Annotated in this window: 48 protein-coding genes and 3 tRNA genes (1 of these 51 cut by a window edge); 19 read left to right on the top strand and 32 right to left on the bottom strand. The window is 75.3% G+C overall.

The window, feature by feature from the left end; all coding sequences use genetic code 11:
- Positions 1-1,491, bottom strand: partial view of a squalene/phytoene synthase family protein gene (locus K1J50_RS08260; protein WP_220117232.1) — the 5' portion only. The gene continues 150 nt to the left of window position 1, outside the view; the window shows 1,491 of its 1,641 coding nt (coding positions 1-1,491); its start codon is at positions 1,489-1,491; its stop codon lies off the left edge, out of view.
- A gap of 182 nt (positions 1,492-1,673) precedes the next feature.
- On the opposite strand from K1J50_RS08260, the gene K1J50_RS08255 reads away from it, so the two are divergent.
- From K1J50_RS08255 to K1J50_RS08245, 3 genes are read left to right on the top strand one after another with little or no spacing between them, the layout of a single operon-like run.
- On the top strand, positions 1,674-3,437 hold the full coding sequence (locus K1J50_RS08255) for a carbamoyltransferase family protein (RefSeq protein ID WP_220117231.1): 1,764 nt from the start codon (positions 1,674-1,676) through the stop codon (positions 3,435-3,437).
- Positions 3,438-3,443: 6 nt separating this feature from the next.
- Positions 3,444-4,556 carry an NAD(P)/FAD-dependent oxidoreductase gene (locus K1J50_RS08250; protein WP_220117230.1) on the top strand — a complete coding sequence of 371 codons (1,113 nt, stop codon included), beginning with the start codon at positions 3,444-3,446 and terminating at the stop codon, positions 4,554-4,556.
- Between the two features lie 28 nt (positions 4,557-4,584).
- Positions 4,585-5,184 carry an HDIG domain-containing metalloprotein gene (locus K1J50_RS08245; RefSeq protein WP_220117229.1) on the top strand — a complete coding sequence of 200 codons (600 nt, stop codon included), beginning with the start codon at positions 4,585-4,587 and terminating at the stop codon, positions 5,182-5,184.
- A 105-nt stretch (positions 5,185-5,289) separates the two neighbouring features.
- Here K1J50_RS08245 and K1J50_RS08240 read toward each other — a convergent pair whose 3' ends face one another.
- The 10 genes from K1J50_RS08240 to K1J50_RS08195 all read right to left on the bottom strand — a co-directional run bounded on the left by K1J50_RS08240 (position 5,290) and on the right by K1J50_RS08195 (position 17,189).
- Positions 5,290-6,285, bottom strand: a complete 996-nt coding sequence (locus K1J50_RS08240) for a Bug family tripartite tricarboxylate transporter substrate binding protein (RefSeq protein ID WP_220117228.1) — start codon at positions 6,283-6,285, stop codon at positions 5,290-5,292.
- A 63-nt stretch (positions 6,286-6,348) separates the two neighbouring features.
- Positions 6,349-7,020, bottom strand: coding sequence for a DUF2459 domain-containing protein (locus K1J50_RS08235; RefSeq protein ID WP_220117227.1), 672 nt, complete (start codon positions 7,018-7,020; stop codon positions 6,349-6,351).
- Between the two features lie 565 nt (positions 7,021-7,585).
- The gene (locus tag K1J50_RS08230; RefSeq protein WP_220117226.1) at positions 7,586-8,848 is read right to left on the bottom strand and encodes an ABC transporter substrate-binding protein; all 1,263 of its coding nucleotides are present in this window, start codon (positions 8,846-8,848) and stop codon (positions 7,586-7,588) included.
- Between the two features lie 19 nt (positions 8,849-8,867).
- A complete protein-coding gene (locus K1J50_RS08225) occupies positions 8,868-9,581 on the bottom strand; it encodes an ABC transporter ATP-binding protein (RefSeq protein WP_220117225.1) in 714 nt (237 codons plus the stop codon).
- Positions 9,569-11,383, bottom strand: coding sequence for a branched-chain amino acid ABC transporter ATP-binding protein/permease (locus K1J50_RS08220; RefSeq protein WP_220117224.1), 1,815 nt, complete (start codon positions 11,381-11,383; stop codon positions 9,569-9,571). Before K1J50_RS08220 ends, K1J50_RS08225 begins: the two co-directional genes overlap by 13 nt.
- Positions 11,383-12,339 (bottom strand): branched-chain amino acid ABC transporter permease, encoded by a 957-nt coding sequence (locus tag K1J50_RS08215; protein ID WP_220117223.1) that lies wholly within the window; start codon positions 12,337-12,339, stop codon positions 11,383-11,385. Before K1J50_RS08215 ends, K1J50_RS08220 begins: the two co-directional genes overlap by 1 nt.
- Positions 12,340-12,823: 484 nt before the next feature.
- A complete protein-coding gene (locus K1J50_RS08210; RefSeq protein ID WP_220117222.1) occupies positions 12,824-13,612 on the bottom strand; it encodes a cyclase family protein in 789 nt (262 codons plus the stop codon).
- Positions 13,613-13,711: 99 nt separating this feature from the next.
- Positions 13,712-15,427, bottom strand: a complete 1,716-nt coding sequence (locus K1J50_RS08205; RefSeq protein WP_220117221.1) for a cation:proton antiporter domain-containing protein — start codon at positions 15,425-15,427, stop codon at positions 13,712-13,714.
- A gap of 35 nt (positions 15,428-15,462) precedes the next feature.
- The gene (locus K1J50_RS08200) at positions 15,463-16,548 is read right to left on the bottom strand and encodes an MFS transporter (protein ID WP_220117220.1); all 1,086 of its coding nucleotides are present in this window, start codon (positions 16,546-16,548) and stop codon (positions 15,463-15,465) included.
- Positions 16,549-16,634: 86 nt separating this feature from the next.
- A complete protein-coding gene (locus K1J50_RS08195) occupies positions 16,635-17,189 on the bottom strand; it encodes a GNAT family N-acetyltransferase (RefSeq protein WP_220117219.1) in 555 nt (184 codons plus the stop codon).
- A gap of 84 nt (positions 17,190-17,273) precedes the next feature.
- Here K1J50_RS08195 and K1J50_RS08190 point away from each other — a divergent pair, with 84 nt between their 5' ends.
- The 8 genes from K1J50_RS08190 (at position 17,274) to K1J50_RS08155 (ending at position 24,162) form a co-directional block, all read left to right on the top strand.
- Positions 17,274-18,080: a DeoR/GlpR family DNA-binding transcription regulator gene (locus K1J50_RS08190; protein WP_220117218.1), complete on the top strand. Its 807-nt coding sequence runs from the start codon at positions 17,274-17,276 to the stop codon at positions 18,078-18,080.
- Positions 18,081-18,137: 57 nt separating this feature from the next.
- Complete coding sequence (locus K1J50_RS08185; RefSeq protein WP_220117217.1) at positions 18,138-18,986, top strand: HAD-IIB family hydrolase; 849 nt, start codon at positions 18,138-18,140, stop codon at positions 18,984-18,986.
- Positions 18,983-20,035, top strand: coding sequence for a phosphate/phosphite/phosphonate ABC transporter substrate-binding protein (gene phnD, locus K1J50_RS08180; protein ID WP_220117216.1), 1,053 nt, complete (start codon positions 18,983-18,985; stop codon positions 20,033-20,035). Before K1J50_RS08185 ends, phnD begins: the two co-directional genes overlap by 4 nt.
- A gap of 5 nt (positions 20,036-20,040) precedes the next feature.
- The gene (phnC, locus tag K1J50_RS08175; RefSeq protein ID WP_220117244.1) at positions 20,041-20,823 is read left to right on the top strand and encodes a phosphonate ABC transporter ATP-binding protein; all 783 of its coding nucleotides are present in this window, start codon (positions 20,041-20,043) and stop codon (positions 20,821-20,823) included.
- Complete coding sequence (gene phnE, locus K1J50_RS08170) at positions 20,820-21,617, top strand: phosphonate ABC transporter, permease protein PhnE (protein ID WP_220117215.1); 798 nt, start codon at positions 20,820-20,822, stop codon at positions 21,615-21,617. Before phnC ends, phnE (K1J50_RS08170) begins: the two co-directional genes overlap by 4 nt.
- On the top strand, positions 21,614-22,492 hold the full coding sequence (gene phnE / locus K1J50_RS08165) for a phosphonate ABC transporter, permease protein PhnE (RefSeq protein WP_220117214.1): 879 nt from the start codon (positions 21,614-21,616) through the stop codon (positions 22,490-22,492). Before phnE (K1J50_RS08170) ends, phnE (K1J50_RS08165) begins: the two co-directional genes overlap by 4 nt.
- Positions 22,493-22,495: 3 nt before the next feature.
- A complete protein-coding gene (glpD, locus tag K1J50_RS08160; RefSeq protein ID WP_220117213.1) occupies positions 22,496-24,034 on the top strand; it encodes a glycerol-3-phosphate dehydrogenase in 1,539 nt (512 codons plus the stop codon).
- A 51-nt stretch (positions 24,035-24,085) separates the two neighbouring features.
- Positions 24,086-24,162: transfer RNA gene (locus K1J50_RS08155), tRNA-Arg, on the top strand.
- A 508-nt stretch (positions 24,163-24,670) separates the two neighbouring features.
- Here K1J50_RS08155 and K1J50_RS08150 read toward each other — a convergent pair.
- From K1J50_RS08150 to K1J50_RS08135, 4 genes are all read right to left on the bottom strand, one after another.
- Complete coding sequence (locus K1J50_RS08150; RefSeq protein ID WP_408869365.1) at positions 24,671-27,409, bottom strand: valine--tRNA ligase; 2,739 nt, start codon at positions 27,407-27,409, stop codon at positions 24,671-24,673.
- A gap of 49 nt (positions 27,410-27,458) precedes the next feature.
- Positions 27,459-27,992, bottom strand: a complete 534-nt coding sequence (locus K1J50_RS08145; protein WP_220117212.1) for a DUF2497 domain-containing protein — start codon at positions 27,990-27,992, stop codon at positions 27,459-27,461.
- Positions 27,993-28,081: 89 nt separating this feature from the next.
- On the bottom strand, positions 28,082-29,647 hold the full coding sequence (locus K1J50_RS08140) for a TolC family outer membrane protein (RefSeq protein WP_220117211.1): 1,566 nt from the start codon (positions 29,645-29,647) through the stop codon (positions 28,082-28,084).
- 84 nt (positions 29,648-29,731) lie between these two features.
- A complete protein-coding gene (locus tag K1J50_RS08135) occupies positions 29,732-30,397 on the bottom strand; it encodes a protein-L-isoaspartate O-methyltransferase family protein (protein ID WP_220117210.1) in 666 nt (221 codons plus the stop codon).
- Between the two features lie 138 nt (positions 30,398-30,535).
- Between K1J50_RS08135 and K1J50_RS08130 the strand changes: the two genes are divergently transcribed.
- The 3 genes from K1J50_RS08130 (at position 30,536) to K1J50_RS08120 (ending at position 31,608) form a co-directional block, all read left to right on the top strand.
- Positions 30,536-30,609, top strand: a tRNA-Cys gene (locus tag K1J50_RS08130).
- Positions 30,610-30,677: 68 nt separating this feature from the next.
- Positions 30,678-30,753: transfer RNA gene (locus tag K1J50_RS08125), tRNA-Asn, on the top strand.
- A gap of 195 nt (positions 30,754-30,948) precedes the next feature.
- Complete coding sequence (locus tag K1J50_RS08120; RefSeq protein ID WP_304502907.1) at positions 30,949-31,608, top strand: MBL fold metallo-hydrolase; 660 nt, start codon at positions 30,949-30,951, stop codon at positions 31,606-31,608.
- A gap of 20 nt (positions 31,609-31,628) precedes the next feature.
- On the opposite strand, the gene pcaF is transcribed toward K1J50_RS08120, so the two are convergent.
- The 14 genes from pcaF to dusB all read right to left on the bottom strand — a co-directional run bounded on the left by pcaF (position 31,629) and on the right by dusB (position 47,853).
- A complete protein-coding gene (gene pcaF / locus K1J50_RS08115) occupies positions 31,629-32,837 on the bottom strand; it encodes a 3-oxoadipyl-CoA thiolase (protein WP_220117209.1) in 1,209 nt (402 codons plus the stop codon).
- Between the two features lie 112 nt (positions 32,838-32,949).
- A complete protein-coding gene (locus K1J50_RS08110; RefSeq protein WP_369413551.1) occupies positions 32,950-33,462 on the bottom strand; it encodes a gluconokinase in 513 nt (170 codons plus the stop codon).
- A complete protein-coding gene (gene gnd, locus K1J50_RS08105) occupies positions 33,459-34,433 on the bottom strand; it encodes a phosphogluconate dehydrogenase (NAD(+)-dependent, decarboxylating) (protein ID WP_220117208.1) in 975 nt (324 codons plus the stop codon). Before gnd ends, K1J50_RS08110 begins: the two co-directional genes overlap by 4 nt.
- 4 nt (positions 34,434-34,437) lie before the next feature.
- The gene (locus K1J50_RS08100) at positions 34,438-35,559 is read right to left on the bottom strand and encodes a serine hydrolase domain-containing protein (RefSeq protein ID WP_220117207.1); all 1,122 of its coding nucleotides are present in this window, start codon (positions 35,557-35,559) and stop codon (positions 34,438-34,440) included.
- Positions 35,560-35,940: 381 nt separating this feature from the next.
- Positions 35,941-36,789, bottom strand: coding sequence for an inositol monophosphatase family protein (locus tag K1J50_RS08095; RefSeq protein WP_220117206.1), 849 nt, complete (start codon positions 36,787-36,789; stop codon positions 35,941-35,943).
- On the bottom strand, positions 36,786-38,171 hold the full coding sequence (hflX, locus tag K1J50_RS08090; RefSeq protein WP_220117205.1) for a GTPase HflX: 1,386 nt from the start codon (positions 38,169-38,171) through the stop codon (positions 36,786-36,788). Before hflX ends, K1J50_RS08095 begins: the two co-directional genes overlap by 4 nt.
- Positions 38,161-38,508, bottom strand: a complete 348-nt coding sequence (hfq, locus tag K1J50_RS08085) for an RNA chaperone Hfq (protein WP_220117204.1) — start codon at positions 38,506-38,508, stop codon at positions 38,161-38,163. The genes hflX and hfq overlap by 11 nt, the downstream gene beginning before the upstream one ends.
- A 79-nt stretch (positions 38,509-38,587) precedes the next feature.
- A complete protein-coding gene (locus tag K1J50_RS08080; protein WP_369413550.1) occupies positions 38,588-39,292 on the bottom strand; it encodes an HAD family hydrolase in 705 nt (234 codons plus the stop codon).
- Positions 39,289-40,164, bottom strand: a complete 876-nt coding sequence (locus K1J50_RS08075; RefSeq protein WP_220117203.1) for a D-amino-acid transaminase — start codon at positions 40,162-40,164, stop codon at positions 39,289-39,291. The genes K1J50_RS08080 and K1J50_RS08075 overlap by 4 nt, the downstream gene beginning before the upstream one ends.
- A 41-nt stretch (positions 40,165-40,205) precedes the next feature.
- Entirely contained in the window at positions 40,206-41,663 is a 1,458-nt protein-coding gene (ntrX, locus tag K1J50_RS08070) for a nitrogen assimilation response regulator NtrX (RefSeq protein ID WP_220117202.1), read from the bottom strand.
- Complete coding sequence (locus K1J50_RS08065; protein ID WP_220117239.1) at positions 41,653-44,010, bottom strand: sensor histidine kinase NtrY-like; 2,358 nt, start codon at positions 44,008-44,010, stop codon at positions 41,653-41,655. Before K1J50_RS08065 ends, ntrX begins: the two co-directional genes overlap by 11 nt.
- Before the next feature lie 80 nt (positions 44,011-44,090).
- Entirely contained in the window at positions 44,091-45,599 is a 1,509-nt protein-coding gene (gene ntrC, locus K1J50_RS08060) for a nitrogen regulation protein NR(I) (RefSeq protein WP_220117201.1), read from the bottom strand.
- Complete coding sequence (locus K1J50_RS08055; protein WP_220117200.1) at positions 45,596-46,771, bottom strand: two-component system sensor histidine kinase NtrB; 1,176 nt, start codon at positions 46,769-46,771, stop codon at positions 45,596-45,598. The genes ntrC and K1J50_RS08055 overlap by 4 nt, the downstream gene beginning before the upstream one ends.
- Complete coding sequence (dusB, locus tag K1J50_RS08050; protein WP_255575063.1) at positions 46,768-47,853, bottom strand: tRNA dihydrouridine synthase DusB; 1,086 nt, start codon at positions 47,851-47,853, stop codon at positions 46,768-46,770. The genes K1J50_RS08055 and dusB overlap by 4 nt, the downstream gene beginning before the upstream one ends.
- Positions 47,854-47,968: 115 nt before the next feature.
- On the opposite strand from dusB, the gene K1J50_RS08045 reads away from it, so the two are divergent.
- Entirely contained in the window at positions 47,969-49,123 is a 1,155-nt protein-coding gene (locus tag K1J50_RS08045; protein WP_220117198.1) for a bifunctional 2-C-methyl-D-erythritol 4-phosphate cytidylyltransferase/2-C-methyl-D-erythritol 2,4-cyclodiphosphate synthase, read from the top strand.
- Between the two features lie 21 nt (positions 49,124-49,144).
- Here K1J50_RS08045 and cutA read toward each other — a convergent pair whose 3' ends face one another.
- Both cutA and K1J50_RS08035 read right to left on the bottom strand, forming a co-directional pair.
- Positions 49,145-49,492, bottom strand: a complete 348-nt coding sequence (gene cutA / locus K1J50_RS08040) for a divalent-cation tolerance protein CutA (protein WP_220117197.1) — start codon at positions 49,490-49,492, stop codon at positions 49,145-49,147.
- Positions 49,493-50,367: 875 nt separating this feature from the next.
- Complete coding sequence (locus tag K1J50_RS08035) at positions 50,368-51,546, bottom strand: acetyl-CoA acetyltransferase (protein ID WP_220117196.1); 1,179 nt, start codon at positions 51,544-51,546, stop codon at positions 50,368-50,370.
- A gap of 1,090 nt (positions 51,547-52,636) precedes the next feature.
- Here K1J50_RS08035 and K1J50_RS08030 point away from each other — a divergent pair.
- The 3 genes from K1J50_RS08030 (at position 52,637) to K1J50_RS08020 (ending at position 54,126) form a co-directional block, all read left to right on the top strand.
- A complete protein-coding gene (locus K1J50_RS08030; protein WP_220117195.1) occupies positions 52,637-52,945 on the top strand; it encodes a hypothetical protein in 309 nt (102 codons plus the stop codon).
- A gap of 8 nt (positions 52,946-52,953) precedes the next feature.
- Positions 52,954-53,145: a hypothetical protein gene (locus K1J50_RS08025; RefSeq protein ID WP_220117194.1), complete on the top strand. Its 192-nt coding sequence runs from the start codon at positions 52,954-52,956 to the stop codon at positions 53,143-53,145.
- A 120-nt stretch (positions 53,146-53,265) separates the two neighbouring features.
- Positions 53,266-54,126, top strand: a complete 861-nt coding sequence (locus tag K1J50_RS08020; protein WP_220117193.1) for an aspartate/glutamate racemase family protein — start codon at positions 53,266-53,268, stop codon at positions 54,124-54,126.
- 59 nt (positions 54,127-54,185) lie between these two features.
- Here the strand turns inward: K1J50_RS08020 and K1J50_RS08015 are convergent, their stop codons facing one another.
- On the bottom strand, positions 54,186-54,977 hold the full coding sequence (locus K1J50_RS08015) for an alpha/beta fold hydrolase (RefSeq protein WP_220117192.1): 792 nt from the start codon (positions 54,975-54,977) through the stop codon (positions 54,186-54,188).
- Positions 54,978-55,102: 125 nt separating this feature from the next.
- Between K1J50_RS08015 and K1J50_RS08010 the strand changes: the two genes are divergently transcribed.
- The gene (locus K1J50_RS08010; RefSeq protein WP_220117191.1) at positions 55,103-56,161 is read left to right on the top strand and encodes an Ldh family oxidoreductase; all 1,059 of its coding nucleotides are present in this window, start codon (positions 55,103-55,105) and stop codon (positions 56,159-56,161) included.
- The last annotated feature ends 123 nt before the right edge of the window (positions 56,162-56,284 follow it).

Raw genomic sequence — 56,284 nt, 5'->3', positions numbered from 1 at the left:
CATCATCACCCGCGCCGGCAGCAGCGCGCGCTGGTCGAGCCGCGCGATCTCCGCCTCGGCCCGCGCGAAGCCGTCGCGCGCGCGCTCCGCCAGCGGGCGGCACGCCTCGGCGATCCGCGGATGGCGCACGATCTCCGCCGCCGGCGCATCGCCGCCGATGCCGTGCGCGGCGAGCAGGTCGAGCGGCAGGTAGACCCGCTCGCGCAGCGCGTCCTCGTCGAGGTCGCGCAGGATGTTGACGAGCTGGAAGGTGCGGCCGAGGGCGAGGCCGAACGCCTCCGCCTCCGGCACGCCGAAGATGCGCACCGCCATCGCGCCGACGCTGCCGGCCACCCGGCGGCAATAGGTCTCGAGCGCCGCCTCGTCCGCAAGGCGCACCCGGTCGGCGGCGTCGGTCTCCATGCCGGCGATCATCGCCTCGCACTCGGCGAGCGGCAGGGCGAAGCGCGCGCGCGCGTGCGCGAGCTCGCGCGAGAGGGCGCAGTCGGGCGCGGCGAGCTTGCGCCGCCACGCCGCGAGGAAGCGGCGCTTCTCGGCCTCCGGCATCGCCGAATCGGCGATATCGTCCACCGCGCGGCAGAAGGCGTAGAGGGCCCAGAGCGCGCGCCGCCGCTCGCCGCGCAGCGCCGCCATGCCGCGCGCGAAGGAGGAGCCGGCGCGCCGCACCGCCGCGCGCACGATCGCCGCGTCCGAGGGCGGGAACGCCGCCCCGGCGAAGGCGCGCGCGAAGTCCGGTCGCGTCAACGCCACCCGCCGCAGCACCGGGTCGGCGGCGCGCAGCCGGGCGAGCAGGCGCCGGGCGAGCGCGATCGTCACCGCGCTCTGCAGGGCGAGCCGCCGCGAGCGCAGCAGGCGCGGCAGCGCGGCGGCCTCGTCGAGCTTCGCCTCCACCCGCAGCAGCGCCGCATCCAGCACCGCCCGCCGCTCCGCCGCGCGCGCGGGCAGGAAGAACGCCGCCTCCCCGCCGGCGCGCGCGAGCCAGGAGAGAGGCAGGTAGACGCGGTCCAGCGCGGTGCGGTCCGGCACCAGGTCCTGGAGGTGGTTGAGGATCTGCAGCGCCGTGCACAGGGCATCCGCCGCCCCGCCCGCCGCCACGGCGTCCTCCCCGTGCAGGCGGAGCAGCATCCGCCCGACCGGATCGGCGGAGCGGGTGCAGTAGTCCTCGAGCTCGGCCCAGTCGGCGTAGCGGCGCTTCGCGACGTCCTGGCGGAAGGCGGAGAGCATCCGCCGCGCCTCCTCCGTGCCGACGCCGAGCGCGTGCAGCCGCCGCGCCTCGCGCCGCGCCGTCGCCGGATCGTCCAGCGCCCGCTCCATCGCCTCGAGCTCGGCGAGCTTCTGCGCCGCGCCGAGGCGCGGGTGGTCGGCGATGTCGTCGGCGGCGCGGACGAAGCGGTAGAAGGCGAGCACCTGCGCCCGCACCGGCCGCGCCAGCAGCAGGGAGGCGGTCGGGAAATTCTCCTCGTCGTGATCGCGCGTGGGCCGGCGCTCCATGCGCCCTTTGTGGCAGAGCCGGCGCCGCCGTTCCAGTGCGTGCGGCGCCCGGGCGGGGCGAATCCGCCGGCCGCTGTCGCCCGGCCCCGCCCTGTGGCAGTGTGGCGCGATCCGCCGCGGACCGGGCGCGCCTTCCCCCGCCCGCCGTCCGGCCGCCTCATCCCGGGACACCGCCACCCTCCATGCCACGTCGCGCCTATATCGGCCTCGCCACCACCTTCCACGACCCCGCGCTGGCCATCGTCGGCGAGGACGGCGAGATCCGCTTCGCCGAGGCGACGGAGCGCTTCCTGCAGTACAAGCGCGCGCCGAACTGCGAGCCGGACCCGGCGGAGCGCGTCGCTGCCCTGCTCGACCGGCACGTGGAGCGGGACGCGGAGATCGTCGTCGCCACCTCCTGGAGCGCCCCCTTCGCCGAGGGCCTGGCGCGGCGCGCCGCGCGCGGCGGCTTCGCGCTGGAGGCGATCGCGCGGCGCGGTCTCGGCCTCAACCGCTCCCTCGTGCCGGAGATCGCGGAGCTCGGCCTGATCGCCGCGCTGCACGACCAGCAGGCGCGCGCCGGGCGCGGCGTGCTGCTCGCCCTCGCGCGGCATCGCGGCCATGCGCGCGTCAGCCTGCGGCGCTACGACCACCACCTCTGCCACGCTGCCTTCGCCTGCTGGGGCTCGCCCTTCGCGGAGGCGGCGTCGCTGGTCGTGGACGGCATGGGCGAGACCGGCGCGGCGGCGATCCACCGCTACCGCGATGACGGCCGGATCGAGACCCTGCGCCGCCACGCCGGGCGCGAATCGGTCGGCTTCTTCTTCGGCCTGGTCACCGACCTCTGCGGCTTCGACCAGGTGAAGGGCGAGGAGTGGAAGGTGATGGGCCTCGCGCCCTACGGCCGGCGCGACCCGGAGCTGCTGGCGCTGCTGCGCCGCCTCTACGCGGTGCGCGACGGCGAGCTCGTCTTCGCCGACGCCGCGACGGCGCGCGAGGTCGCGGCGGCGCTCGCCGCGCGCCGGCCGCCGGAGGCGGCGGAGCAGGGCTGGGCCGACCTCGCGCGCTGCGGCCAGGACGTGTTCGAGGAGATGATGGCGGTCCTCCTCGCCGAGACGGCGGCGAAGGCGCCGTCGGAGAACCTGGTGCTGTCGGGCGGCTGCGCCCTGAACTCCTCCTTCAACGGGAAGATCGTCGGGCGCACGCCCTTCCGCCGCCTCTACGTCCCCTCCGCCCCGGCCGACGACGGCAACGCCATCGGCGCCGCCTGGCTCGCCGCCTCCGAGGACCTCGGCGGCGCGCGCCCCCCGGCGGCGCGCGGCTTCGTCTCCCCCTACCTCGGCTCGTCCCTGCGCACCGACGCGTTCGGCCCGATGGCGGCGTGGGAGCCGCGCCTCCGGCGGCTGCCCGAGGACCGCCTGATCGCCGAGACCGCGCGGCTGCTCGCCGAGGGGCGGCTCGTCGGCTGGGCGCAGGGGCGGGCGGAGTTCGGGCCGCGCGCGCTCGGCAACCGCTCGATCCTCGCCGATCCGCGTCCCGCCGGCATGAAGGACCTGATCAACGCCAAGGTGAAGTTCCGCGAGGCCTTCCGCCCCTTCGCCCCGGCCATCCTCGCCGAGCACGGGCCCGACTGGTTCGAGGACTACCAGGAGAGCCCCTACATGGAGCGCACGCTGCGCTGGCGGCCGGAGAAGCGGGCCCTGGTGCCGGCCGTGGTGCACGCCGACGGCACCGGGCGGCTGCAGAGCGTGCGGCGCGAATGGAACCCGCGCTTCCACGCGCTGCTCTCCGCCTTCCACCGGTTGACCGGCGTGCCGGTCCTGCTCAACACCTCCTTCAACGTGATGGGCAAGCCGATCCTGCACGGCGCGGAGGACGCGATCCTCATGTTCCACACCACCGGCCTCGACGTGGTGGTGGTGGAGGACGCGATGCTGGTGAAGGACCCGGCCTGGGTGAGGGAGTGAAGGCGCGTGGAGTCCGTGGAGTGCGTCGTCGCCGGCGCCGGCGTCGTGGGTCTGGCGGTCGCGCGCGCGCTGGCGCTCGCGGGGCGCGAGGTGCTGGTGCTGGAGGCGGCGGAGGGGATCGGCACCGAGACCTCCTCGCGCAACAGCGAGGTGATCCACGCCGGGATCTACTACGCGCCGGGCAGCCTGATGGCGCGCACCTGCGTCGCCGGGAAGAGGATGCTCTATGCCTACTGCGCCGAGCGCGGCATCCCGCACCGCAATTGCGGCAAGCTGATCGTCGCCACCAGCGAGGAGGAGGCGGGCCGCCTCGAGGCGATCCGCGCCCGCGCCGCGGCCAACGGCGTGGACGACCTGCGCCTGACCGCCGCCGCCGAGGCGCGCGCGATGGAGCCCGCGCTGCGCTGCACGGCGGCGCTGCTCTCCCCCTCCACCGGCATCGTGGACAGCCACGCCTTCATGCTCGCGCTGCAGGGCGACGCCGAGGGCGCCGGCGCGGTCTTCGCCTTCCGCGCGCCGGTCGAGGGCGGGCGCGTCGGCGAGGACGGCATCGCGCTCCGCGTCGGCGGGACGGAGCCGATGGCGCTCCGCTGCCGGCTGCTCGTCAACTGCGCGGGCCTGCACGCGCCGCGGCTCGCACGCGCGCTCGAGGGCATGCCGGCCGCGCAGGTGCCGAGGGAGTACTTCGCGAAGGGCAACTACTTCACGCTCTCCGGCGTGCGCGCGCCCTTCTCGCGCCTGATCTACCCCGTTCCCGTGCCCGGCGGCCTCGGCACCCACCTCACGCTCGACCTCGCCGGCCAGGCGCGCTTCGGCCCCGACGTCGAGTGGGTGGAGCGCCTCGACTATGCCGTGGACCCGCGCCGCGCCGAGAGCTTCTACGCCGCGATCCGCCGCTGGTGGCCGGAACTGCCGGACGGCGCGCTGCAGCCGGGCTATGCCGGCATCCGGCCGAAGATCGTCCCGCCCGGCGCGCCGCCGCAGGACTTCGTCGTGCAGGGCCGCGCCGCGCACGGCGTGCCGGGCCTGGTCAACCTCTTCGGCATCGAGAGCCCCGGCTTGACCGCCTCGCTCGCGCTGGCCGAGCATGTGCTGCGGGTCGCGGCGGCGGCGCGCTGACTTCCCCTGCGGCAAGGACCGGCGAGCGATGGCCGAGGACAGCCCCTACACCATAGACCGCACGAGCAATTCCCGCCGCCAGGCGGTGGAGGACTGGCTGTGGGGCCTCGATCTGGTCTCGCCGGAGGTGCGCGAGCGCATCGTCACCGCCTGGGTCAGCGCCTGGTCCTCGAGCCCCTACCGCGAGCTGACGGAGATGCCCTTCCAGGCCGGCCCGCCCTTCTATCCGCTGATGCGGCACGTCAACGAGGTCACGCGCGCCGGCGTGGACCTCGCGCGGCGCGCCGCGGCGGACTGGGGCATGGCGGTGGACTGGGACGCGATGGCCTCCATCCTGATCCTGCACGACGTGGACAAGCCGCTGCTCTACCGGCCCGACGCCGGCGAGGACGGCCAGGGCCATTCGCGCCTGTTCCACGAGCTGCCGCACGGCGTGGTCGGCGCGATGCTGCTCCGGGACCTCGGCTTTCCGCACCTCGTCGTCAGCACGGTGGCGACCCATGCCACCAACGCGCCCTTCCACGGGCGGACGATGGAGGCGCAGATCCTGCACTACGCCGACCTCTTCGCCGCCGACCACGCGCTGCGGGCGATGGGCAAGACCCCGTTCTACCTGCGGCACCCCTGAGAGGGCGCCGCGGCGGCGGAATCCCCGACCGTGCGCCGCGCCCCCGCGCTCGCACGCGCCGGCGGCTGCTCCGCGACGTCCCAGCCGGCCCTGTCGCGATCGCCCCTATTCGGCGCGCAGGCCGGCGCGGCGGATCACCTCCCCCCACTTCTCGATCTCGCTGCGGAGGAAGGCGGCGAATTCGGCGCGGCTGTTGCCGCCCGGGATCGCCCCCTGGTCGTACAGGCTGCGCGTCACTTCCGGATCGCGCAGCGCGGTCGCGGCCGCGTGGTGGATGGCGTCGAGGATCGGCTCCGGCACGCGCGCCGGGGCGATCATGCCGTGCCAGTTGTTCGTGTCCACGCCGGGCAGTCCCACCTCGGCCATGGTCGGCACGTCCGGCAGCCAGGGCAGCCGTTCGCGCGTGCCCACGGCCAGGGCGCGCAACGCGCCGGAGCGGATGTGCGGGAGCAGCACCGGCAGGTCGGCGAGCCCCGCCTGCACCTCGCCGGCGAGCAGCGCGGTGGTAAGCGGCGCGCCGCCGCGATAGGCGACGCCCACGAGATCGATGCCGGCGGCGAGCTTGATCAGCTCGCCCGCGAGGTGCGGCATGCTGCCCGGCCCGGTGTGGCCGTAGTTCAGCCGCCCCGGCTGGGCGCGCGCCGCCGCGATGAACTCCTGCATGGTGCGGAACGGCTGCCCGGCGGGCACGACCACCGGCTCCGGCACCAGCACGCCGAGCGTGATCGGGGCGAGATCGCGCAGCGGATCGTAAGGCATCACGCGGCCGGGCAGTCCGGGCGAGATGGCGAGCGCGCCGGCGCTGCCGAAGCCGATCGTGTAGCCGTCGGGCGCCGCCTTGGCGACCACGTCCACACCGGTCGCGCCACCGGCGCCGGGGCGGTTCTCCACCACGACCGGCTGGTTGTTGAGCGTGGCGCTCATTTTGGGCCCGATCGTGCGGGCGACGAGGTCGGTCGGCCCGCCGGCGGCGAAGGGCACGACCACCCGGATCGGCCGGTTCGGGTAGCCCGGCGCTGTCTGCGCCAGCGCCGCCGGCGGTGCGGCGCCCGAGAGTCCCGCGGCAACGAGCGCGGCGGCGATCCAGGATCTGGCCCTCATGCGTGTCCTCCCTGCCTTGCCGGCAGTATCGCCCGGACGGCGCCGCGGAAGGAAGCCGCCTTGTCACCCGGCCGCGAGGAGGGCGGCCGCGCGCGCGCGGCGCATCGCCTGGGCCGCGAACACCACCCCGTCCGGGTCCACGGGCAGCCCGGCGATGTGCAGGGCGCGTGCGGTCCAGGCGTTGCAATTGTAGTCCAGGGCGTAGGGCGTGGCGGCGGCGAAGAAGATGCCGCGCGGATCGTGGCGCTCGGGCAGTTCGAGCGGCGCCCCGCGCGCGTCCTTCGCAAGCTCCGCCCACAGGAAGGCGAGGAGCCGCGCCCGGCCCTCCGCGGCGACGGGCAGCCTCACCACGTCCTCGGCGGCGAAGGCCTCGGGCGGTGCAGGCGCGAAGCCGCTGACGCGGATCGCCGCGGGACCGGGCGCCAGCGCCGCAAGCAGATCGCCCGGGCCGGGGTCCGGATGGGTGAAGTAGCGGCGCAGGCCGAAGCCGAAGAGTAGCCAGCGCGCCTCCGGGAAGCGCGGGAGCAGCGCCTCGCCCAGCGGCGAACCGCCGAGCGCGTGCCCCGGCAGCGCGAGTTCCGTGTGCCAGCCGCGCGCGACAAGGTGCAGCGTCGCGGCGGGCGGTCGCGGGGGCAGGCGCCCGTCCGTCTCGCGCGGCGCGGCGCAGGCGCCCGGCAGCGCGCAGGCGGCGAAGGCGGCGCGCAGGAGGGCGCGCCGCCCGCGCGGCACGGCCATCGGGCGCCCTGCGCGCGCGCCGCCAAGCATACCGGTCCCCAACGCCTGGATCTCGGCCATCGGGCAGGTCCCCGCGGGCCCCGGACGGCGTCGCCGGGCGCGCCCCGGCCGGGGAGGGTTTGCCGGCGCCGCGCGGGGGTCTAAGCTGCCCGCCCGGACAGCGCCGGCGCGCGGCACCGGCAAGGCGGCGGCCGCGGCGTCGCCCGCCAGACCCGCAACGGAGGAGACGCCCGCGCCGCCCCGGCCGATCCGCAGGCCGCCCGTGCGCGCCGCTGCCCTGAGACGACGGCGCGCAATCCCGCGTCCGCCGGACTGCCGGAGACGACCGCCGTTGCGCCTCCCGGGCAGCGCCCGGGGGTAGCAGAACGAGACCACCGCGCCTGGCCGGGCCGCCGACCTGCGACCGGGTTGGCGAAGCAGCCCTCCGCCCCGCCCGCCGCGTCCGGGGGGAGGCCCAGGGCGCGGCGCGCCGTCCCGCCGCGGGGACAACCGGGCCGTCCTCGGCGAGCCGGCCGCCTGTTCGCTGCGCGAGGGGGCGCGCCGGGCGAACCGAGCGCCGCCTCCGTCAGCTCCGCGGCCAGAGCGCCTGCGCCGTCGCGATCGTCTCCGGCGAGACCACCTGCGGGACGCCGCCGCGCCACTGGCAGGTCACCATCACCGCGTCCACGAGGCGGCCGCGCTGGTCGAACTTCAGGTGCCGGCTGGGGAAGTAGAGCGCCGGGCCCTCGTTGCGGATGTCGAGGCTGCGGATCGCCTCCGCCACCTTGCGCCGGTCGGCGGAGCCGGCGCGCTCCATCGCCTCGCGCAGGATCATCATGTCGGCGTAGGGCAGCAGCGAATCGTGGCCGAGCCACGGCTCGCCCGTGCGCGCGACGAAGCGGCGGTTCAGCTCCTCGAGCCCCTTCCCCGGCCAGTTCGAGAGGGTGAACATCATCCCCTCGAGGATCCGCGGGTTGGTCACCTGCGCCAGCTCCGGCGCGCCCCAGTGCCCGCCGTTGCCGATGGTCGGCAGCCGGCCCTGGCCGAGGCCGAACTCGTTCAGCTTCTCGACCAGCAGCTTGTCGTCCGGCACCGCGGTCGAGAGCAGCAGCAGGAAGTCCGGCCGCGCGCTGCGCACGCGCTGGATCAGCGGCGTGGCGTCGGAGAGCGGCGGCGTGAAGGTCTCGTCCACCACGATGGTGAGGCCGTGCTTCTGCGCCTCGCCCTCGCGGATCGGCTTGACGATGCCCTGCGGCGCCGCGGTGTTGTCGGCGATCATGCCGAGCCGCCTCGGCCGCCGCCCGGTCGCGCGCTCGGCGAGCGCGAGCACCTCGGGCAGGGTCTGCCGCGCCTGTGCGCTCGAGGTCGGCGAGCACTGGAAGACGTAGCGGAAGCCGCGCTCGGTGATGGAGTCCGCGTAGGACAGCGTGAGCCACGGGATCTCCGCGCGTTCCGTCACCTCGGTCACGGCGAGGGTGAAGGAGGAGAGCCAGGCGCCCGAGCCGCCGACCAGGTCCGGCTCCTGCGCCACCATGCGCTGGGCGGCGTTCTTCGCCCGCTCCGGGTTCTCGCCGGCATCGTAGATGACGAGCTTCATCTTCGCCCCGCCGAGGGCACGGATGCCGCCGGAGCTGTTGATGTCGTCCACCGCCATCTCGGCGCCGAGGCGCGCGAGGATACCCTGGCGCGCCCAGGGCCCGGACATCGGCGCGAGCACCGCGACCTTCACCTCGGCCGGGTTCTGCTGCGCGCGAGCGCGGCGGAAGCCGGCGCCGGCGGTCGCCGCGCCGAGGCCGAGGGCGAGCGCGCCGCGGCGCGTCGCGGCCGTGTTGCTGAGGGGCGTCGTCATTCCTGTCCTCCCTGGCCAGTCATTCGCCGAGCCCGAGATAGGCGCGGCGCACGCGGTCGTCGCTGATCAGCGTCCGGAACGGGCCCTCGAGCACGATGCGCCCGGTCTCCAGCACGTAGCCGTAGTCGCAGAGCTCCAGCGCCTCGGCGACGCGCTGCTCGACGAGCAGGACGGTCACCCCGTCCTCGCGGTGGATCTGCGCGATGCGCTCGAAGATCAGGTCCGCCACCGCCGGCGCGAGCCCCATCGAGGGCTCGTCGAGCATCAGCAGCCGCGGCGCCGAGGCGAGGCCGCGCGCGATCGCGAGCATCTGCTGCTCGCCGCCCGAGAGCGTGCCGGCGAGCTGCCCGGCCCGCTCGTGGAGGATCGGGAACAGCTCGTGGATGCGCTCCAGCGTCTGCGCGAAGCGCGCGCGCCCGGCCGCGGTGTAGGCGCCCATCTCGATGTTCTCGCGCACCGTCAGCGTCTTGAACACCTGCCGCCCCTCCGGGACGTGGGCGATGCCGAGGTGGGCGCGCCGCGCCGGCGGCACCGCGAGCAGGTCGCGCCCCTGGAAGCGGATGGAGCCCGAGACCGGCGGGACGATGCCGGAGATCGCCTTGAACAGGGTGGACTTCCCCGCGCCGTTCGGCCCGACGATGGTCACGAACTGCCCCTCGCCGACCGAGAGCGAGACGTCGGACAGCGCGCGCAGGCCGCCGTAGGCGACGGAGAAGCCCTCTATGTCGAGCATCGCGCCAGCCACTTCTTGCCGAGATAGGCCTCGATCACCGAGCGGTCCTCCACCACCGCCTGCGGCGCGCCCTCGGCCAGCACCTTGCCGTGGTCGAGGACGACGAAGCGGTCGGCGAGGCGCAGCATGGCATGCATCGTGTGCTCGATGATGACGATGGTCGTGCCTTCCGCGCGCAGGCGGCGCAGCACCTCGAGCAGCTCGTCGCACTCCTCGCGCCCGAGGCCGGCCAGCGTCTCGTCGAGCAGCAACAGGCGCGGCCGGCCGGCGAGCGCGCGCGCAAGCTCCATCAGCCTGAGGCCCTTGTTGGTGAGCTGGCCCGCGGACCGCGCGGCATCGTGCAGCAGCCCGACGCGCTCCAGCGCCTCCTCGGCCGCCGCCGTCGCCGCCCCGCCGGTCAGGCCCGCGCCGTAGGCGCCGATCAGCACGTTGTCGAGCAGCGAGAGGCGCGGGAAGGAGCGCACCACCTGGAAGGTCCGCCCGACGCCAAGCCGGCGGATGGCGTGCAGCTTGCGGCCGGTGATCGTCTCGCCGTCGAGCCAGGCGCGGCCCGCATCGGCCGGCAGCACGCCGTTCAGCACGTTGAACAGCGTCGTCTTCCCCGCGCCGTTCGGCCCGATGATGCCGAGGATCTCGCCGCTCGCCACGGCGAAGGAGACGTCGTCCACGGCGCGCAGCCCGCCGAACGCCTTGGACAGCCCCTCGACGCGGAGCAGCGGCGCCGGAGCGGGCGCGGCGGCCGCCGCGCGCGCCGGCGCCGGCGGCGGCCCGGCGCCACGCTCCGGACCGCGCGGCTCGGACCGCTCGAGGCCGCGCGGCGCGGGCCGCTCCGGCCCGCCGCGACCGAGGCGCCAGCGGTCGCGCACCGTCCAGAACACCCCCTCCGGCGCCAGCAGCATCACCAGGATGATCGCGACGCCGTACACCACCCCCTGGATGCCCGGCACGATGTTGCCGAGTTCCGCGTGCAGCGTCTCCGCCAGGGGGATCAGGATCGCCGAGCCGATCAGCGGGCCCCACACCGTGCCGACGCCGCCGAACAGCACCACCGTCAGCGCCTGGGCCGAGGTGAGCATGCCGAACACCGCATCCGGCGTGACGACGAGCAGGATGCAGGCATAGAACCCACCCGCCGCGGCGGCGATCGCGCCGCTCAGCACCAGCGCGCGCATCTTCCACCGCCGCGCGTCGATGCCCGAGGCCTCCGCCGCCAGCTCGTTCTGGCGGATCGCCATCAGGGTCAGGCCGAAGCGGGAATTCTCGACCGCCATCGAGATCGCCATCGCGACGACGACGAGGCCCACGGCGATGAGGGTGTAGCTGCGGGGATCGGTGAATTGCAGCCAGAACACCGGGTCCTGCCGCTTCATCGGCAGGGAGACCTCCTGGTAGCCGAGGTACTGGAACAGGTAGAGCAGCACCAGCGGGAAGGCGAGCATCGAGAGCGCGAAGTAGTGCCCGCGCAGCCGGAAGGTCGGCATGCCGATGAACACCGCCGCCGCGGCGCCCACCACGGTGCCGAGCGCGATGCCGAGCCAGGGCGAGAGGTCCCACCAGTTCAGGGTCAGCGCCACGGTGTAGGCGCCGAGCCCGAAGAACACCGCGTGCCCGAAGGAGATCAGCCCCACATAGCCCGAGAACAGGTTCCAGGAGAGCCCGACCGCCGCCCAGACCGGCACCAGGGTGAGCATCAGCTGGTAGTAGCTGTTCGTCACCAGGCCCGAGACGGCGAGGTAGACGGCGACAAGAACCGCGAGGACCAGGCCGTCCCGCCGCAGGCGGGCGAGCGCGCCGGGCCGCATCAGGCGCGCTCCGCCGAGCGGCCGAACAGGCCCTGCGGCCTGAGCGTCACGATCAGCAGGAAGACGACGAAGATCGCCGCGTTCTGCAGCTGCGGCGGCAGGAACAGCGCCGAGATCTGCTGCACGAAGCCGATCGTGAGCCCGCCCCAGAAGGCGCCGAGCAGGCTCCCCATCCCGCCCAGCACCACGCCCGCGTACATGATCACCACGAAGTCGAGCCCCATGAAGGGCGTGAAAGAGAGGTAGGTCGCGACCAGCCCGCCGGCCACCGCGGTGATGCCGCTGCCGAGCGCGAAGGCGACGCGGTGCGCCCGGTCCACGTCGATGCCCATGTAGGTCGCGGCCGTCGGGTTGTCCGCCGCCGCGCGCAGCGCCTTGCCGAGCCGCGTGCGCTCGAGCAGCCAGTACAGCGCGGCGACGGCGAGGATCGCGACCAGGCCGGAGATCACGCGCGCCTTGTTGAGGAAGATCGTCGCATCGCCGATCCCCGTCTCCACCATCCAGGCGGAGGAGGAGAGCGGCGTGCGCACCGCGCGCGGCATCGAGCCGAACAGGATCAGCCCGCCGTTCTGCAGGATCAGCGCGATGCCGAGGGTGACGATGAGCTGGCCGTAGTGCCCCTCGTCCAGGCTCGCCGCGGTGCGCAGGCCGGAGACGCGCGAGACGATCCAGCGGTGCAGCACCCAGCCGCTCGCGAAGACGATCGGCCCGGCGAGGACGGCGCCGACGAAGGGCCCGAATTCCGGCCCCAGGAAGGCGAGGACGCCCCACGCGGCCACCAGGTAGAAGGCGGCGTAGGCGCCGAGCATCAGCAGGTCGCCCTGGGCGAAGTTCACCACCCGCATGATGCCGAAGATCAGGCTGAGGCCGACGCACATCAGGCCGTAGATGCAGCCGATGGTGATGCCCGCGGCCAGCGCGTTCAGCACGTTCTCGAGGAGGATCTCCCACTCCATCAGGCCGCCGCTCCCTCCGTCGCCTGCGGCGCAGCCCGTCGCCGCACCCCGCGCCCGCCCGCCGCTTCCGCGGCGGGATCGCGCCGGGGCGTCGCGCCGGCCTGCCACCGCGCCGCCGGATGCCGCATCGCCTGCCTGGCGGGTCGAGAACCGGGCGGGATGCCGCTTGCCCGGACCGGCGGGGGAACGTTGCGCCCGTCCGCCTCGCGGCGGCGCCCGTCACTGCCGGATCGCGCCGTTCGCGGCGTGCTCGCCCGGCCAGCGCGGCCGTCCCGCGCGATTCCCGTCATGCGCCCATTCCTGGATCGTCTCTCCCGGCCTCATCATGCACCGAATCGTCCTGCGGCCAAGAGCGCAGGGAAGCCGGCCGCCCAGGCCCGCCCCGGCAGGGCGGAAACCTTCCCCGCAGCCGCCCGCCTCCCCGCACGGCGGGGGCGAGGGCCCCGGCGCGCCGCGGGCGCGCGCGGCCGGGGAGCCCTCGCCGTCACTCCTCGATGATCGCGACGGCGCGGCACCAGCCGGCGGAGGCGCGATGCACCTTCACCGGGAAGCAGCACACCAGGAAGCCGTCGGGCGGCAGCGCCTCCAGGTTGTGCAGCTTCTCGATGTGGCAGTAGCCGATCTCGCGCCCGGCGCGGTGGCCCTCCCAGATCAGCGAGGCGTCGCCGGTCTCCGCCACGCGCCTGCGGGTGAAGGAGAAGGGCGCGTCCCACGACCAGCCGTCGGTGCCGACCACGCGGATGCCGCGCTCGAGCAGCCACAGGGTCGCCGCCCTGCCCATGCCGCAGCCGGCGTCCACGTAGTCGTCCTCGCCGTAGCGGCTGCCCGCGCGCGTGTTCACGACCACGATCTCGAGCGGGCGCAGCTCGTGCCCGATGCGCTTCAGTTCCGCCTCGACGTCGCCCGGCGTCGCCACGTAGCCGTCCGGCAGGTGGCGGAAGTCGAGCTTCACCCCCGGCTGGAAGCACCACTCGAGCGGCACCTCGTCAATCCGCCAGGAGGGCTCGCCCCCCGGCTTCAGCCGCTCGTTCATGCGCGAGAAGTAATGGTAGGGCGCATCGAGATGGGTGCCGTTGTGGGTGCTGATGTCCGCCCGCTCGATGGCGGCGTATTCGCCCTCCGGCAGCTGGTCCACGCGCACGCCCATGTAGTCCGCCATGCGCGGCGCCGTGGCGTGGTGGTCGAGGTAGGCGATCTGCGGCTCGCTCCCCGGCGGGTCGCTCCTGATCCCGGCCTTCAGCGGGACGGAGATGTCGATGATCCGGCGTGCCATGGTCCTGCGTTCCCTCCCGTTCCGGGCCGCCGCGCCCGCGCCCGGCGATTCCGTAGCCCGCCCGCCGCCGCGCGCCAACCGCGCCTCTCCCCTCCGGCGTCACACCGCCCCGGGCACCTCCGCGCGCAGCCCGTCCACCGTGCCCTGCGCGGTCTCGGCGTCCACACCGAGGTGCCGCAGCGCGAAGTCCGCCATGCTGAGCGCGATCTCGCGCTCGCCCATCACCACCAGCCCGGCGCCGCCCTCGCCGGCGAGGAAACGCATCGCGCCGTCGTCGTGCGCGCGCGCGGCGACGACGATCTCGGGGTTGGCGGCGCGCGCCAGGGCGAGCGCCGCGCGCGCCTCCGCCGCGCCCGGCAGCGCGAGGATCAGCAGCCGCGCCCGCTCCGGCCGCGCCGCCGCCATCACCTCGGGCCGGGTGGCGTCGCCCCACACCGTCCGCACGCCCTGCGCGCGCAGGTGCTCGGCCGCGGCACGGTCCTGCTCGATGACGACATAGGGCAGGCCGTGCCGGCGCAGTGCCGCGGCGACGATGCGCCCGACCCGGCCGTGGCCGACCAGGATGGCGTGGCCGGCGAGGCCCTCGTCCGGCAGCGCGGCCAGGGCCCGGCCCCCGCCCCGCTCCTGCCAGCGCCGCAGGCCCGGCATCGCGATCAGCCGCCGCGCGGCGAGGCGCGCCAGGCGGCGCGAGAGCGGCGTCAGCAGGATCGCGCCGAACGCCGCGGCGAGCACCGGGCCGCCGGCCTCCGGCGGCAGCACGCCGAGGGCGATGGCGAACTGCACCAGCACGAAGGAGAACTCGCCGATCTGCGCCAGCGCCGCCGCCACCGTCGCCGCCATCGCCAGCGGCACGCGCAGCAGCAGCAGCAGCGCGAAGGTGGCGCCGCCCGTGCCGGCCAGCACGGCGAGCAGCGCCGCCGCCGCGGTCAGGGGCGCGGCGGCGATGTCGCGCGGGTCCACCAGCATGCCGACGCTGACGAAGAACAGCGCGGCGAACACGCGCTGCAGCGGCACCGTCTCCGCCGCCGCCTGGTGGCCGAGGTCGCTCTCGCCGAGCAGCAGCCCGGCGAAGAAGGCGCCGAGCGCGAAGGAGACGTGGAACAGCTCGGAGGCGGCGAAAGCGGTGCCGAGAGCGGCCACCACGACGGCGAGGGTGAACAGCTCGCGCGAGGCGCCGCGCGCCACCCGCGCCAGCGCCCAGGGCAACGCGCGCCGCCCGACCAGCATCACCACCGCGACGAAGGCCAGCAGCTCCAGCACCGTGCGGCCGAGCGCGGCGCCGAGCCCCTCCGCCCCGTGCCCCGCCGCGGCGGGCACGAGCACCAGGGCCAGCACCACCAGCACGTCCTGCATCACCAGCCAGCCGAGCGCGACGTGCCCCGCGCGGCTCGCCAGCGCCCCGTCCTCCTCCAGGAGCCGGGTCGCCACCGCCGTCGAGGCGATGGCGAGGGCGAGCCCGAACACCGCCGCCGGCCCCGCGGCGAGGCCGAGGGCGAGGTGCCCGACCAGCGCGCCGAGCGCGGTCCCGAACGCCACCTGCGCCACCGCGCCCGGCAGCGCCACGCGCCAGACGGCGAACAGGTCGCGCGGCTGGAAGTGGAGCCCGACGCCGAACAGCAGCAGCGCCACCCCGACCTCGGCCATCGCGCCGGTGAGGGCGGGATCGGCGTCGAAGCCCGGCGTGTGCGGCCCCACGGCGATCCCCGCGAGCAGGTAGCCGAACAGCGGCGGCAGGCGCAGCGCCCGGGCCGCCCAGCCGAAGGCGAAGGCCAGGGTGAGGGCGACGACCAGGTTGGCGAGCAGCAGATGCGACATCGGCCGGGCTTGTAGCCCCCGGACCGGCCGCGCGCCTACCGCCCGCGCGCGCCGGCGAGGCGCGGCAGCAGCGCGAGCGAGGCCAGGGCGAGCGCCAGCGCCGTGCCGCCATAGAGCAGCGCGGGCGGCACCAGGGGCAGCAGCACCCCGGCGACCAGCGGCCCGGCGCCCGCCCCCATGTCGCGCCAGGTCGCCATGCGCGCCAGCGCCGGCACGCGCGCCGGCCCCGGATTCGCCGCCGCCGCGACCGGCGCCGGCAACGGCTGCAGCAGGCCGCGCAGCGCGACCACGGCGATCGCCCCGGCCCACAGCGCCCCGAAGCCGACCAGCGCGATCCCCGCGGCCGAGCCGAGCGAGACCGCGATCAGCACCGGCAGCGCGCCGAACCGCTCGGCGAGCCGCCCCGCCGGCGGGCCGAGCAGGATCTCCGAGGCATAGCGCGCCGCGAGCGCCGCCCCCGCGGCGAGCGCCGCGCCCTGCGGCAGCGCCGCCGCCGCCAGCACGGAGAGACCGAGGATGAACACCCCGTCGAGCGCCATCCCCTGCACGAAGGACCACAGGTCGAGCCGCGCCGGGATGCCGAAGCGCGGCCCGGCCGTCTGCACCGCCTCGCCCGGCCCGCGCGGCAGACCCCAGGCAAAGGGCAGGGCGAGCAGCGCGACTCCGGCGAGCGCCGCGAACACCGCCCGCGGCCCCGCGAACTCGGCCAGCGCCGCGCCCGCGAGCAGCCCCAGCATCGGCCCGGTGCTGATGATCGCGCGCGAGACGCCGGAGCGCCGCGCCGCGCCTTCCGCCAGCGCCGTCGCCAGCGCCTGCGTCGCGATGTTCATCGCCGCGAAGGAGAGGCCCCAGACCAGCCGCGCGAGCAGGAGCCACCACACCCCGTGCGCGAGCGCATACCCCGCCGCCGCCGCCGCCGCGCCGAGCACGGCGAGCAGGCAGGCGGCGCGCGGCCCGCGCCGGGTGTAGAACCGCGCCACCGCGCCGTAGCCGAGGATCCGCACCAGCCGGTTGGCCGCCAGCAGCAGCCCGGCCTCGGCGAGCGACACGCCGAACGCCGCCGCGTGCAGCGGCAGCAGCAGGTAGAGCACCGTGTCGCCCGGCAGGGTCAGCCCGAGCACCAGCGCGGCATCGCGCGAGGCGCGGTCGGCCGCGGCGGCCGGCGCCGGGGGCCGCGCGCCCCCCGCGCGCCCTTGCGGCGAGGGCGTCACCGTCCGTCCGGCGGCGGCGTCGCGCTGCCCTCGCCGAGGGCGCGCGCCATCAGCACGCTGTCCACCCAGCGCCCGTGCTTCCAGCCCACCGCCGGCAGCAGCCCGGCGCGGGCGAAGCCGCAGCGCGCGTGCAGGCCGATCGAGGCGGCGTTGCCGGAATCGCCGATCACCGCGACCATCTGCCGGAACCCCGCCGCCTCGCAGCGCGCGATCAGCGCCGCGAGCAGGGCGCGCCCGACGCCGCGGCGCGCGCCCGCCACCTCCGGCGCGACATAGACCGAGTTCTCCACGGCGAAGCGATAGGCCGGGCGGGTCCGGTAGGGACCGGCGTAGGCGTAGCCGAGCACGGCATCCCGCTCGCCCTCCGCCACCAGCCAGGGATAGCCGGCCTCGAGCAGGGCGCGGCGGCGGCGCGCCATCTCCTCCACGCCCGGCGGCTCCAGCTCGAAGCTGGCGAAGCCGTGCACGACCCAGTGCCCGTAGATCGCGGCGATCGCGGGCAGGTCCGAATCGCGGCTGTCGCGGACGGTGAGCGGCGGTGCGGATGGCATGGCCCGCCGAGCAAAGCCGCAAGCGCCGCCGCGCTCAAGACGGCCGCTTGCGGCCGGCGGCCCGGACGGGGACGATGGCGCGCCATGCCCCCCCGCACCGGCAGCGCCCCGCCCAAGGACCAGCGTCACCGCCGCATCCTCGCCGCGCTCGCCACCGACCCCACGGTGCGCATCTCGGCGCTGGCCGCCGAGTTCGGCGTCTCGGCCGAGACGGTGCGGCGCGACGTCGAGGAGCTCTCGCGCCAGGGCATGGTGCGCCGGACCTATGGCGGCGCTTCCGCCCCGCATCCCGCCGGCGTGCAGCCCGAGATCGCCGAGCGCGAGCGCATGGCGGTGGCCGAGCGCGCCCGCATCGGCGCCGCAGCCGCGGCGCTGGTCGAGCCCGGCGCGGTGCTGATGGTGGACGCCGGCTCCACCACCGCGCATTTCGCCCGGGCGCTGGCCGCGCGCGGCGTCCCGGCGACGCTGCTGACCAACAGCCTCGCCGTGGCGCAGACGCTCGCCGGGCGGCCCGGGGTGCGGGTGCTGCTCTGCCCGGGCGAGCTCTATGCCGCCGAGCGCGCCGTCTATGGCCCCGACACCGGCGAGTTCCTGCGCCGCTTCAACGCCGATCTCTGCCTGATCGGCGCCTCCGGCCTGACCGCCGAAGGCCCGACCGATGTGGAGAGCCGGGCATGCTGGGTGAAGCGCGCCATGCTCGCCCGTGCCGCGCGGCGGGTGCTGCTGGTGGACGGCGGCAAGTTCGGCGCGCCGCACCTGGAGCGCGTCTGCCCCCTCGCCGCCCTGACGGACCTGGTGACGGACCGCACCCCCCCGGCCGATCTCGCCGGCGCCCTGGAGCGGTCCGGCGTGCGGGTGACGATCGCCGGAGAGGCGGCGGAGAATGTTTGAGGTTCCACATCTAATGAGGTAGGTTCCACATACTCTGTCGGAGCCCCTGCCGTGGCCATGGCCAGCCCAGGCCTCTCTCCGCCCGCCCGGGCGGCGCGCGCCCCCGAGCCGCTCGCGGCCGCCCCGCGGGAACGGCTGGCGGCGCTGCGCTGGGTGCTGACCGACATCGACGACACCCTGACCAGCGGCGGCCGCCTCACCGCCGCCGCCTACGCCGCGATGGAACGGCTGGCGGCGGCGGGCGTGGCGGTGGTGCCGGTCACCGGCCGGCCGGCCGGCTGGTGCGACCTGATCGCGCGGCTCTGGCCGGTCGCCGCCGTGGTCGGGGAGAACGGGGCGCTGTGGTACGCCTACGACCCGGCGGCCCGGCGCATGCGGCGCTGGCAGGCCGGCGCATCGGACCGCGCCCGGCTGCTCGCGCTCGCCGAGCGGGCGATGGCGGCGGTCCCAGGCACCGCGCTCGCCGCCGACCAGCCCTTCCGCGTCGCCGACGTCGCCGTGGACTTCCGGGAGGACGTCGCAACCCCGCTGCCGCTCGCGGCCGCCGAGCGCGTCGCCGCCGTCTTCCGCGCCGGCGGCGCCGCGGCGCGGATCAGCTCGATCCACGTCAACGCCTGGTTCGGGGCGTGGGACAAGTGGTCCGGGCTCGAGCGCCTGTTCGCCGCGCTCTGGCGCCCGCTGCCGGAGGCGCTCGGCGAGGTCGCCTACCTCGGCGATTCGCCGAACGACGCGCCGCTCTTCGCCCGCATCCCGCTCTCCGTCGGCGTCGCCAACGTCGCGCCGTTCCTGTCCCACATGGACGCCCGTCCGGCCTATGTTACGCGCGCCGCCGCCGGGGCGGGCTTCGTCGAGTTCGCCGAGGCCGTGCTCGCGGCCCGCAGCCACCGGGAGGAGACCGAGGAATGATCCGCACCATGCTCGCCGGCGCCGCCCTCGCCGCGGCGCTCTGCGCCGCCGACGGCGCGCGCGCCCAGGGCGCGGCCGACCAGTGCACGCACCGCGGCGCGCTCGACGACGCCTATTGCGACGAGGACCGCGATCTCGTCGCCGACCCGCCGCGCGACCCGGCGCGGCTGCGCGACCCCTCCACCCTCGTCTTCGCCTACACGCCGGTCGAGGACCCCGCGCTCTACGCCAACCAGTGGCGCCCCTTCACCGACTACCTCTCGCAGTGCACGGGGCGGCGGGTGGTCTATTACCAGGTCACCTCCAACGCCGCCCAGGTGGAGGCGATGCGCAGCGGCCGCCTGCACATCGCCGGCTTCTCCACCGGGCCAACCGCCTTCGCCGTCAACCTCGCCGGCGCCGTGCCCTTCGCGGTCAAGGGCGGGCCGGACGGATACGAGAGCTACCGGCTGGTCATGCTGGTGCGCGCCGACAGCCCGTTCCGGACGCTCGCCGACCTCAAGGGCCGGCGCGTGGCGCACACCTCCGCCACCTCGAACTCCGGCAACCTCGCCCCGCGCGCCTTCTTCCCGCAGCAGGGGCTGGTGCCGGACCAGGACTACCGCGTGATCTACTCGGGCGGCCACGACCGTTCGGTGATGGGGGTGAACGCCGGCGACTACGACGCCGCGCCGGTCGCCTCCGACGTGTTCAACCGCATGGTGGCGCGCGGGCAGGTGCGGCGCGAGAACTTCCGCATCATCTGGGAGAGCGCGCCCTTCCCGACCTCGAGCTTCGCGCTCGCGCACGACCTGAAGCCGGAGCTCGCCCAGCGCATCCGCCAGTGCTTCTTCGACTTCCGCTTCCCGCCGCAGATGTCGCGCGACCTCGGCGGCAACGACCGCTTCTGGCCCGCCACCTACCTCAAGGACTGGGAGCCGGTGCGCCAGGTCGCGGACGCGGTGAACGCCCCCTACACCCGCGCCAATTTCGACATCGAGGCGCGGCGCGAGGAGGAGGCCGCGGCGCGCCGCGCGCAGCAGCGCGAGCAGCAGCAGCGGGCGCAGTGAGCGCCATGGCCGCGCCGCCCGGCGCCGGGGAGGGCCGCCCGCCGCTCGAGATCCGCGGGCTGGTCAAGGAATACGTGCCCGGCACGCCGGTGCTGCGCGGCATCGACCTCGAGGTCGGCGCCGAGGGCATCACGGCGGTGATCGGCCCCTCCGGCACCGGCAAGTCCACCCTGCTCCGCTGCATCAACCGTCTGGTGGAGCCGACGCGGGGCGAGATCCGGCTGCGCGGCGAGGAGCTGACGCGCCTCTCCGGCAGGGCGCTGCGCCTCGCCCGCCGGCGCATCGGCATGGTGTTCCAGGAGTACAACCTGGTCGAGCGGCTCTCCGTGATGGAGAACCTGCTCTGCGGCCGGCTCGGCTACGTCCCGCTCTGGCGCGCCTGGCTGCGGCGCTACCCGGCGGAGGACATCGAGCGCGCCTTCGCCCTGCTCGATGCGGTCGGCCTGCCGGACTACGCGACGCAGCGGGCGGATGCGCTCTCCGGCGGCCAGCGCCAGCGCGTCGGCATCGCGCGGGCGCTGATGCAGCGGCCGGAGCTGCTGCTCGCCGACGAGCCCACCTCCTCGCTCGATCCGAAGACGGCGGTGGAGGTGCTGGAGCTTCTCGCACGCCTGACGGAGGAGGCGGGCGTCCCCGTCGTCCTCAACATCCACAACGTGGAGCTCGCCCGGCGCTTCGCCCGGCGCATCGTCGGCCTCTCCCAGGGCGCGATCGTCTTCGACGGCCCGCCGGAGGCGCTGGAGACCGCGCATCTGCGCGCGATCTACGGCGGGGAGGACTGGCTGTGAGCGCGTCGGGTCCCGCCGCCGCCCCGGCGCGGCGCCCCTTCGCGCCGAGCTGGGGCTTCCGCCTCGGCGCCCTCGCCCTCCTCGCCTACACCGCCTACGCGGTGCCGCAGCTCGGGCTGAGCCTCGAGCGCCTCTCCGTCGGCTTCGGCGAGGCCGGCCACTTCCTCGCCCGCATGCTGCCGCCGAACTTCGCGCGCTGGCGGCTGCTGGTCGAGGGGCTGCTCGAGAGCCTGCAGATCGCGGTCCTCGCCTCCGCGATCGGTATCGTCCTGTCGCTGCCGCTCGGCGTGCTCGCCGCGCGCAACCTCGCGCCGTGGTGGATCGCCGCGCCGGTGCGCGGCCTCATCGCGCTCTGCCGGTCGCTGCACTACGTCATCGTCGCCATCCTGTTCGTCAAGGCGATCGGCTTCGGCGCGCTCGCCGGCGTCGCCGCGCTGGTCGTCGCCTCGATCGGCTTCATCGCCAAGCTGTTCGCGGAGGCGCTCGAGGAGATCTCGATGAAGCCGGTGGAGGCGGTGCGCGCCGCCGGCGCCGGCACGCTGGCGGTGCTGATCTACGCCGTGCTGCCGCAGGTGGCCTCGCGCTTCGTCGGCTTCTGCCTCTACCAGCTCGATTCCAACCTGCGGAACTCCACGCTCGTCGGCATCGTCGGCGCGGGCGGGATCGGGGGGACGCTGTTCGCGGCCTTCAAGCGCTTCGACTACGACTTCGTCAGCGCCATCCTGATCGCGATCATCGCCGTGATCCTGCTGGCCGAGCTGGTTTCCGGCCGGGTGCGGGCGGCGCTCCGATGACCGGCCTGACGACCGCGACCGGAGGGGCGGACGCCGCGGCGCGGGGCGCCACGGGCCCCGCGGCCCGTTCCGGCCCGGTGCGGCCGCTCCTGCGCGAGTGGTCGCGCTTCACCCCGCGCCAGCGCCTCGCGCGCTGGCTGGTCTGGCTCGGCGTCGTCGCCGCCGTCGCCTGGGCGGTGCGCAGCATCGACATCATCCCGGAATTCCTCGCCGACGCGCCGGCGCAGATGGCCGACCTTCTGGTGCGCATGTGGCCGCCCGACCTCGGCCACTACTACCCGCAGGTCCACACGGCGCTGGTCGAGACGCTGCACATCGCAACCCTCGGCACCCTTCTCGCCTTCGCCCTCGCCGTGCCGGTGGCGCTGCTCGCCGCGCGCAACATCTGCCGCGTCGCGCCGCTCAACTGGCTCGCCCAGCTCGTCCTCGTCGCCTCGCGCTCGGTGAACTCGCTGGTCTGGGCGCTGATCTTCGTCGCCGTCTTCGGCCCCGGCGCCACCGCCGGCGTCTTCGCCATCGCCTTCCGGTCGATCGGCTTCGTCGGCAAGCTGCTCGCCGAGGCGCTGGAGGAGGTCGCCCCCGGCCCGGTCGAGGCGGTGCGCGCCACCGGCGCCGGCTGGGGCGCCACCATGCTCAAGGCGGTCTGGCCGCAGGTGCAGCCCGCCTTCTGGGGCATCGCCCTGTTCCGCTGGGACATCAACGTGCGCGAGAGCGCCGTGCTCGGCCTGGTCGGCGCGGGCGGCATCGGCGTCGTGCTGAACGACGCCATAGACTTCTTCCAGTGGGACCGCGTGGCCACGGTGCTGCTCGCGATCCTCGGCGTCGTCCTCGTCGCCGAGGTCCTCGTCAACCGCATCCGGGCGCGGCTGATCTGAGCGATGCGCGACGCCTTCGACCTCCTCGTCGTCGGCGGCGGCATCAACGGCTGCGGCATCGCGCGCGATGCCGCCGGGCGCGGCCTCTCCGTGCTGCTGGCGGAGAAGGGCGACCTCGCCGGCGCCACCTCCTCCGCCTCCTCGAAGCTGATCCACGGCGGCCTGCGCTACCTCGAGCACGGGGAGTTCCGCCTGGTGCGCGAGGCGCTGGCCGAGCGCGAGGTGCTGCTGCGCCTCGCCCCCCATATCGTCCGGCCGCTGCGCTTCGTGCTGCCGCACCGCCCCGCGATGCGCCCGCGCTGGCTGATCCGCGCCGGCCTGTTCCTCTACGACCACCTCGCGCGCCGCATCAGCCTCCCCGGCACGGAGGCGATCGCCGCCCGCACCCATCCCTATGGCGCGCCCCTGAAGCCCGAGATCACCGCCGCCTTCGCCTATTCCGACTGCTGGGTCGAGGACGCCCGCCTGGTGGTGCTGAACGCCAGGGACGCGGCGCGGCGGGGCGCCGAGATCGCGGTGCGCACCGCCTTCCTCGGCGCCGTGCCGGAGGGCGGGGCCTGGAGCTGCCGGCTGCGCGCGGAGGGCGGCGCGGAGCGCATCGTGCGCGCCCGCGCCATCGCCAACGCCGCCGGCCCCTGGGCGCTGCAGGTGATCGGCGCCGCCGGCGCGCGCGCCCGCTGCACGCTGCGCCTGGTGCGCGGCAGCCACATCGTCGTGCCCGCGCTCTACGAGGGCGAGCAGGCCTACATCCTGCAGAACGACGACGGCCGCGTCGTCTTCGTCATTCCCTTCGAGGGCCGCTTCTCGCTGATCGGCACCACCGACGTGCCGCACGAAGGCGATCCCGCCGCCGCCGCCTGCGCGCCGGAGGAGGCGGCCTATCTCTGCGCCGCGGTATCGCGCCAGCTCCGCCGCCGCGTGGACCCGGCGGAGGCGGTCTGGAGCTACGCCGGCGTGCGTCCGCTCTGCGACGATGGTGCGAGCGATCCGGCGGCGGTGACGCGCGACTATCTGCTGGCGCTGGAATGGCCCGCGGGCGAGGACGGGCCGCCCCTGCTGAACGTCTATGGCGGCAAGCTCACCACCTATCGCCGCCTGGCGGAGGAGGCGCTGGCGAAGCTCGCCCCCGCGCTCGGCCTCGGCGCGGCACGGCCCTGGACCGCGGCGGCGCCGCTGCCGGGCGGCGATCTCGGCCCCGCGGGGCTGGAGGGCTTCGAGGCGGCGCAGGCGCGCCGCTACCCCTGGCTGCCTCCGGCGCTGCTGCGCCGGCTCTGCCGCGCCTACGGGACGGAGATGGACGCGCTGCTCGACGGCGCCACCGGGATGGCCGCGCTGGGACGCGATTTCGGCGCCGGCCTGACCGAGCGCGAGCTCGACTGGCTGCGCCGCGAGGAATGGGCGCGCCGCGCCGAGGACGTGCTGTGGCGGCGGAGCAAGCTCGGCCTGCACCTCGCGCCGGAGGCAAGGACGGCGGTCGCCGCCTGGTTCGGCGAGACGGCACCGGAAACGGCCTCGGCCGGCACGGCCGGCCCGGCCGCGTAACGCAGTCCGGGGGCTTCCGCCCGCCCGTGCGACGGGCTAGAAGGGCGGCACGGACCCGTAGCTCAGCTGGATAGAGCGTTGCCCTCCGAAGGCAAAGGTCGTGCGTTCGAATCGCGCCGGGTCCGCCACTCCTCTCCAGGCCTTGCCCGCGCCCGCCCTCCCGGGCGTCCTGGCTGTCGGATAGTCGGCGCGCCCGGTCCCCCGCTGCGGGACCGTCCTTCGCGCCGCCCGGGCGGTCGTTGAGCCACCAGGAAGCCTCGGCCGGCCCGATCACGGGGCGACCGCGCCGTCCACAGGTGCGCAGACCGCTCCGGACCAGGCAGCCGGCCCGCGCCGCTCCAGGGTGGGGAGCGGCTCGGCGTCCGCCGGCGCGATGCGGATTCGCGCGCGCCGTCCGTAGGAATGCAGTTGATGCCCCCGCCCCGTGCCGCGGCCGGCGGCGACGCTTCCGCACGATCGTCGAACGGCACGCGGGCAGCGATCCGGACCGGCCCGGAAGGCGCCCCGCCGGGTGTCACGGCGAACGCAAGGGCGGCAGCGGGGAGGTGGCGAACCGGGGAAAATCCGGCCGACTGCCGGCCTGTCGCCCGACGGGCGCGGTGCCGGTCCCGCGACCGCGGATGCCTGCCCCTTCCCCTACCCCCCGATCCGCGCCAGGGCGGCGTCGAGGCGCGCCATCTCCGCCCGCGCGGCGGCGAGGCGCTCGCGGTTCTCCTCCACCACCTCCTCGGGCGCGCGGCTGAGGAAGCCCGCATTGGCGAGCCTGGCGGCGAGCCGCTCGGCCTCGGCCGCGGCGCGGGCGCGCTCGCGGGCGAGGCGGGCGCGTTCGGCTGCGAGGTCGATCACCTCGGCGAGCGGCAGCATCACGGTCGCCTCCTCGACCACCACCTGCGCCACGCCGGGAGGCGGCGCGCCCGTGAGCGCCCGCACCTCGGTCGCGCGGGCGAGACGGCGGATCGCCTCGATCCAGCGTTGCGCGCGCTCGAGGCTCTCCGGCCGCGCGCCCTGCAGCAGCAGCGGCACGGTCACGCCCGGCGGCACGTTCATCTCCGCGCGCACCGCGCGCACCTCGGAGATCAGCTTCACCACCCAGTCGAGCTCGCGCCGCGCCTCCTCGGCCCCCTCGACCTCGATCGGCCGCGGCCACTCGGCGCGGATCAGGCTGTAGTCCGGGCCGTAGCCGAGCCGGTCCCACAGCTCCTCGGTGATGAAGGGCATCACCGGATGCAGAAGGCGCAGGATCACGCCGAGCACGTGCTGCGCGGCGCCGCGCACCTCCGCCTTCTCCGGCCCGTCCGGCCCGCTCAGCACCGGCTTGGCGAACTCCACGAACCAGTCGCAGAAGGTGTGCCAGACGAAGCGGTAGCAGGCGGAGGCGTACTCGTCGAAGCGGAACGCCTCGAGCGCGGCGTTGACCTCGGCGAGCGCGCCGTTCGTGGCGTCGAGGATCCAGCGCGCCAGCGGCAGGGTCGCGCGCGCCGGGTCGTAGGCCGGATCGGGCCGTGCCCCGTTCATCTGGCAGAAGCGCGCCGCATTCCACAGCTTGGTGCCGAAGGCGCGGTGGTCCTCGACGTGCTTGCGGCCGAGCTTGACGTCGCGCCCCGGCCCGGCCAGGGCGGCGAGCGCGAAGCGCAGCGCATCGGCGCCGTACTCCTCGATCAGCTCCAGGGGGTCCATCACGTTCCCCCTGGACTTCGACATCTTCTGGCCGCGCTCGTCGCGCACCAGGCCGTGGATGCAGACGGTGCGGAACGGCACCTCGCCCATGAAGTGCAGGCCCATCATCATCATCCGGGCGACCCAGAAGAAGATGATGTCGAAGCCCGTCACCAGCACGTCGGTCGGGTAGTAGCGGGCGAGCTCCTTCGTCTTCTCCGGCCAGCCCAGGGTGGAGAAGGGCCAGAGCGCGGAGGAGAACCAGGTGTCGAGCACGTCCTCGTCGCGCGCGAGCGGCACGTCGCGGCCGAAATGCGCCCGCGCGGCGGCCTTCGCCTCCTCCTCGGTGCGCTCGACGAACACCTCGCCGTCCGGCGCGTACCAGGCGGGGATCTGGTGGCCCCACCAGAGCTGGCGCGAGACGCACCAGGGCTGGATGTCGCGCATCCAGGCGAAGAAGGTGTTCTCCCACTGGCGCGGGACGAACACGGTCTGGCCGGTCTCGACCGCCTCGATCGCGGGCCTGGCCAGGGTCTTGGCGTCCACGAACCACTGCCAGGTCAGGCGCGGCTCGATCGGGACGCCGGAGCGGTCGCCGTGCGGCACCTGGTGGACGTGCGGCTCCACCTTCTCGACCAGGCCGAGCCTCTCCAGCTCGGCGACGATCGCCTTGCGCGCGGCGAAGCGGTCCTTGCCCTCGAGGCGGCGCAGGAAGGCGGGATCGGCCACGCCCTCGACCGCGCGCAGGACGGGCGCGATCTCGTCGACCGCGATCCGCGCCTCGGCGTCGAGCACGCTCGGCATCGGCAGGCCGTGGCGCCTGCCCACGGCGAAGTCGGCGAAGTCGTGCGCCGGCGTGATCTTCACCGCGCCGGTGCCCTTCTCCGGGTCCGAGTGCTCGTCGGCGATGATCGGGATCGCCCGGCCGACCAGCGGCAGGATCGCGCGCTTGCCGACCAGGTCGCGGTAGCGCGCATCCTCCGGATGCACCGCAACGGCGGTGTCGCCGAGCATCGTCTCCGGCCGCGTGGTGGCGACGACGATGAACCGCCCCGGCTCGCCCTCGATCGGGTAGCGCAGGTGCCAGAGGTGCCCGCGCACCTCGCGGCTCTCCACCTCGAGGTCGGAGATCGCGGTCTGGAACTGCGGATCCCAGTTGACCAGGCGCCGGTCGCGGTAGATCAGCCCCTGCTTGTAGAGGGAGACGAACACCTCGCGCACCGCCGCCGAGAGGCCCTCGTCCATGGTGAAGCGCTCGCGCCGCCAGTCGAGCGAGGCGCCGAGGCGGCGGAGCTGGCGCGTGATGGTCCCGCCCGACTGCTCCTTCCACTCCCACACCCGGGCGAGGAACGCCTCGCGCCCCATGGCGCGGCGGTCGGGCTTGCCCTCCTGCGCCAGCAGCCGCTCGACCACCATCTGGGTGGCGATGCCGGCGTGATCGGTGCCCGGCTGCCACAGCGCGTCGCGCCCCTGCATGCGCCGCCAGCGGATCAGGATGTCCTGCAGCGTGTTGTCGAGCGCGTGGCCCATGTGCAGGCTGCCGGTGACGTTCGGCGGCGGGATCATGATGGTGAAGGGCCGCGCCGGGCTGTCGGGATCGGCGGCGAAGGCGCCGGAGCGTTCCCAGCCCTCGTAGATGCGGGTCTCGGCCGCCTTCGGATCGAAGGTCCGCGGCAGCAGGGCGAGCGGGGGCGGGGTCTCTGCGGGTGTGTCCGACATGGCGCGCATCCCTTCCGCGCCGGCCCGCCCCCGTCAAGGTCCGCGCCGGTCAGGACAGCGCGCGGCCGACCACCCGTTCGATCTCGGCGCGCACCAGCCGCTCGACCAGCGGCGGCAGGTGCCGGTCGAGCCATTCCTTGAGCAGCGGGCGGATCTCCTCGCGCACCACGTCCTCGAGGGTCGGCCCGCCGCGGGCCACCGCCGCGGTCCGCTCGGCGGCGACCGCACGCAGCAGGGAGCCGACCGCGGCGGCGGCGGCAGCGGCGGTGGCGGGCGCCACCAGCCCGGGGGCGTCCGCGGCCGGCGGGGATGGCGGTGCGGCGGGCGGCGAATCGGGGCGCGGCGTGTCAGGCATGGCGGGCTGGTCCTCGGGCGCGGCGGCGGGAGCGGCGGCGGGGGCCGGAAGCCCTCCGCCCGCCGCCGGGCGCGGCGCCTCGACGAGCATGTCCTCGGTCAGCGCCAGCGGCTCCGGCGCGTCCCCGGTGGGCGGCGGAGGTTCCCCGGCGGCGGAAGCGGCGGCCGCGCCGGCGACGGTTTCGTCCTCGTTCAGGATGCGCCGGATGGAGGCGAGGATCTCCTCCATGGTGGGATCGGGCGGAGCGCCGGGCGCGGCGCCTCCGGCAGGGCGGCGGTCGTCGCCGTCCTCACCGCCCGTCCGGGGCCGCTCGCCGCTCATCGCGAGCGGCGCTCCGCCGCCCGCGTCGGGGCCGCGGCATCCGCCGCGGCGCGCGCCTGCGCCGTCTCGGCCGCGCCGGAAGGGTCGCCGGTCCCGAACCAGCGGTCGCGCACGGCGCGGTAGTACGCCTCCATGTCGTAGAGCTGCACCGGCAGCGCGAGGTCCCGCGCGGTGTGCCGGCCGACCGCCGCGGCCAGGGCGTGCGAGGCGTTCACCACGTCGGCGAGCGCGCGCACCAGGGCGACGCGGGCGTTGAGCAGCTCCTGCTCGGCGTTCAGCACGTCGAGCGTGGTGCGCGAGCCGACGATCGCCTCGCGCTGCACGCCGTCCAGCGCGATCTCGGCGGCCCGGATCTGGGAGCGGTTGGAGTCCACCTGCGCGCGGGCGCTGACCAGCGTCTCCCACGCCTGGCTCGCCTGCGCGGTCGCCTGCCGGCGCTGGTCCTCGACCACCTGCCGCGCCTGCTGCGCCTGCTGGCGCGCCTGGCGGACCAGGGCGTGCTCCGCCCCGCCCTGGTAGAGCGGGACGGAGACGTTCGCCGTCACCTGGCTGCCGGTCACGCGCGTGTGCGGCTGGAGGTTGTTGTCGATGCGGAACACCTGCCCCTGCACCGAGACCTGCGGCAGCAGCGCGGCGAACTGCACGTCGATCAGGTCGCGCGCCGCGGCCTCGTCGAACAGCGCCGCCACGACGTTGGGGTTGTTCACCGCGGCGAGCTGGCCGGCCTCGGCCTGGCTGCGCACCGGAGGGGTCAGGGGCTGCGGCGGGACGAGACGCTGCGGCGCCACGCCGACCAGCCGCTGGAAGGTCGCGCGCGCCGATTGGAGCTGGCCCTCGGCCAGGGCGCGCTGCGCGCGGGCGCCGGCGAGGCGGGATTCCGCCTGCGCCACGTCGGTGCGGGTGATCTCGCCGACCCGGAAGCGCTCGTTGGTGGCCTGGAGCTGGCGAGTCAGCACCTGCTCGTTGTTGGTGTTGAGCCGCACCTCCTCCTGGATGCGGATCAGGTTGACGTAGGCGTTGACCACGTCGAGCAGCACCTGCTGCTCGGTCGCGAGCAGCCGGGCGCGCTGGGCGAGCACCTGGTTCTCCGCCCGCCGCGTGGCCGCAACCGTCCGTCCGCCGCGGAAGATCGGCTGGGTGATGGTGGCGTTCAGGTTCAGCGTGTCGCGGCTGATGTCCACGTAGTTCGAGAACGGCACGCCGCCCGATACCACATTGCCAAAGCGGTCGCGCACGATGGGCGTGACGGCCGGCTGGCGCGCGGTCGCGTCGGCATAGCCGGCGGCGCCGGAGAGCACGACGGTCGGCCGCCAGCCGGCCAGGGCCTGCGGCACGTTCTCGTCCACCGCGCGGAGCTGGGCGCGGGCCGCGAGCAGCGTCGGGTTGTTGGCGTAGGCGAGGGCGAGGGCCTCCCGCAGCGTCTGCGCGCGCGCCGCGGGGGCGTGCGCGAGGGAGAGCGGCAGCGCCGCGAGCAGCGGCGCCGCGACGCCCCCCGCCGGGCCGAGGGCGGCGGGCAGGACCGCGAGAAAGGCGCGGAAACGGCGGCGGCAGCGGCACGGCATGCGGTGGTGTCTCTCCTCCGTTCCGTCGTCCCGTGCAGGTTACGCGCCAGGCCCGCCGCGCGCCAGCGCGGGCGCGGCCCCGCGCTAGAACACGAAGGCCGGAGCCCGGGCGAATTCGCGCACCGGCGTGATCGCGCAGTCGAAGGCCGTGGTCAGCGTGAAGGAGCCGCCGATGCGCCGCCCGAGCACGGCATGGCCCACACGGCCCTCGCGCTCGAGGACCGTCACCAGCCGCCCGCCTTCGGCGAGCTGTTCGATCAGCGCCGGCGGCACCTCCGGCACCTCGCCCTCGATCAGGATCACGTCGTAGGGGGCGCCGGCGGCGTGGCCCTGCGCGATCGGGGCGTGGAGGATGCGCGCCTGCTCCGGCCCCACCGTCTCGGCCAGTGCGGCGCGCGCCAGGCGGACCAGCGCCTCGTCCGACTCGAGGCCGATGACGTGCGCGCCCATCGCCGCCATCACGGCGGCGGCGTAGCCGGTGCCGGCGGGAAGCAGCAGCACCCGGTCGCCGCGCCGCAGCGCGGCGAGCTGGATCAGGCGGGCGAGGGCCATCGGCTCGGTGAGGGCGCGGCCGGCCGGGCCGGGCAGCAGGACATCCTCATCCAGATAGGCGCGGGCGCGCAGCGGGCCCTCGGGCAGGAACCGCTCGCGCGGGATCGTCCCCATCGCCGCGAGGAGCCGGGGATCGGTCACCTTGTTGGGCCGCAGCTGCCCGTCCACCATGCGCTTGCGCGCGTCCGCGTAGTCCATGCCGTGGCGTCCCGCCCAGGGTCTGCGCGCTTCTATAGGCCGCGGCCGGTGCAGGCGCCAAGCCGGGCCTGCAGGTGCTTGACCCGGTGCGGCCGGGGCCTGATATGAAGGCCGGGAGCGCCGCGCACGCGCGGGCGCGGTCCGGTGGCCGAGTGGCTAGGCAAGGGTCTGCAAAACCCTGTACGGCGGTTCAATTCCGCCCCGGACCTCCAGCGCCGGCCGCGCGAGGCACGGGCTTTTCCCGGCGGCGCCGTTTTGCTATAGGCGCCGCCCTGGCTGATCCCCGATAGCTCAGCTGGTAGAGCAAGGGACTGTTAATCCCTGGGTCGTAGGTTCGAGTCCTACTCGGGGAGCCATTTTCCGAGGGCTCCGGGCCTGGACGGCGCCGGTGGCGGTCCGCCGGACGGGCGCGCCCGCCCGTTCTGGCCCGCCGGAACCTCCAGTCCGGGCGAGCGGGCCGCCACGGCACCGTCGGCGGCCCGGCATCCGTGCCCCGGCCGCAGCGCCGGCCGCGCCGCGGCGCATTCCCCCTTCGGACGGAGCACCCCGCCATGCCGGGCCTGAAGGCCGCCATCCTCCCCGTCACGCCGTTCCAGCAGAACTGCGCCCTGCTCTGGGACGAGGACGCGAAGCGCGCGACCATCGTGGACCCCGGCGGCGAGGTGGACCGCATCCTCGCCGCCGTCGCCGAGCTCGGCGTGACGGTCGAGCGCATCCTGCTCACGCACGGCCATCTGGACCACGCGGGCGGGGCGGCGGAGCTGAAGGAGCGGCTCGGCGGCGCGGTGGAGATCCTCGGACCGGCGGAAGAGGACCGCTTCCTGCTCGAGGCGCTGCCGGAGCAGGGGGCGCGCTTCGGCCTCGCCTGCCGCGCGGTGACGCCGGACCGCTGGCTCGCCGAGGGCGACCGGGTGGGGATCGCCGGCATCCCCTTCGCTGTCTATCACTGCCCCGGCCACACGCCGGGCCATGTGGTGTTCGTCGCGCCGCGGGAGGGCGTGGCGGTGGTGGGGGACGTGCTGTTCCGCGGCTCGATCGGGCGGACCGACTTCCCCTACGGCGACCACGCGGCGCTGGTGCGCAGCATCCGCGAGAAGCTGTTCCCGCTCGGCGACCACATCGCCTTCCTGTGCGGGCATGGGCCCGGGAGCACGTTCGGGACGGAGCGGCGGACCAATCCGTTCGTGGGGGACGGGGCGGTGCCGGAGTGAGGCGGCACCGCCCCCGGCCGTCACACCCGCTCCACCACCATCGCGATACCCTGCCCGACGCCGATGCACATCGTCGCGAGGCCGTAGCGCGCGCCGCGCCGCTGCAGCTCGTGCACCAGGGTCTGCACCAGCCGCGCGCCGCTCATGCCGAGCGGATGGCCGAGCGCGATCGCGCCGCCGTTCGGGTTCACGTGCTCGGCGTCGTCCGGCAGGCCGAGCTGGCGCAGCACCGCCAGCGCCTGGGCGGCGAACGCCTCGTTGAGCTCGATCACCTCCATGGCGGAGAGGCCGAGCCCGCACTTCTCCAGCACCTTGCGCGTCGCCGGCACCGGGCCGATGCCCATGATGCGCGGCGGCACGCCGGCGGTCGCCACCGCCACGACGCGCGCGCGCGGCGCGAGGCCGTACTTCACCGCCGCCTTCTCGCTGGCGACGATCAGCGCGCAGGCGCCGTCGTTGACGCCCGAGGCGTTGCCGGCGGTGACGGTGCCGCCCTCCTTGCGGAATGGTGCGGGCAGCTTCGCCAGCGCCTCGAGCGTGGTGTCCGGCCGCGGGTGCTCGTCCTTGTCCACGACGACGGGGCTGCCCTTGCGCTGGGGGACGGCGACCGGGACGATCTCCTCGGCGAGACGGCCGCTCGCCATCGCCCTCGCCGCGCGCTGCTGCGAGCGGAAGGCGAAGGCATCCTGGTCGGCACGGCTGATCTGGAATTCCTCGGCGACGTTCTCCGCCGTCTCGGGCATCGAGTCGATGCCGTACTGCGCCCTCATCTTCGGGTTGACGAAGCGCCAGCCGATCGTGGTGTCGTAGATCTCGGCGGTGCGCGAGAAGGCCTCGGTCGCCTTGCCCATGACGAAGGGCGCGCGCGTCATGCTCTCGACGCCGCCGGCGATCATCAGCTCCGCCTCGCCGGCCTTGATCGCGCGCGCGGCGATGCCGACCGCGTCCATGCCGGAGCCGCACAGCCGGTTCACCGTCGAGCCGGGGATGCGGTGCGGCAGGTCGGCGAGCAGCAGCGCCATGCGCGCGACGTTGCGGTTGTCCTCGCCCGCCTGGTTGGCGCAGCCGAGGATGACATCGTCCACCGCCTCCCAGTCCACGCCGGGGTTGCGGTCCTTGAGCGCCTTGAGCGGGATGGCGGCGAGGTCGTCGGCGCGCACGGCGGCGAGCGCGCCGCCGTAGCGGCCGATGGGCGTGCGCACGGCGTCGCAGATCAGGGCCACGGACATGGCGGCGTCTCCCCTCCGATCCTGGGTGCTTCCTGGCGGCAGGCCCTACACCGGCCGCGGTGCGGCGTCCAGCAACAGCCGCGCGCGGCGCGCCCGGCGACGATGTTCCGGTTCAGCCGCGCGGGGCTTCGCCGCCGAGCGCGGCGACCGCCGCCCGCACGATCTCCTCGGGCGGCGGCACGACGGAGAGGGGAATCACGTCCGGCTCGCCGGCCGGGTCCTCGAGCGTCGCGAACTGGCTCTCCAGCAGGCCGGCCGGCATGAAGTGCCCGGCGCGCGCGGCAAGCCGCTTCGCGATCAGGGCGCGCGCGCCGGCGAGGTGGACGAAGCGCAGCCCCGGGCATGCCTGCCGCAGCCGGTCGCGATAGGCCCGGCGCAGCGCCGAGCACGCGACGACCGCGCCCGTCGCCTCCTGCGCCGCGAGCCAGGCGCCGATCGCCGCGAGCCAGGGCCAACGGTCCTCGTCCGAGAGCGGCGTCCCGGCGGCCATCTTCGCCACGTTCGCCGGCGGATGGAAGGCGTCGCCGTCGGCGAAGGGCACGCCGAGCGCGGCGGCGAGCAGCGGCCCGACCGTGCTCTTGCCCGCGCCCGAGACGCCCATCACCACGATGCGCGGCGGCGTCACCTCGGCTCCTGGTGCCCGCCGAAGCCCTTGCGCATCGCCGACAGCACCTGGTCGGCGAAGCTCCTCTCCCGTCGCGACCGGAACCGCGCGTAGAGCGCCGCCGTCAGCACCGGCGCCGGCACGGCGGTCTCGACGGCCTGCTGCACGGTCCAGCGCCCCTCGCCGGAATCGCCGACATGGCCGGAGAAGCCCTGAAGCTCCGGGTCCTCCGCCAGCGCCGCGGCGGTCAGGTCGAGCAGCCAGGAGGTGACGACGCTCCCGCGCCGCCACACCTCGGCGATGTCGGCGAGGTCGAGCGTCAGCCGCTCCTCCTCCGGCAGCTCGGGCGAGCCGGCGTGGCGCAGCAGGTCGAAGCCCTCGGCGATCGCCTGCATCATCCCGTACTCGATGCCGTTGTGGATCATCTTGACGAAATGGCCGGCGCCGTTGGGGCCGGCGTGCAGGTAGCCGCGCTCGACGCGCGGGTCGCGCTCCTCGCGATGCGGCGTGCGCGGGATGTCGCCGGGGCCCGGCGCCAGCGCGGCGAAGATCGGGTCGAGCCGGCGCACCGCCGCCTCCGGCCCGCCGATCATCAGGCAGTAGCCGCGCGCGAGGCCCCAGACGCCGCCCGAGGTGCCGATGTCGAGATAGTCCACCCCCTTCGCGCGCAGCGCGCGGGCGCGGCGGATGTCGTCCTTCCAGAAGCCGTTGCCGCCGTCGATCGCCACGTCGCCGGGCGCGAGCAGCCCGCCGAGCGCGGCGATCGCCTGCTCGGTCGCCTCGCCCGCCGGCAGCATCACCCACACCGCGCGCGGCGCGGCGAGCCGGCGCACCAGGTCGGCGAGGTCCGCCGCCGGCGCCGCGCCCTCCGCCGCCAGCGCCTGCACCGCCTTCGGGTCGCGGTCGAAGGCGACCACGCGGTGCCCGGCGCGCATCAGCCGCCGCGCGATGTTCGCGCCCATGCGGCCCAGTCCGACCAGCCCGAGTTCCATGCCCTCAGCTCCTCAGCGCCGCGCGCAGGCGGCGCATGAACCCCTCCTGCGCCGCCGGATCGAGCCAGCGCGCCACCACGACGAGCCCCGAGGAGGGCTCGATCCAGGTGAGGTTGCCCCCGGCGCCGACGGCGCAGAAGGCGTCCGGCGCGGCGGCCGGGAAGCGGCCGGCGGCGTTGAGCCACCACAGGAAGCCGTAGCTGCGGTTCAGCGGACAGGGCGTGGTGGCGAGGTCGAACCACGCCGCGGGCAGCAATTCCCGCCCCTCCCAGCGGCCGCGATGCAGGGCGAGCAGCCCGATCCGCGCCTGGTCCTCGGCATGGATCGAGACGCCGCCGCCCCAGTGCGTCCCCCCCGGCACCGACTGCACGCGCCGCCCGTCCGCGAGCGTCACCCAGGAGGTCTCGTAGCCCTCCCAGCGCCAGTCGGCGGAGGCGCCGATCGGGCCCATGATCCGCTCGGCGAACACCTCCGGCAGCGGCCGGCCGAAGCGGTGCAGCAGCGCGAGGCCGAGCGCGTTCACCCGCACGTCGTTGTATTCCCAGTGCGCGCCCGGGGCTTGCAGCGGCCGGTCGGGGTTCTTCCGCCCCTCCGCGCCGAGGTCGCGGCCGCGGTCCATCCGCTCGGACTTGCCGAACAGCTCGCCCTCCCACTCGGAGGTCAGGGTCAGCAGGTGCCGCCAGGTGACGGCGCCGTTGCGCGGCCCCGCGAAGGCCGCGTCGCGCACCGTGCGCGAGACCGGCTCGTCGAGGTCGCGGATCAGCCCGTCGCCCCAGGCGAGGCCGGCGAGCAGGCTGAGATAGCTCTTCGCCACGCTGAAGGTCTGGTCCACCTGGCGCGTGTCGCCCCAGGCGGCGACGCGGTGGCCGTGGCGCAGCACCAGCCCGTTGGCGGGCCCGCGCGGATGCACCGGGCCGACCGGCTCGTTGAAGGGGGGCGGGTCGAAGTGGCCGCGCGCCATCAGGGCGCGCAGGTCGCGCGGCCAGGGGGTCTCGTGCGCCGCGGCGAAGGCGACGGCCTCGGTCAGCGCCGAGGGGTCGAAGCCGGCCTGCTCCGGGCCGAGGGAGGGCCAGCCGGGGCCGCCGGACGCGGCGGGCGGCGGGAAGATCGCGGCGTGATCAGACATGAGGGAGGCGTGTCTCCGCGGCGAGTCCAGCGGGGAATGGGCGGAGACCATGCGGTAGCCGCGGCAATTGCGCCAGGGGCGGTTGGTTCCGTGTGCGCGGCGGATGGACGCGTTTTCACGTTTCGGTCCTTCTCACGGACCCGTGAGGGCAGTAGATTGTAGGCGTTCGGGCATTGCCTTGGACGTCTCCTCCCAAGGGTTCTTCGGAACCGAACTTCAGGCCGGCGGCGCGAGCCCCGGCCTGCTTTCTGCCGCTCGCCCCTTGCCCCTTGCGTCGCCGGCAAGGAGATCAACGCCGCCCGTGCCGCGGCGGCTCGTGCAGCAGGCGCGGGAGCAGGGCGGGCGAGCGCGGCGGCCACGGGGGCCGGTCGCGGCGGGAGGTCATTCGCCCAGCAGGGCGGCGCGCAGCGCCTCCCAGCTCGCGCGGTCGGGGGCGCCGATCAGGCCGCCCGTGTGTTCCAGGGGCGAATAGGGGCTGCCGTCGAAGCGCGCGGCGTAGCCGCCGGCCTCGCGGTGCAGCAGCCAGCCCGCCGCGTGGTCCCAGGGCAGGAGGCGGTGGTAGAGGAAGGCGTGGATGTGCCCGCCCGCCGCCAGGCGGTAGTCGTGGGCGGCGCAGCGGAACTGCACGGCCGCCGCGAGCCGCGGCAGGTTGGCCGCGACCCGCGCCCGCAGCGGCGCCGGCAGGTAGGCCCAGGAGACGGCGCCCACCATCCGCCCGACCGGAACCGGCGCGGCGACGCGCAGATCGCCGACGCGGCGGCCCTCGGCGTCCTCCACCCAGGCGCCCTCGCCGCGCAGCGCGAGCGCCGTGTCGTCGCCCATCGGGTCGTGGATCCAGCCCGCGACCACCTCCCCGCGCAGGATCGCCGCCGCCATGCAGCCGAACAGCGGCAGGCCGGCGGCGAAATTCGCGGTGCCGTCCACGGGGTCCACGACGAAGGCGAGATCCGCGTCGCGCAGCCGGGCGAGCACGCCCGGATCGGCCGCCGCCGCCTCCTCGCCGACCACGAGGCAGCCCGGGAAGCGCGCGGCGAGGCCGGCCTCGATCCTCCGCTCCGCCGCCTCGTCGGCATCGGTGACGAGGTCGAGCGGCCCGCTCTTGGCGCGCACCGCCTCCGGCGCGAGGCGGCGGAAGCGCGGCAGGATCTCGGCCCGCGCCGCCGCGCGCAGCAGCGCGGCGACGTCGGAGACGGCGCGCGCGCCGAGGCGGGGGTGCGCCGGGCCCGTCACGGGGCGGAGCGCTGCTCGAACCGCGCGCGGTCGGAGGGATGCAGGCGCACGGTGACGCGGATCGCATCCTCGGCGTCCTCGCGCCGCAGCACCTCGCCGTGCTGGTAGAGCCAGGCGAGGCGCGCGCCGTCCGCGGGCGGGATCGCGTATTCGGCGATCTCCAGCCCGGCGGCGAGACGCTCGTCGAGGATGTGCCGCAGGGTCTCCAGCCCCTCTCCGGTGAGCGCGGAGACGGCGATCGCGGTCGTCGCCTGGCCGGGAACCTGCGCGACGCCGCCGAGGAGGTCGGCCTTGTTCAGCACCTCGATCACCCGCGCCGGCCAGTCGGGGTCGAGCGTCGCGTCCGGCCCCTCGGCCATCTCGGCCAGCACGCGCAGCACGTCGGCGCGCTGCGCCAGCGTGTCGGGGTGGGAGACGTCGCGCACGTGCAGGATGATGTCGGCCGCCGCCACCTCCTCGAGCGTGGCGCGGAAGGCCTCGACGAGCTGGTGCGGCAGGTCGGAGATGAAGCCGACCGTGTCGGAGAGGATCGCGGTGCGCCCCGAGGGCAGCCGGATCGCGCGCATGGTCGGGTCGAGGGTCGCGAAGAGCTGGTCCTGCGCATAGACCCCGGCGCCGGTCAGCGCGTTGAACAGCGTGGACTTGCCGGCGTTGGTGTAGCCGACGAGCGCGATCACCGGATAGGGCACGCGCTCGCGCGCGCGGCGGTGCAGGCCGCGGGTGCGGCGCACCTGCTCCAGCTCCTTCTTCAGCTTGACGATGCGCTCGCCGATCAGGCGGCGGTCGATCTCGATCTGCGATTCGCCGGGGCCGCCGAGGAAGCCGAAGCCGCCGCGCTGGCGCTCGAGGTGGGTCCAGCTCCGCACCAGGCGGGTGCGCTGGTACTCGAGGTGGGCGAGCTCGACCTGCAGCGCGCCCTCCTTCGTGCGCGCGCGCTCGCCGAAGATCTCGAGGATCAGGCCGGTGCGGTCTATGACCTTGCAGCCCCATGCGCGCTCGAGGTTGCGCTGCTGCACCGGGGAGAGCGCGGCGTCCACCACCGCCACGGTCACGCCCTGGGCGGCGATCGCCTGTTTCGCCATCGCCACCTGCCCCTCGCCGAGCAGGGTGGAGGGCCGCGGCGCGCGCAGCGGATGGATCGCGGTGTGGACGACGGTCAGGCCGATCGAGGCGGCGAGGCCCATCGCCTCGGCGAGCCGCGCCTCGGCGGCGCGCTGGGCGCTCCCGCCGCCGTTCGGCGACGGACCGGCGGGGCCGGCGGCGGCGCCGAAAGGCGCCACGCGCTGCGGGCGCTCGAGCGGCAGGATCACGGCCGCGCGGGTGGGGCCGTGTCCCGTGCCGTCCCCGGCAACGGGCCGAGGAGCGCCGTTCTCAGCCGCCACCGGCGTGGGTCACCTCGCGGTGGCCGCCGAGGCGCATCGTGCCGCCTTCGCTGCGCGCCGAGGCGGCGGCGCCCTCGCGCTGCTGCGCGGCGGCCTGCGCGGCAGCCGTCGCGTCGAAAAGCTGGATCGGCGCGCCCGGCATCACCGTGCTGATGGCGTGCTTGTAGACGAGCTGGGTGTGGCCGTCCCGCCGCAGCAGGACGGAAAAATTGTCGAACCAGGTGATGATCCCCTGCAGCTTGACGCCATTCACCAGGAAGATGGTGACGGGGGTCTTGCTCTTGCGGACGTGGTTGAGGAACACGTCCTGCACGTTCTGGGACTTCTCGGCGGCCACGGCGCGGTCCTTCTTGTTGTTCGTCGGCTCCCAGAGGTCTTCTCGCCGGGCGTCCCCTGCCCTGGCTTGCCCCGGTCCTTCAGCAATGGCGATGCGGCGCGCTCTTGGCAAGACAGAGGAGGTGCGCAGCCAGTGCATGACCGTCGGCGAAGGCTGCATCCGGGGCCGCGTTGCCGATGCCGCCGTCGTGCTCCGCCGCGCCGAGCAGCACCGCGGCGCAGCCCGCCGCGCGCGCCGCCTGCATGTCGAGCGCGGTATCGCCGACATACCAGACCGGGGCGGAGCCGGGCGCGACCCCGCAGGCCGCGAGCGCCATCCGCAGCGGCGCCGGGTCGGGCTTGTCGGCGGCGGCGTCGCCGGCGCCGACGAGGGCGCGGAACCGGTCCGCCCAGCCGAGATGCGCCGCCTCGGCGCGCAGCAGCGGGCCCTGCTTGTTGCTGACCACGCCCTGCGGCGCGAGGAGGGCGGCGGCGCGGAGCGCCGCCTCGGCGCCCGGCATCGGCCTCAGCACGGCGAGGTGCCGGGCGCGGACCTCGGCGTAGAAGATCTCGCGCGCGCGCTCCCAGTCCGGGCCGAAGATCTCCGGGAAGCTCTCGCGCAGCGAGCGGCGCACGCGGGCCCTCACCTCCTCGAGGCTCCAGCCGGGCAGGCCGAAGGCGCGGAAGGCGGCGTTCAGCCCGGCGGCGATCGCCGCCCAGCCGTCCACCAGCGTGTTGTCCCAGTCCCAGAGGATGGCGGCGGGCCGGGGCAGCGCGCCGGGCGCAGGGGGCAGTGGCGCCGTCACGCCGCTTCGTTCCGCGGCGGCCCCTTCACGTGGCGCGCGAAGAGGTCGAACAGCCGGCGCGTGACCGGGCCCACCCTGCCGTCGCCGACCGGCCGCCCGTCCAGCCGCGTGATCGGCTTCACGAAGGAGGTCGCGGAGGTGAGGAAGGCCTCGCGCGCGCGGCGCGCCTCCTCGACGGTGAAGGCGCGCTCCTCGCAGGGGATGCCGGCCGCGCGCAGCTCGGCGAGCAGGGCGCCGCGGGTGCAGCCGGGCAGGATGGCGTGGTCGAGGTGGCGGGTGCGCAGCGCGCCGTGCTCGTCCACGATCCAGAAATTGGTCGCCGCCCCCTCGGTGATGACCCCGCTGGGCTCGTCGTAGAGCACCGCCTCCAGCGCGCCCTGCTCCTTCGCCGCCTGGCGGGCGAGGACGTTGGGCAGCAGGTTGACGCTCTTGATGTCGCGCCGCGCCCAGCGGAGATCGGGGAGCAGGATCGCCGCGGCGGCCCAGGAATCCACGTCCGTCGGGAAGGGCGGGATGCGCTTGATGGTGACGACCAGCGCCGGCGGGACGGGCTTCGCAGGAAAGGCGTGGTCGCGCCGCGCGACGCCGCGCGTCACCTGCATGTAGAGAAGGCCCTCGGCGACGCGGTTGCGGCGCGCCACCTCGCGCAGCACGAGGCGGAGCGCGGCGCGCGGCATCGGCATCGGCAGCCGGATCTCGCGCAGGGACCGCTCCAGCCGGTCGAGGTGGCGGTCCTCGTCTATCAGCCGGCCGTCGTAGACGTGCACCACCTCGTAGATGCCGTCGCCGAATTGGTAGCCGCGGTCCTCGATGTTCACCGCGGCGTGGCGCTGCGGCAGGTAGCGGCCGTTGACGTAGGCGATCCGCGACATGTTCCCCCTTCCCCCGGCGCGCGCCGTCTTGGCCCGTCGTCTCAGCCGCCGGGCGCGGCGGCGCCCGGCGGGACCGCCGCCGCCCCGGCCTGGCTCGCGGCGTTCGCCCCCTGCCGGTCGTCCGTGTGCACGCCGAGGAACTTCAGCTTGCGGTGCAGCGCGCTGCGCTCCATGCCGACGAAGTTGGCGGTGCGGCTGATGTTGCCGCCGAAGCGCAGGAGCTGCGCCTCGAGGTACTGCTTCTCGAACAGCTCGCGCGCCTCGCGCAGCGGCAGCGTCATGATCTCGCTCGAGCGGTCGAGCTTGAGCACGGCCGGCGCCGCGGCGCCGACCTGCGGCGGCAGCATGTCGGCCCGGATCGGGTCCCTGGCCTCGCCCGGCGCCATGATCAGCAGCCAGTCGATCAGGTTGCGCAGCTCGCGCACGTTGCCGGGCCAGTCGTAGGCCTGCATCGCGGCGAGCGCGTCCTCGGCCAGCTCGCGCGGCGGCAGGCCCGAGGTCTCGACGGAGCGGGCCATGAAGTGGCGCGCCAGCACCGGCACGTCCTCGCGCCGCTCGCGCAGCGGCGGGACCTTCAGCGGCACCACGGCCAGGCGGTAGTAGAGGTCCTCGCGGAACCGCCCGGCGGCGATCTCGGCCTGCAGGTCGCGGCTGGTGGTGGCGAGCACGCGCACATCCACCTTCACCCGCGTCGCGCCGCCGACGCGCTCGAAGCCCTGCTCCTGCAGCGCGCGCACGATCTTGCCCTGGGTCTCGAGCGGCATGTCCGCCACCTCGTCGAGCAGCAGCGTGCCGCCGTGCGCGCGCTCCAGCACACCGGCGCGGCGCGGCTGCGCGACCGGGTCGGGGCCGGCCTCGACGCCGAACAGCTCCTCCTCGAAGCGCGCCGGGTTGAGGGTGGCGCAGTTGAGCGCGACGAAGGGGCCGTCGGCGCGGCGCGAGCGCGCGTGGATCATGCGCGCCGCGACCTCCTTGCCCGACCCTGCCGGGCCGGTGATCAGCACCCGGCTGCCGGTCGGCGCCACCTTCTCGATGGCGTTGCGGAGCTGGGCCATCACCGAGGAGACGCCGATGAGCTCGGCCTCCGCCCCGGCGCGCAGGCGGAGCTCGGAGTTCTCGCGCCTGAGGCGCGCCGCCTCCAGCGCGCGGGCGATGACCAGCAGCAGGCGGTCGGCCTTGAAGGGCTTCTCGATGAAGTCGTAGGCGCCCTGCTGGATCGCCTGCACCGCCATCTCGATGGTGCCATGGCCGGAGATCATGACGCAGGGAACCTGCGGCTCCTCGCTCTGCATCACGGAGAGGAGGCCGAGCCCGTCGAGGCGCGAATTCTGCAGCCAGACGTCGAGGATGACGAGCGAGGGCCGCCGCTGCCGGAACGCCGCCAGCGCCGAGTCGCTGTTGTGCGCCTGGCGGCACTCGTAGCCCTCATCCGTCAGGATGCCCTCGATGAGGGCGCGGATGTCGGGCTCGTCGTCCACGATCAGGATCTCATGCGCCATGCGCGAGCCTCACCCCCTCCCCCTCCGTGCGCGACTCCGCGGCGGCCCCGGTCCGCAGCGGCAGGATCAGCACCGCCCGGGCGCCGGGCCCGTCCGGCCGGTCCTCCAGGGCCAGCCTGCCCCCATGGTCCTCCATGATCTTCTTCACGATGGCAAGGCCGAGTCCGGTTCCTTTCGCCTTGTGGGTGACGTAGGGCTCGGTCAGCCGCTCGCGCTCCTCGCCCTGGGGCAGGCCGATCCCGTCGTCGGTCACCGCGAGGCTCGCGGTCTCCTCGCCGATCTCGAGCGAAACGACGATGCGCCCGGCCGGTGCCGCGGCGGCGCCCGCCGGCGCGGCGGACGCGGCGGCGCCCTCGTCCTCCCGGTCCGTTCCGTCGCCGGCGCGGTCCGGGCCCGCCGCGTCGCGCTCCCGCCGCATGGCGATGGCATCGGCGGCGTTCTGCAGCAGGTTGGTCAGCGCCTGGCCGAGCAGGCGGCGGTCGCAGGGGATCGCCGGGGCGTCCTCCGGCAGGCGCGCCTCGTAGGCGATCTCGGGGTGGGCGTTGCGCTGCAGGAGGAGCGCTTCGCGCACCACCTGGCCCACGTCCTCGGGCCGGATCACCGGCTGCGGCATGCGGGCGAAGGCGGAGAACTCGTCCACCATCCGCCCGATGTCGCCGACCTGGCGGACGATGGTGTCGGTGCAGGACTTGAACGTCTCGGGGTCGGACCGGATCTCCTTGAGGTAGCGCCGCTTCAGCCGCTCGGCGGAGAGCTGGATCGGCGTCAGCGGATTCTTGATCTCGTGCGCGATGCGCCGCGCGACGTCCGCCCACGCCGCCTTGCGCTGGGCGGCGAGCAGCTCGGTGATGTCGTCGAAGGTGAGCACGTAGCCCGCCACCGCCCCGCCCTGCGTCATGCCGCCGATGCGCGCGAGCAGGGTGCGCCGGTGCGCGGGCGGGCCGATGCGGATCTCGGCGGTGTGCGAGCGCTCCGGCGCGGCGCGCGCCTGCTCGAGCAGGGGGGCGAACTCCGGCACCACGCCGGCCATCGGCAGGCCGATCGCGGCGTCCATGTCCACCCCGAGCAGAGCCGAGGCGCTGCGGTTGGGCAGGTTCACCCGCCCGTCCGGGTCGAGGCCGACCACGCCGGCAGAGACGCCGGCGAGCACCGTCTCGGTGAAGCGCCGCCGCTCGTCGATCTGCCGGTAGGCCTCCATCAGCTCGGCCCGCTGCGCGGCGAGCTGGCTCGTCATGCGGTTGAAGGCGCGCGAGAGGGAGGCGATCTCGTCGTCGGCGCGCCCCTCCTTGACCCGCGTCGTGAGGTCGCCGGCGCGCACCCGCTCGGCCGCGGTGATCAGGCGCGAGATCGGGCGCGCGAGCTGGTTCGCCAGCACCAGGCCGATCAGCACCGCCGCGAGCAGCACGAGCAGCGCGGCGATGGCGAAGATCATCGCGAAGGTGATCTGCAGCCCGCCGCGGTTGCGGTCGAGCTCCGCGTATTCCTGGTAGGCGAGCGCGGTGGTGCGCATGTGCTCCAGCACGCCCGGGTCGAGCGGCCGGTCCACCAGCAGCATCAGCCCCGGCCCGACGTTGAGGCTGACCAGGGCGCGCACCCGGCTCTCGGAGTCGCTCGGCAGCACCGCGACCTCGCCGGCCTGCGCCGCCTCGAGCGCCCAGTCGGGCAGGTCGGAGAGGTCCGGCGGCGGCGCCTCGCCGGCGTGGGCGGCGACGACGCGCTGGCCGGGCTCGAACACGGTGGCCGAGGTGAGGCCGAGCAGGCTGGCCTGGAAGGCCAGCGTGTCGGCGAAGGGGATCGGCCCCGGGCGCAGCACGACGATGCGGTTCAGCTCGTTCGCCATCGCCAGCGCGTCGGCGCGGATCGCGTTGCGGTGCTCCTCGAGATAGGCGCGGCTCGCCTGCAGGCTGGCCTCGAGCGCGGTCTGGACGCGATCGCTGAACCAGGCCTGGATGCCGAGGTTGAAGAACACCGCGGCGAAGCCCGCGACCAGCAGCGCCGGCACCACCGCCACCACGCCGAACAGCAGCACGAGGCGCACGTGCAGGCGCGAGCCGGCCGAGCCGCGGCGCCGCTCCAGCCACATGCGGACCAGCCGCGCCGCGAGCAGGGCGACGAGCAGCAGCACGAAGGCGGCGTTGACCAGCACCAGGCCGACCACCTGGCCCGGGCTGGTCGGCCCGAGCGGACTGCCCCCGGACAGCACCACGAAGGTCGCGACGCCGATCGCCAGCGCGCCGAGGGCGAGGCCGAGCGTGACGGCGCGGCCGAGCAGCCGGTCGCCGAGGCGGCGGACCAGCGGCCCCGCCTCGTCGTCGCCGCCGTCATCGCCGTTGCCGCGCGGCGGCAGCGCCCCGCCGATGCCGCCGGCCGGCGGCGGCGCATCCCGGCCGGCGCCGCGCCGGCGCCGCAGGAGGGCGGCCAGCCCGGTCACGGGAGCGGGCCGGGGCCGCCGACGCCGCTGCCGCGCACCACGGGCAGGTCGAGGTCGCGCAGCTTCTTGCGCAGCGTGTTGCGGTTCAGGCCAAGCATCGCCGCCGCCTTGATCTGGTTGCCGCGGGTGGCGGCGAGGACGAGGCGCAGCAGCGGCCGCTCGACCTCGGCGAGCACGCGGTCGTAGAGGTCGCGGATCGGCATGCCGTCGCGATGCGCCGCGACGAAGGCGGCGAGGTGACGCTCGATCGCCTGCTCGAGCGTCGCCGCGCCGGCAGGGGAGCCGCCGCCTTCCGGCACGGCCGGGGCGGCGGCGCCGGCTTCCGCCTCGGCCAGCTCGGCGGCGACCACCTCGGCGCCGATCACCTCCTGCGGGTAGAGCGCGGCGAGGCGGCGCATCAGGTTCTCGAGCTCGCGCGCGTTGCCCGGCCAGGCGTGCTGCTTCAGCCGCTCCAGCGCTCCCTCGTCGAGCCGCTTGGCCGGCAGGCCGGCCGCCCGGGCGCGGTCGAGGAAGTGGCGCGCGAGCAGGGGGATGTCCTCGCGCCGCTCGCGCAGCGGCGGCAGGCGGATGGGCACGACGTTGAGGCGGTAGAACAGGTCCTCGCGGAACAGCCCCTGCCGGATGAGCTGGCGCAGGTCGCGGTGGGTGGCGGCGACGATGCGGACATTGGCCTTGATCGGCGTCCGCCCGCCGACGGTGGTGAACTCCCCCTCCTGCAGCACGCGCAGCAGGCGGGTCTGGGCCTCGGGAGGCATGTCGCCGATCTCGTCGAGGAACAGCGTGCCGCCGGCGGCCTGCTCGAAGCGCCCGACGCCGCGCGTCAGCGCGCCGGTGAAGGCGCCGCGCTCGTGGCCGAACAGCTCGCTCTCGATCAGCTCGCGCGGGATCGCGGCCATGTTGATGGCGACGAAGGGGCCGCCGCGGCGGCGGCCGTGCTCGTGCAGCGCGCGGGCGACCAGTTCCTTGCCGGTGCCGCTCTCGCCGGTGATCATCACCGTGAGGTCGGTGGTGGTGAGGCGGGCGACGGTGCGGTAGATCTCCTGCATCGCCGGGCTGCGGCCGATCAGCGGCAGGCGCTGCCCGGCCTCCTCGCCCTCGGCGGCGCCCTCGGCGGCGGCCGGCGCCGGGGGGCGCGCCAGCGCGCGCTCGACCACGGCGAGCAGCTCCTTCAGGTCGAAGGGCTTGGGCAGGTACTCGAAGGCGCCACGCTGGGCCGCCTTCACAGCGGTCAGGAACGTGGACTGCGCGCTCATCACGACGACGCGCAGGTCGGGCCGCACGCGCCGGATGCGCGGCACCAGGTCGAGACCGTTCTCGTCCGGCATCACCACGTCGGTGATGACGAGGTCGCCCTCGCCGTCCTCGACCCAGCGCCACAGCGTGCCGGCGGAGGAGGTGGCGCGGACGTGATAGCCGCTCCGCCCCAGCGCCTGGCTCAGCACGGTGCGGACCGCGCGGTCGTCGTCGGCGATCAGGATGGTGCGCGGCGCCTCGCTCGTCGTCACTCTGCGCCTCCGTCGGCGGCGGCGCCGGGCGGCGCCGCGGGCAGGGAGAGCCGGAACACGGTGCGGCCGGGCCGGCTGTCGCACTCGATCAGCCCGCCCTGGTCGGCGACCAGCTTGGCGACCAGGGCGAGGCCGAGGCCCTGGCCGCCGCGCTTGGTCGTCACGAAGGGCTCGAACAGCGTCGCGCGCACCCGCTCGTCTATGCCCGGGCCGTTGTCGCGCACCGTCACCTGGAGCGGCAGGTGCACGCGCTCCCGCGAGCCGGGGACGGCGATGCGCACGCCGTGGTGGTAGGCGGTGGCGAGCACGATCTCGCCGCTCCGCGGGTCCACCGCCTCGGCCGCGTTCTTCACCAGGTTGAGCAGGATCTGCACGAGCTGGTCGCGGTTGCCCCAGACCGGCGGCAGGGACGGGTCGTAGTCCTGCACGATGCGCAGATGGGAGGCGAAGCCGCTCTGCGCCACCCGCCGCACATGGTCGAGCACCTGGTGGATGTTGACCGCGGCCTTCTCCACCGGCCGATCCGAGAACATCTCCATCCGGTCCACCAGGGTGCGGATGCGGTCCGCCTCCTCCTGGATGAGCTGGCACAGCTCGCGGTCGGCCTCGGCGGCGGACTGCTCGAGGAGCTGCGCCGCCCCGCGGATGCCGGAGAGCGGATTCTTCAGCTCGTGCGCCAGCATCGCCGCCATCGCGCTCGTCCCCCGGGCGGCGCCGCGGAAGTTGAGCTGGCGGTCGAGCATCTGCGCGGTCGAGCCGTCCTGCAGCGTCAGCACCACCCCGCCCGGCAGCTCGGGCAACGGCGCGGCGTGCGCGGTGACGCCGCGCCGCAGCAGGCGCGGGCTCTCGAGCGCGAGGTCGTGGTCGGAGACCGGCGCGTCCAGCCGGCGCACCTGCGCGAGCAGGGCGAACAGCCGGTTGTCGCGCGGCAGCAGCTCGGCGAGCGGGGTCGCGGCGAGCGAGGCGGCGGAGAGCCCGAAGAACTGCTCGGCGGCGGGATTGGCGGCGCGGAACCGGTCCTCGGCGTCGAGCGCCACCACCGCGACGGGGAGCGCCGAGAGCACCGCCGCGGCGTCCGGCGGCACGCCGAGCGCGGCGGGGGCGGCACGCGCCGACCGCGCCGCAGCGGGGCGCACGCCGGCGGCGCGGGTGTCGGCGCCGCCTCCGCTCATGCCGCCCAACGCTCCTCCTCGCCGGCCTCCGCCTCCGCCGCGGCGCCGCGGGCGGCGAAGCCGGCGCGCACCGCCGCGACGCCGCGCTCGATCAGCGGCCCGTAGAAGTCGAGGATCAGCCGCTCCGCCGCCTCGGGCGTCTCGGCGCGGTTGACCGCGACACGGAACTCCGCCGAGCCGGGCAGCCCCCTGGAGTACCAGGCGAGGTGCTTGCGCGCGACCCGCACGCCCGCCTGCGCGCCGTGATGCGCGAGCATGGCGCGGAAATGCCCGAGCAGGATGGCGAGCTGCTCGGCGAGCGGCGGCTCCTCCGGCACGACGCCGGTGCGGAGATAGTCGGCCACTTGGCGCGGGAACCAGGGGCGGCCGTAGCAGCCGCGGCCGATCATCACGCCGTCGGCGCCGGAGCGGCGCAGCGCCTCCGCCGCGTCCTCCGGGGTGACGATGTCGCCGTTGGCGATCACCGGGATCGAGACCGCCTCCTTCACCCGCCGGATGAAGTCCCAGTCCGCCTTGCCGGAGTAGAACTGCTGGCGGGTGCGGCCGTGGACCGTGACCATGCGGACGCCGCACTCCTCGGCGATGCGGGCGAGGCGCGGCGCGTTGAGCGAGGCGTGGTCCCAGCCCATGCGCATCTTGAGCGTCACCGGCCGGTCCGGCACCGCCTTGACGGTCGCCTCCAGGATGCGCGCGGCGTGGACCTCGTCGCGCATCAGCGCGCTGCCGGCCTGCTGGCCGATGGCGATCTTCTTGACCGGGCAGCCGAAATTGATGTCCACGATCGCCGCGCCGCGGTCGGCCACCATCCGCGCCGCCTCGGCCATCACCGCGGGCTCGCAGCCGGCGAGCTGGACGGAGGAGGGGCGGTCGGGACCCTCGGCGGGCTCCACCTCGGCCATCTTCAGCGTCTGCCGGTTCTCGCGGATCATCGCCTGGGAGGCGATCATCTCGGAGACGACGAGTCCTGCCCCCTGCGCGCGGACGAGGCGGCGAAAGGGCAGATCCGTCACGCCGGACATGGGCGCGAGGATGACGGGTGTGGCGATCCGGACGCCCGCTCCGAGGTCAATCGGTCGCAGCATGGGCACCGCTTCGCCCGATCGGGCCGGAGTGCATATCATTTGGGCAAAATAGGCCGCGACGGCGACCGCGGCAATGCGCCTCGCGCCGCCGCGCCGCAGCGGCTAAAGGCGCGCCATGGAGATCGCCGCGCTGCTGATGGCCGCGGGCCGGGGAAGCCGGTTCGGCGGCGAGACACCGAAGCAGTTCCTGCCCCTCCTCGGCCTCCCCGTGATCCGCTGGGCGGCCGAGTCGCTCCTCGCCGAGGGACGGGTGGACGCCCTGCTGCCGGTCTGCGCGCCGGAGGAGGCGCCGCGCGTCGCCGCGGCGCTGGAAGGCCTGCCCGGCCTGCGGCCGCCGGTCGCCGGCGGCGCCACCCGCCGGGAGAGCGTCCGCGCCGGGCTCGAGGCCCTCGCCGCCGCCGCGGCGCCGCCACGCCTCGTGCTGGTGCACGACGCGGCGCGCCCCTTCGTCCCCCCCGGCACGGTCGGCCGGCTGCTCGCGGCGCTGGAGCGGGCCCCGGGCGCGATCCCGGCCCAACCGGTCGCCGACACCCTCAAGCGCGCCGAGGGCGGCCGCATCGTCGCGACGGTGCCGCGCGAAGGGCTCTACCGCGCCCAGACGCCCCAGGGATTCCGCTTCGCCGCGCTGCTCGCCGCCCACCGCGCCGCGCGGGACGAGGCCACCGACGACGCCGCGCTGCTCGAGGCGGCGGGCGAAGCGGTGGCGCTGATCCCGGGCGCGGAGACGAACGTGAAGATCACCTTCCCCGAGGACCTCGCCCGCGTGGAATCGCTGCTGCTCGCCCGCCTGATCCCGCGCACCGGCACCGGCTTCGACGTGCACCGCCTGGTCGAGGGCCGGCCGCTCGTGCTGTGCGGCGTGACCATCCCCTTCCCGCTCGGCCTCGCCGGGCACTCCGACGCCGATGTCGGCATCCATGCGCTGTGCGACGCGATCTATGGCGCGCTCGCCGAGGGCGACATCGGCCGCCACTTCCCGCCCTCCGAGGCGCGCTGGAAGGACGCCGACAGCGCCGCCTTCCTGCGCCACGCCGCCGCCCGCATCGCCGCCCGCGGCGGGGTGCTGGCGAGCGCCGACGTGACGCTGATCTGCGAGCGGCCGAAGATCGCGCCGCACGCCGCGGCGATGCGCGCCCGCCTCGCCGCCCTGCTCGGCACGCCGGTCGAGCGCGTCTCGGTCAAGGCGACGACCACGGAGGGGCTGGGCTTTGCCGGGCGCGGCGAGGGCATCGCGGCGCAGGCCGCGGCGACGGTGCTGCTGCCGCCCTGAGGCGAGGCGCACCGCCGGGGATCAGCTTCCCGCCGCCGTCTCCGCGCGCACCCAGGCGAGGAACTCGGCGTCGCCGCAGGCGGCCGGGAGGGCGAGGATGCAGGGCAGCGTGTAGCTGTGGAGGGCGCGGATGCGCGCCCGCAGCGCCGCGAAGCGCGCGGCGGTGGTCTTGGCGACGAACGCCGCCTCCGCCGCCTCCTCCAGCCGGCCCTGCCAGCGATAGATCGCGGTGTGGCCGGGCAGCACGTTGACGCAGGCGGCGAGGCGCTCCTCGACCAGCGCGCGGCCGATGCGACGCGCCTCCTCCGCATCCGCGGCGGTGACATAGACCCAGAGCACCGCGTCGTCCTCGAGCGTGACCGTCGCCATCCGCGCCCCCTTCGCGCCGCACCTCCGGGAACCGCGGGCAAGATGGGCGCGGTCCGCGGCGCCGGCAACGCCGCGCCGGGCCAGCGGCGGCCGCCCTACCCGGCCCGCTGGTCCTCCGCCGCTGGCGGCGACTCGCCGGAGTGGCCGGCTCCGGACGGCCGGCAGGCCCGATCAGGTCGCGGCGCAGGAACCACAGCTCGACCGGCGATTCGCCCGGGCCGGGCTGCGGCCTGGTCAGGCGGAGCAGCGCGCGGTCCCCTTCGAGACGCAGCAGCATCCACTCGTTCACGCGAAAGGTCGTCAGGCAGCGCCCCGCGTCGAGCGCCTCGGCGACGGTGCGGCGGCGGTCAGCCGGGGTCCGCGCGTCGGCCGCCGGGACCTCGCCGCGCACCACGCGCAGCGGGCCGGGCACGGCGCAGCCCACCGTGCCGTCGGCCCGCACCCGCCAGCCGAAGGTGCCGCCGGGCGGCGACACGCCGCCACGGGCGGCTTCGGCGGCGCGCGCCGCGCCGCCGCCCGCCGCCCCGGCGCCGGTGGAGGCGGCCTGCACCGGGTCCGCATCCGGCGGCGATGCGTCGTCCTCGCCGCGCGCCTGCGGCTCGCCCTCGCCACCCCGGCCCGGGCGGGACTGGGCCGCCCCGGCGTCGCGCCGGACCGCCACCGGCTGCGCCGCCGCCATTGCCGCCCGCGGCCGGCTGATTCCGGTCCGCGGCGGCTCTTCCAGCAGGGCGCAGCCGCCCAGTCCGGCCGGGAGAGGCAGCAGCAGCGGCAGCAGGCATTCGATCCGGATACGCATGAGACTCGGCCCGTCGTGCCGCAACGTCAGCACGCGGCGAGTCCGCGCGGGCCAGGCGCCCTCCGCGCCCCGCCCGGCCTCAGCCCAGCCGCTCGAGGATCGAGACGTAGTTCGCCACCGCCGCGCCGCCCATGTTGAACACGCCGCCGAGATCGGCCTTCGGCAGCTGCATCGCCCCGGCGGTGCCGGTGAGCTGCATCGCCGCCAGCGCATGCATCGAGACCCCGGTGGCGCCGATCGGGTGGCCCTTGCTCTTCAGTCCGCCGGAGCGGTTGACCGGCAGCCGCCCGTCGGCCGCGGTCCAGCCCTCGAGCGCGGCGCGCGCGCCCTGGCCCGCCGGCGTCAGGCCCATCGCCTCGTACTCGATCAGTTCGGCGATGGTGAAGCAGTCGTGGGTCTCGACGAAGGAGAGGTCGGCAAGCCGCACCCCCGCCTGGTCGTAGGCGCGGGCCCAGGCCTCGCGCGCCCCCTCGAAGCGGACGATGTCGCGCGCGGCGATGGGGAGGAAGTCGTTGACCTGCACCGCGGCGCGGAAGCGCACCGCCTTGCTCATGGCGCGCGCCGTCTCCTCGTCGGTCAGCACCAGCGCCGCGGCGCCGTCGGAGACGAGCGAGCAGTCGGTGCGCTTGAGCGGGCGCACGACGTAGGGGTTCTTCTCGCTCTCCCGGCGGCAGAATTCGTAGCCGAGATCCTTGCGCATCTGCGCCCAGGGGTTGTCCACGCCGTTGCGGTGGTTCTTGGCGGCGATCGCGGCGAGGGCGTCGGACTGGTCGCCGTGGCGCTGGAAGTAGGCCTCGGCGATGCGGGCGAAGACGCCGGCGAAGCCGCCCTCGATGTCCTGCTCCGTCCTACGGTAGCTGGCGGTGAGCAGGATGTCGCCGACCTTCGGCCCGGGCACCGCCGTCATCTTCTCCGCCCCGACGACGAGCGCGAAGCGCCCGCGCCTCGCGGCGAGGAAATCGAGCGCGCCGTGGATCGCGGCGCTGCCGGTGGCGCAGGCGTTCTCGAACCGGGTGATCGGCCGGAAGCGCAGCTCGGGCAGCGACTGCAGCACGAGCGAGGCGGGGAAGCCCTGCGGCGTGAAGCCCTCGCCGAACACGCCGACGAAGCCGGCGTCGATCTCGGAGGGCGCGATGCCGGCGTCCTCGACCGCGGCGCGGGCGACGCCGGCGATCAGGGTCTCGAGGTCGGGCGCGTCCTCGAGCTTGCCGAAACGGCTGTGGGCCCAGCCGACGATGCAGGCGTTGCGCGCGGACATGGCGGGACGCTCCGGTGGAAAGGGAACCGGAGGCAATGTAGGGCGGCCCGCCCCCGGCGGGAACCGCGCTGCGGGCGCGCCGGACGAGACACGCCGGGCGCGGATCGCCGCCGGGACGGGCGGGAGTGCGAATCCGCCCGCCGGACGCTGCGCCGAGGCCAGTGCGGCGAGCCGGCCCTCCTTCCCGCAGCGCGCGAGGGCCTCCGCGCGGCGCGTAGGCGGGAGGCCCAGCGCGGTCGGGTCGCCGCCGATCCGCAGCCGCTGATCGCCCCGGGCGCCGACCGGCACGCGCGTGCCGGCCGCAACTGCGGCGGGCAGTGGAGCGGATCCGCGGGCGCGAGTGCGCAGATTGGCGGCAAGAGCCGACGCGATCCGGGGCTTCCGGGGCGCGGCAAGGCTGAGGAAGAAACGGCGAGGCGGCGGCAGGCGGGGGCCAACGCCTGGTCCCGCCGCCAAACCCTCGCAGGGAGCGGGCGTCCGGGTCGCTCTCCTCCGCCCCGCAAGCATTCGCAAAGGCCGGTGGAGGCGGCCTGCGCCGTCCCGGCCGGCACAACGACGGCGGGCCGGACGGCGGCGGGCGACCCGAGCGTCAACAGGGGCTGCGACCGTCCCTGCGTCGCCGCGGCCGCGGACATGCTCGCCCCGTCTCGGGGCGGAGGGCCACCCCGCCCGCAAGGGCGGCAGACGTGACCAGTGCCGCACAGGCCTGATCGCCACGGTGGGTTCCCGGCACGACTGTCCTGCGCGTCCGGACGGCGGCTCTGCGGTCGCGCGAACGCTATCGCCGCCGCCAGGCAAGGACGGCGGAGGTGGAGAGGGCGACGGGAAGGCACCTGAGGGGCGAAGCAGGCGCGCCGCAGGCCGACCGGAATCGTCGCATGAATGCCGTTTGCACGCCCCATTCCCGCCCGGCGGCACGGAGAGGATCACACTCGGCGGGCGGTGCGCCCGGTGGTGGCCGCCGCCGTTCGGGATGGAGCGGCCGTAGCGATGGCCGGCGCCATCCCGGGTTGCCACGAGACCAATAATTCGTATATTGCCTTCTGCATTCACGCAAACGTGAGCGCCACGAAGCAAGAGGCCCCGCACCATGGCCACGGCTCCGTCCCGTCCCGCCGACACCCCGTCGGCTGATCGCAACGTCACCCCAGGCACCGGCCGGCTGGCCGCAGGCACCAACCGCGGCACGGCGTTGCGCGAACTGGTGCTGCGCCGCGCCGCGGTGCGGGTCGCGCGCGAGCGCAACCTCGCCGCCGGCCCGCCGCCCGACGATGCCGAGGTGGCCCGCATGGTGGCCGAGTTCCTCGCACGTGGCGGCCAGGTGACGCGCTGCGCCACCGCCCATCTCGCTCCGGTCCACAACGGCGCCGGCCGCGAGGCCCGCGACTGGACCCTCTGAGCCGCACCATGCCCCTCGCTCGTTGGCATGACGCCACGCCGGCGCAGCGGCTGCGGGCGGCCGCCGCGTCGGTCCTCGCCGCCGCGGAACGGTCCCCCGGCCTGCGCGACCGCCTCGCGCGGTGGGTCCGGCGCGCGACCTACCGTCCGGAGCGGCACTACATGCGCGGTGGCCGCGGCACGGCGGCGCAGCGCGGCTGACGGAGCGGACCGGCCGCCGCCGGCCTGCCGTCCCGCTCGCCGCGGCGGCGCCCGTCCGTCTATCGTGCCACCCGGGTCAGGCCGCGCGTCGGGCGCGCCGACCGCCGGGGAGGGCAACGCATGGCAGCGGCGAAGCGGTTCCGCTTCCTTCTGGTCAGTCCCTACAGCCTGAGCGAGCGGGCGGCCTTCCAGCCGGGCCCGCGCACCGGCCCGAAGGAGGCGCAGCTCCCCAACTACGCCGGCATCGCGCACCTGCTCGAGGACGTGGAGTGGGAGCTGCATCCGGGCGCGCCGGCGACGCACGGCGACTGGCCGGTCGAGCTGCGCGAGGAGTTCGCCATCACCGGCGTCAACCGCCTGCCCATCGTGCGCGAGGCGTGCGCGAGCGGGCGCTACGACGCCGTGGTGCTGCTCGGCGGCGGCGATCCGGGCTACCTCGCGGCGCGCGAGATCGGCCACCGCCACGGCGTGCCGGTGACCTCCTGCGCACATGCGCAGATGCACATCGCCGGGATGCTGGGGGCGCGCTTCTCGGTGCTCGACATCTCCGAGGTGCACAACATGCGCATGGCCGACCTGGTGCGGCTCTACGCGATGACCGAACGCTGCGCCTCGATCCGCAACCTCGACCATCCCCTGCCGCGCCCGGCGGCGGCGGGGCGGCCCACGCTGCTCGGCGAGGAAGAGAAGGCGGCGCGCGGCGAGCCCTCCTCGATGCTGGAGGCGGCGGTCAGGGAAGCGGTCGCCGCGATCGAGGAGGACGGGGCGGAGGTGCTGATCCTCGGCTGCTCCGCCGCCTACTGGCTGCAGCGCCCGCTCGGGCGGCGCCTGGCGGAGCTCGGCTGGGACGTGCCGGTGCTCGAGGGCTACGGCTGCGCGATCGAGATGGCGAAGACGCTGGTCAACCTGCGCGTGGACGCGAGCGGCCTCGCCTTCCCGCGCGATCCGCCGCGGCGGTCGCGGCGGCGCAAATTCGTCTGAGCGGCGCGCCGCGCCTGCCGCCGCGGGTCTCGAGCCGTTTCCGGCCGTCCGCGACCGCGCTAGCAGCCCAGCTCGGCGAGGAACGCCTCGTAGGCCGCGGCGACCGCCCCCGGCGTCTGCGCGGCGGAGTAGTGGCCGGTCGGCAACTCGATCAGCCGCGCACCGCGGATCGCGCGCGCCACCGGCTCGACCAGCGCGCGCGGGCGCAGCGTGTCGTGCGTGCCGGCGATCACCAGCGTCGGGCAGGCGACGCGGGCGAAGTCCGCCTCCATGTCGAGGTGGACCAGCATGCGGTAGATCGCCGCGAAGCTCGCCGGATCGGTGCCCAGCCAGCGGGCGCGGAAGCGGGCGAAGCGCGCGGGATCGGTGCGCAGCACCTCCGGGTAGCCCGCCGCCATCGCGGTCTCGACCACCGCGCGCAGCCCCTCGCGCTCCATCCGCTCGGCGTATTCGAGCAGGCCGGCCCTGCGCTCCGCCGCCACGCCGCAGGCGGGGCTCGACGCGATCAGCGCGCGGGTGCGCTCGGGCCGGCGCGCCGCGAAGCGGATGGCGATGGCGGCGCCGACCGCATTGCCGGCGATCGCGACCGGCGCCGCGACGCCGAGCGCATCGAGCAGCGCCGCGATGTCGGCGGTCAGCACGTCGATGTCGAGCCGGCCGCGCACCTTCTCGCTCATGCCGGCGCCGCGCAGGTCCATGCGCAGCACGCGGCGCCGCCGCGCCAGCGCAGGCGCGACCTCGTCCCAGCTGTTGAGCGTGCCGCCCATCTCGTGCACCAGCACCAGGGTGGACGGCCCCTCGCCGCTGAGGTCGTAGCGCAGCGCCGTGCCGTTGACCTCGATCCAGTCCATTGCGCGCCTTCTCCCCCGAACTGCGCTCGAGCCTACCGAGCCCGGCCGCGGCCCGGCAACCGCCGCGCTGGCGGGGCGGCGGCGCCAGGGTTAGGCTCGCCCCGCCGCCACGGAGGAGACGCGCCATGCCGACCGTGCCCGCCGACCGCCTGCGCGAGATCGCCCGCGCCCTGCTCGTCGGCGCCGGCGTGCCGGAGGAGGAGGCAGCGACGGTCGCGCGCTTCTGCATCGGCGCCAACCTCGCCGGCCACGACTCGCACGGCATCATCCAGATCCCCGACTACATCGCGCGCATCCGGCGCGGCCACATCGTGCCCGGCGCGCCATGGGAGATCGTGCGGGAATCCGCCACCACCACCGTCGTGGACGGCCACTGGGGCTTCGGCTACGTGGTGACCGAGCGGGCGATGCGCCACACGATCGAGAAGGCGCGCAAGGCCGACGTCGCTGCCGCCACCGTGTTCCGCCAGGGCCATATCGGGCGCCTCGCCGCCTATCCGCTGATGGCCGCCGAGGCCGGGATGATCGGCCTGATCGCCGCCGACTCGGGGCGCTCGCCCAAGGCGGTCGCGCCCTTCGGTGGGCGCGAGGCGCGGCTCGGCACCAACCCGATCGCGATCGCCGTGCCTTCCGACCTCGACGGGCCGCTGTTCATCGACATGGCGACCTCCGCCGTCGCGGTCGGCAAGGTGAAGCTCGCCGAGGCGCGGGGGCAGGAGATCCCACGCGGCTGGGTGGTGGACAGCGACGGCCAGCTCACCACCGACCCGGGGCGCCTCGCCGGCGGCGCGCTGCTGCCGCTCGGCGGGCCCGGCGAGGGCTACAAGGGCTACGGCCTCGCGGTGATGGTGGAGATCCTGTGCGGGCTGCTCACCGGCCTCGGCTTCGGCGTCGAGCCCTCGGGGCGGCACAACGACGGCTGCTTCCTCGCCGTGTTCCGGGTGGACGCCTTCCGCCCGCTCGCCGAGTTCCGCGCCGAGGTGGCGGCGTTCGCCCGCTACCTCAAGGCGACGCCGCCCGCCGCGGGCAGCGAGGGCGTGCTCTACCCCGGCGAGATCGAGCATCGGCGCGAGCGCGAGCGCGCCGCGAACGGCATCGCGATCGAGGACGCCACCTGGAACCGGCTGCGCGCGCTGGCCGAGGAGTTCGGCCTCGCCGACCGCCTCGGCTTCGCCGCGGCCTAGGTCCTGGACTCAAACCGTGTCCACAGCCGGATGGCGGCGAGGGCGACGGTGGAGAGGTAGTTGCGTGCGAGCTTGTCGAAGCGTGTGGCGATGCGGCGGAAATGCTTGAGGCGATTGAAGCAT

Origin of the sequence: Caldovatus aquaticus, from assembly GCF_019458025.1 — a bacterium.
GTDB classification, from domain to species: domain Bacteria; phylum Pseudomonadota; class Alphaproteobacteria; order Acetobacterales; family Acetobacteraceae; genus Caldovatus; species Caldovatus aquaticus.
Note: the sequence above shows the minus strand (reverse complement) of the source record. Positions and strands in the feature narration are given on the sequence as shown.

Excerpts from the sequence above, each read along its gene's own strand:
- K1J50_RS08140 (WP_220117211.1), bottom strand. The coding sequence starts at position 29,647 with ATGCCGTGCCGCTGCCGCCGCCGTTTCCGCGCCTTTCTCGCGGTCCTG.
- phnC (WP_220117244.1), top strand. The coding sequence starts at position 20,041 with ATGGCCGCGCCGCCCGGCGCCGGGGAGGGCCGCCCGCCGCTCGAGATC.
- K1J50_RS08135 (WP_220117210.1), bottom strand. The coding sequence starts at position 30,397 with ATGGACTACGCGGACGCGCGCAAGCGCATGGTGGACGGGCAGCTGCGG.
- phnD (WP_220117216.1), top strand. The coding sequence starts at position 18,983 with ATGATCCGCACCATGCTCGCCGGCGCCGCCCTCGCCGCGGCGCTCTGC.
- gnd (WP_220117208.1), bottom strand. The coding sequence starts at position 34,433 with ATGGAACTCGGGCTGGTCGGACTGGGCCGCATGGGCGCGAACATCGCG.
- K1J50_RS08240 (WP_220117228.1), bottom strand. The coding sequence starts at position 6,285 with ATGAGGGCCAGATCCTGGATCGCCGCCGCGCTCGTTGCCGCGGGACTC.
- K1J50_RS08210 (WP_220117222.1), bottom strand. The coding sequence starts at position 13,612 with ATGGCACGCCGGATCATCGACATCTCCGTCCCGCTGAAGGCCGGGATC.
- K1J50_RS08025 (WP_220117194.1), top strand. The coding sequence starts at position 52,954 with ATGCCCCTCGCTCGTTGGCATGACGCCACGCCGGCGCAGCGGCTGCGG.
- cutA (WP_220117197.1), bottom strand. The coding sequence starts at position 49,492 with ATGGCGACGGTCACGCTCGAGGACGACGCGGTGCTCTGGGTCTATGTC.
- K1J50_RS08235 (WP_220117227.1), bottom strand. The coding sequence starts at position 7,020 with ATGGCCGTGCCGCGCGGGCGGCGCGCCCTCCTGCGCGCCGCCTTCGCC.
- K1J50_RS08120 (WP_304502907.1), top strand. The coding sequence starts at position 30,949 with ATGCCGGGCCTGAAGGCCGCCATCCTCCCCGTCACGCCGTTCCAGCAG.
- glpD (WP_220117213.1), top strand. The coding sequence starts at position 22,496 with ATGCGCGACGCCTTCGACCTCCTCGTCGTCGGCGGCGGCATCAACGGC.
- K1J50_RS08190 (WP_220117218.1), top strand. The coding sequence starts at position 17,274 with ATGCCCCCCCGCACCGGCAGCGCCCCGCCCAAGGACCAGCGTCACCGC.
- phnE (WP_220117214.1), top strand. The coding sequence starts at position 21,614 with ATGACCGGCCTGACGACCGCGACCGGAGGGGCGGACGCCGCGGCGCGG.
- K1J50_RS08215 (WP_220117223.1), bottom strand. The coding sequence starts at position 12,339 with ATGGAGTGGGAGATCCTCCTCGAGAACGTGCTGAACGCGCTGGCCGCG.
- K1J50_RS08035 (WP_220117196.1), bottom strand. The coding sequence starts at position 51,546 with ATGTCCGCGCGCAACGCCTGCATCGTCGGCTGGGCCCACAGCCGTTTC.
- K1J50_RS08045 (WP_220117198.1), top strand. The coding sequence starts at position 47,969 with ATGGAGATCGCCGCGCTGCTGATGGCCGCGGGCCGGGGAAGCCGGTTC.
- K1J50_RS08195 (WP_220117219.1), bottom strand. The coding sequence starts at position 17,189 with ATGCCATCCGCACCGCCGCTCACCGTCCGCGACAGCCGCGATTCGGAC.
- K1J50_RS08230 (WP_220117226.1), bottom strand. The coding sequence starts at position 8,848 with ATGACGACGCCCCTCAGCAACACGGCCGCGACGCGCCGCGGCGCGCTC.
- K1J50_RS08145 (WP_220117212.1), bottom strand. The coding sequence starts at position 27,992 with ATGGAGGAGATCCTCGCCTCCATCCGGCGCATCCTGAACGAGGACGAA.
- K1J50_RS08100 (WP_220117207.1), bottom strand. The coding sequence starts at position 35,559 with ATGTCTGATCACGCCGCGATCTTCCCGCCGCCCGCCGCGTCCGGCGGC.
- K1J50_RS08055 (WP_220117200.1), bottom strand. The coding sequence starts at position 46,771 with ATGAGCGGAGGCGGCGCCGACACCCGCGCCGCCGGCGTGCGCCCCGCT.
- dusB (WP_255575063.1), bottom strand. The coding sequence starts at position 47,853 with ATGCTGCGACCGATTGACCTCGGAGCGGGCGTCCGGATCGCCACACCC.
- K1J50_RS08075 (WP_220117203.1), bottom strand. The coding sequence starts at position 40,164 with ATGTCGCGGATCGCCTACGTCAACGGCCGCTACCTGCCGCAGCGCCAC.
- K1J50_RS08015 (WP_220117192.1), bottom strand. The coding sequence starts at position 54,977 with ATGGACTGGATCGAGGTCAACGGCACGGCGCTGCGCTACGACCTCAGC.
- K1J50_RS08255 (WP_220117231.1), top strand. The coding sequence starts at position 1,674 with ATGCCACGTCGCGCCTATATCGGCCTCGCCACCACCTTCCACGACCCC.
- pcaF (WP_220117209.1), bottom strand. The coding sequence starts at position 32,837 with ATGTCCGTGGCCCTGATCTGCGACGCCGTGCGCACGCCCATCGGCCGC.
- K1J50_RS08225 (WP_220117225.1), bottom strand. The coding sequence starts at position 9,581 with ATGCTCGACATAGAGGGCTTCTCCGTCGCCTACGGCGGCCTGCGCGCG.
- K1J50_RS08020 (WP_220117193.1), top strand. The coding sequence starts at position 53,266 with ATGGCAGCGGCGAAGCGGTTCCGCTTCCTTCTGGTCAGTCCCTACAGC.
- K1J50_RS08245 (WP_220117229.1), top strand. The coding sequence starts at position 4,585 with ATGGCCGAGGACAGCCCCTACACCATAGACCGCACGAGCAATTCCCGC.
- K1J50_RS08010 (WP_220117191.1), top strand. The coding sequence starts at position 55,103 with ATGCCGACCGTGCCCGCCGACCGCCTGCGCGAGATCGCCCGCGCCCTG.
- K1J50_RS08030 (WP_220117195.1), top strand. The coding sequence starts at position 52,637 with ATGGCCACGGCTCCGTCCCGTCCCGCCGACACCCCGTCGGCTGATCGC.
- ntrX (WP_220117202.1), bottom strand. The coding sequence starts at position 41,663 with ATGGCGCATGAGATCCTGATCGTGGACGACGAGCCCGACATCCGCGCC.
- K1J50_RS08185 (WP_220117217.1), top strand. The coding sequence starts at position 18,138 with ATGGCCAGCCCAGGCCTCTCTCCGCCCGCCCGGGCGGCGCGCGCCCCC.
- K1J50_RS08220 (WP_220117224.1), bottom strand. The coding sequence starts at position 11,383 with ATGCGGCCCGGCGCGCTCGCCCGCCTGCGGCGGGACGGCCTGGTCCTC.
- K1J50_RS08150 (WP_408869365.1), bottom strand. The coding sequence starts at position 27,409 with ATGTCGGACACACCCGCAGAGACCCCGCCCCCGCTCGCCCTGCTGCCG.
- K1J50_RS08205 (WP_220117221.1), bottom strand. The coding sequence starts at position 15,427 with ATGTCGCATCTGCTGCTCGCCAACCTGGTCGTCGCCCTCACCCTGGCC.